Origin of the sequence: Pseudoalteromonas sp. SS15, assembly GCF_049257195.1 — a bacterium.
In the GTDB taxonomy this organism is placed as follows: Bacteria; Pseudomonadota; Gammaproteobacteria; order Enterobacterales; family Alteromonadaceae; genus Pseudoalteromonas.
On sequence record NZ_JBMMUD010000001.1, the window covers coordinates 807399 to 865069 of the forward strand.

General features: G+C 42.0%; 51 protein-coding genes (2 of these 51 cut by a window edge). 25 read left to right on the top strand and 26 right to left on the bottom strand.

All coding sequences use genetic code 11. The annotated features are described in order from the left end of the window. The 6 genes from AAEU28_RS03530 to AAEU28_RS03555 all read right to left on the bottom strand — a co-directional run. Positions 1-1178, bottom strand: the 5' portion of a protein-coding gene (locus tag AAEU28_RS03530; RefSeq protein ID WP_421962964.1) for a methyl-accepting chemotaxis protein. The gene continues 823 nt to the left of window position 1, outside the view; only the first 1178 of its 2001 coding nucleotides appear in the window; it begins with the start codon at positions 1176-1178; its stop codon lies off the left edge, out of view. A gap of 252 nt (positions 1179-1430) precedes the next feature. Further along, positions 1431-1961, bottom strand: coding sequence for a TIGR00645 family protein (locus AAEU28_RS03535; RefSeq protein ID WP_421962965.1), 531 nt, complete (start codon positions 1959-1961; stop codon positions 1431-1433). A gap of 86 nt (positions 1962-2047) precedes the next feature. Next, positions 2048-3382 (bottom strand): MFS transporter, encoded by a 1335-nt coding sequence (locus AAEU28_RS03540; RefSeq protein WP_421962966.1) that lies wholly within the window; start codon positions 3380-3382, stop codon positions 2048-2050. 131 nt (positions 3383-3513) lie between these two features. Then, positions 3514-5148, bottom strand: coding sequence for a methyl-accepting chemotaxis protein (locus tag AAEU28_RS03545; protein WP_421962967.1), 1635 nt, complete (start codon positions 5146-5148; stop codon positions 3514-3516). A 121-nt stretch (positions 5149-5269) separates the two neighbouring features. Next, a complete protein-coding gene (locus AAEU28_RS03550; RefSeq protein WP_421962968.1) occupies positions 5270-6082 on the bottom strand; it encodes a PhzF family phenazine biosynthesis protein in 813 nt (270 codons plus the stop codon). A 305-nt stretch (positions 6083-6387) separates the two neighbouring features. Continuing rightward, on the bottom strand, positions 6388-7008 hold the full coding sequence (locus AAEU28_RS03555) for an MlaC/ttg2D family ABC transporter substrate-binding protein (RefSeq protein WP_421962969.1): 621 nt from the start codon (positions 7006-7008) through the stop codon (positions 6388-6390). Between the two features lie 234 nt (positions 7009-7242). Between AAEU28_RS03555 and AAEU28_RS03560 the strand changes: the two genes are divergently transcribed. Next, positions 7243-7785 (top strand): acyloxyacyl hydrolase, encoded by a 543-nt coding sequence (locus tag AAEU28_RS03560; protein WP_421962970.1) that lies wholly within the window; start codon positions 7243-7245, stop codon positions 7783-7785. 284 nt (positions 7786-8069) lie between these two features. On the opposite strand, the gene AAEU28_RS03565 is transcribed toward AAEU28_RS03560, so the two are convergent. Next, positions 8070-9071 (bottom strand): zinc-binding dehydrogenase, encoded by a 1002-nt coding sequence (locus AAEU28_RS03565; protein ID WP_421962971.1) that lies wholly within the window; start codon positions 9069-9071, stop codon positions 8070-8072. Positions 9072-9487: 416 nt separating this feature from the next. On the opposite strand from AAEU28_RS03565, the gene AAEU28_RS03570 reads away from it, so the two are divergent. Together AAEU28_RS03570 and AAEU28_RS03575 are read left to right on the top strand one after the other, a co-directional pair. Next, the gene (locus tag AAEU28_RS03570) at positions 9488-10435 is read left to right on the top strand and encodes a LysR family transcriptional regulator (protein ID WP_421962972.1); all 948 of its coding nucleotides are present in this window, start codon (positions 9488-9490) and stop codon (positions 10433-10435) included. Between the two features lie 203 nt (positions 10436-10638). Then, complete coding sequence (locus AAEU28_RS03575) at positions 10639-11295, top strand: NAD(P)H-dependent oxidoreductase (RefSeq protein WP_421962973.1); 657 nt, start codon at positions 10639-10641, stop codon at positions 11293-11295. A 107-nt stretch (positions 11296-11402) separates the two neighbouring features. On the opposite strand, the gene AAEU28_RS03580 is transcribed toward AAEU28_RS03575, so the two are convergent. Next, complete coding sequence (locus AAEU28_RS03580) at positions 11403-12053, bottom strand: cupin domain-containing protein (protein ID WP_421962974.1); 651 nt, start codon at positions 12051-12053, stop codon at positions 11403-11405. Positions 12054-12088: 35 nt separating this feature from the next. Next, complete coding sequence (locus AAEU28_RS03585) at positions 12089-12856, bottom strand: SDR family NAD(P)-dependent oxidoreductase (protein ID WP_421962975.1); 768 nt, start codon at positions 12854-12856, stop codon at positions 12089-12091. A gap of 104 nt (positions 12857-12960) precedes the next feature. Here AAEU28_RS03585 and AAEU28_RS03590 point away from each other — a divergent pair, with 104 nt between their 5' ends. Both AAEU28_RS03590 and AAEU28_RS03595 read left to right on the top strand, forming a co-directional pair. Further along, the gene (locus AAEU28_RS03590) at positions 12961-13308 is read left to right on the top strand and encodes a winged helix-turn-helix transcriptional regulator (RefSeq protein WP_138631348.1); all 348 of its coding nucleotides are present in this window, start codon (positions 12961-12963) and stop codon (positions 13306-13308) included. 118 nt (positions 13309-13426) lie between these two features. Next, entirely contained in the window at positions 13427-14092 is a 666-nt protein-coding gene (locus AAEU28_RS03595) for a DUF1826 domain-containing protein (RefSeq protein WP_421962976.1), read from the top strand. Positions 14093-14193: 101 nt separating this feature from the next. Here AAEU28_RS03595 and AAEU28_RS03600 read toward each other — a convergent pair whose 3' ends face one another. After that, entirely contained in the window at positions 14194-15468 is a 1275-nt protein-coding gene (locus AAEU28_RS03600) for a carbohydrate porin (protein ID WP_421962977.1), read from the bottom strand. 405 nt (positions 15469-15873) lie between these two features. Beyond that, positions 15874-18318, bottom strand: a complete 2445-nt coding sequence (locus AAEU28_RS03605) for a TonB-dependent receptor (protein ID WP_421962978.1) — start codon at positions 18316-18318, stop codon at positions 15874-15876. Positions 18319-18592: 274 nt separating this feature from the next. On the opposite strand from AAEU28_RS03605, the gene AAEU28_RS03610 reads away from it, so the two are divergent. From AAEU28_RS03610 to AAEU28_RS03655, 10 genes are read left to right on the top strand one after another with little or no spacing between them, the layout of a single operon-like run. Further along, positions 18593-19264 carry a thermostable hemolysin gene (locus AAEU28_RS03610; protein ID WP_421962979.1) on the top strand — a complete coding sequence of 224 codons (672 nt, stop codon included), beginning with the start codon at positions 18593-18595 and terminating at the stop codon, positions 19262-19264. After that, complete coding sequence (locus AAEU28_RS03615; RefSeq protein ID WP_421962980.1) at positions 19258-20799, top strand: AMP-binding protein; 1542 nt, start codon at positions 19258-19260, stop codon at positions 20797-20799. The genes AAEU28_RS03610 and AAEU28_RS03615 overlap by 7 nt, the downstream gene beginning before the upstream one ends. A 10-nt stretch (positions 20800-20809) precedes the next feature. After that, positions 20810-21478, top strand: a complete 669-nt coding sequence (locus AAEU28_RS03620; protein ID WP_404394183.1) for a TenA family transcriptional regulator — start codon at positions 20810-20812, stop codon at positions 21476-21478. Beyond that, a complete protein-coding gene (locus AAEU28_RS03625; RefSeq protein ID WP_421962981.1) occupies positions 21475-22275 on the top strand; it encodes an SDR family oxidoreductase in 801 nt (266 codons plus the stop codon). The genes AAEU28_RS03620 and AAEU28_RS03625 overlap by 4 nt, the downstream gene beginning before the upstream one ends. Further along, the gene (locus AAEU28_RS03630) at positions 22272-22937 is read left to right on the top strand and encodes a hypothetical protein (RefSeq protein ID WP_421962982.1); all 666 of its coding nucleotides are present in this window, start codon (positions 22272-22274) and stop codon (positions 22935-22937) included. Before AAEU28_RS03625 ends, AAEU28_RS03630 begins: the two co-directional genes overlap by 4 nt. After that, positions 22938-23594, top strand: a complete 657-nt coding sequence (locus tag AAEU28_RS03635) for a response regulator (protein WP_421962983.1) — start codon at positions 22938-22940, stop codon at positions 23592-23594. It abuts the gene before it with no gap. Then, positions 23594-24988 (top strand): sensor histidine kinase, encoded by a 1395-nt coding sequence (locus AAEU28_RS03640; RefSeq protein WP_421962984.1) that lies wholly within the window; start codon positions 23594-23596, stop codon positions 24986-24988. Before AAEU28_RS03635 ends, AAEU28_RS03640 begins: the two co-directional genes overlap by 1 nt. Then, positions 24985-25329 (top strand): cupredoxin domain-containing protein, encoded by a 345-nt coding sequence (locus AAEU28_RS03645; protein WP_421962985.1) that lies wholly within the window; start codon positions 24985-24987, stop codon positions 25327-25329. Before AAEU28_RS03640 ends, AAEU28_RS03645 begins: the two co-directional genes overlap by 4 nt. Beyond that, the gene (locus AAEU28_RS03650; RefSeq protein ID WP_421962986.1) at positions 25319-26074 is read left to right on the top strand and encodes a hypothetical protein; all 756 of its coding nucleotides are present in this window, start codon (positions 25319-25321) and stop codon (positions 26072-26074) included. Before AAEU28_RS03645 ends, AAEU28_RS03650 begins: the two co-directional genes overlap by 11 nt. Further along, positions 26071-26778 (top strand): hypothetical protein, encoded by a 708-nt coding sequence (locus AAEU28_RS03655; protein WP_421962987.1) that lies wholly within the window; start codon positions 26071-26073, stop codon positions 26776-26778. Before AAEU28_RS03650 ends, AAEU28_RS03655 begins: the two co-directional genes overlap by 4 nt. 89 nt (positions 26779-26867) lie before the next feature. Here AAEU28_RS03655 and AAEU28_RS03660 read toward each other — a convergent pair whose 3' ends face one another. Further along, complete coding sequence (locus tag AAEU28_RS03660; RefSeq protein WP_421963093.1) at positions 26868-28094, bottom strand: amidohydrolase family protein; 1227 nt, start codon at positions 28092-28094, stop codon at positions 26868-26870. Between the two features lie 496 nt (positions 28095-28590). On the opposite strand from AAEU28_RS03660, the gene AAEU28_RS03665 reads away from it, so the two are divergent. After that, complete coding sequence (locus tag AAEU28_RS03665) at positions 28591-30807, top strand: TonB-dependent receptor (RefSeq protein ID WP_421962988.1); 2217 nt, start codon at positions 28591-28593, stop codon at positions 30805-30807. A 94-nt stretch (positions 30808-30901) separates the two neighbouring features. Here AAEU28_RS03665 and AAEU28_RS03670 read toward each other — a convergent pair whose 3' ends face one another. The 4 genes from AAEU28_RS03670 to AAEU28_RS03685 all read right to left on the bottom strand — a co-directional run bounded on the left by AAEU28_RS03670 (position 30902) and on the right by AAEU28_RS03685 (position 34100). Further along, a complete protein-coding gene (locus tag AAEU28_RS03670) occupies positions 30902-31906 on the bottom strand; it encodes an acyltransferase family protein (protein ID WP_421962989.1) in 1005 nt (334 codons plus the stop codon). Positions 31907-31993: 87 nt separating this feature from the next. Next, positions 31994-33112, bottom strand: a complete 1119-nt coding sequence (locus tag AAEU28_RS03675) for an HD domain-containing phosphohydrolase (RefSeq protein WP_421962990.1) — start codon at positions 33110-33112, stop codon at positions 31994-31996. Positions 33113-33358: 246 nt separating this feature from the next. Beyond that, the gene (locus tag AAEU28_RS03680) at positions 33359-33535 is read right to left on the bottom strand and encodes a hypothetical protein (RefSeq protein ID WP_421962991.1); all 177 of its coding nucleotides are present in this window, start codon (positions 33533-33535) and stop codon (positions 33359-33361) included. Between the two features lie 124 nt (positions 33536-33659). Next, on the bottom strand, positions 33660-34100 hold the full coding sequence (locus AAEU28_RS03685) for an Lrp/AsnC family transcriptional regulator (RefSeq protein ID WP_421962992.1): 441 nt from the start codon (positions 34098-34100) through the stop codon (positions 33660-33662). A 376-nt stretch (positions 34101-34476) separates the two neighbouring features. Here AAEU28_RS03685 and AAEU28_RS03690 point away from each other — a divergent pair, with 376 nt between their 5' ends. The 3 genes from AAEU28_RS03690 to AAEU28_RS03700 are packed head-to-tail and all read left to right on the top strand — an operon-like array spanning position 34477 to position 38012. After that, complete coding sequence (locus tag AAEU28_RS03690; protein ID WP_421962993.1) at positions 34477-35610, top strand: ornithine cyclodeaminase; 1134 nt, start codon at positions 34477-34479, stop codon at positions 35608-35610. Between the two features lie 26 nt (positions 35611-35636). Continuing rightward, the gene (gene ctlX, locus AAEU28_RS03695; RefSeq protein ID WP_421962994.1) at positions 35637-36557 is read left to right on the top strand and encodes a citrulline utilization hydrolase CtlX; all 921 of its coding nucleotides are present in this window, start codon (positions 35637-35639) and stop codon (positions 36555-36557) included. A gap of 48 nt (positions 36558-36605) precedes the next feature. Further along, the gene (locus AAEU28_RS03700; RefSeq protein ID WP_421962995.1) at positions 36606-38012 is read left to right on the top strand and encodes an alanine/glycine:cation symporter family protein; all 1407 of its coding nucleotides are present in this window, start codon (positions 36606-36608) and stop codon (positions 38010-38012) included. A gap of 47 nt (positions 38013-38059) precedes the next feature. Here the strand turns inward: AAEU28_RS03700 and AAEU28_RS03705 are convergent, their stop codons facing one another. Beyond that, a complete protein-coding gene (locus AAEU28_RS03705) occupies positions 38060-39604 on the bottom strand; it encodes an FAD-binding oxidoreductase (protein ID WP_421962996.1) in 1545 nt (514 codons plus the stop codon). A gap of 226 nt (positions 39605-39830) precedes the next feature. Between AAEU28_RS03705 and ltaE the strand changes: the two genes are divergently transcribed. Then, positions 39831-40838, top strand: a complete 1008-nt coding sequence (gene ltaE / locus AAEU28_RS03710) for a low-specificity L-threonine aldolase (RefSeq protein ID WP_421963094.1) — start codon at positions 39831-39833, stop codon at positions 40836-40838. Between the two features lie 92 nt (positions 40839-40930). On the opposite strand, the gene dgcA is transcribed toward ltaE, so the two are convergent. From dgcA to AAEU28_RS03730, 4 genes are all read right to left on the bottom strand, one after another. Continuing rightward, positions 40931-41917 (bottom strand): N-acetyl-D-Glu racemase DgcA, encoded by a 987-nt coding sequence (gene dgcA / locus AAEU28_RS03715; protein WP_421962997.1) that lies wholly within the window; start codon positions 41915-41917, stop codon positions 40931-40933. Further along, positions 41914-42927: an N-acetyltransferase DgcN gene (gene dgcN, locus AAEU28_RS03720; RefSeq protein ID WP_421962998.1), complete on the bottom strand. Its 1014-nt coding sequence runs from the start codon at positions 42925-42927 to the stop codon at positions 41914-41916. The genes dgcA and dgcN overlap by 4 nt, the downstream gene beginning before the upstream one ends. A gap of 114 nt (positions 42928-43041) precedes the next feature. Beyond that, the gene (locus AAEU28_RS03725; protein ID WP_421962999.1) at positions 43042-43926 is read right to left on the bottom strand and encodes a LysR family transcriptional regulator; all 885 of its coding nucleotides are present in this window, start codon (positions 43924-43926) and stop codon (positions 43042-43044) included. Positions 43927-43940: 14 nt separating this feature from the next. Then, on the bottom strand, positions 43941-45659 hold the full coding sequence (locus AAEU28_RS03730) for a Na+/H+ antiporter NhaC family protein (protein ID WP_421963000.1): 1719 nt from the start codon (positions 45657-45659) through the stop codon (positions 43941-43943). A 261-nt stretch (positions 45660-45920) separates the two neighbouring features. Between AAEU28_RS03730 and AAEU28_RS03735 the strand changes: the two genes are divergently transcribed. From AAEU28_RS03735 to AAEU28_RS03745, 3 genes are all read left to right on the top strand, one after another. Next, positions 45921-48764: a TonB-dependent receptor domain-containing protein gene (locus AAEU28_RS03735; RefSeq protein WP_421963001.1), complete on the top strand. Its 2844-nt coding sequence runs from the start codon at positions 45921-45923 to the stop codon at positions 48762-48764. A gap of 63 nt (positions 48765-48827) precedes the next feature. After that, complete coding sequence (locus tag AAEU28_RS03740) at positions 48828-49955, top strand: M14 family metallopeptidase (RefSeq protein WP_421963002.1); 1128 nt, start codon at positions 48828-48830, stop codon at positions 49953-49955. A 10-nt stretch (positions 49956-49965) separates the two neighbouring features. Beyond that, complete coding sequence (locus AAEU28_RS03745; protein WP_421963003.1) at positions 49966-51522, top strand: N-acyl-D-amino-acid deacylase family protein; 1557 nt, start codon at positions 49966-49968, stop codon at positions 51520-51522. Between the two features lie 152 nt (positions 51523-51674). Here the strand turns inward: AAEU28_RS03745 and AAEU28_RS03750 are convergent, their stop codons facing one another. Beyond that, positions 51675-52109 (bottom strand): nuclear transport factor 2 family protein, encoded by a 435-nt coding sequence (locus AAEU28_RS03750; RefSeq protein WP_421963004.1) that lies wholly within the window; start codon positions 52107-52109, stop codon positions 51675-51677. 158 nt (positions 52110-52267) lie between these two features. After that, positions 52268-53035: a DUF3667 domain-containing protein gene (locus AAEU28_RS03755; RefSeq protein ID WP_421963005.1), complete on the bottom strand. Its 768-nt coding sequence runs from the start codon at positions 53033-53035 to the stop codon at positions 52268-52270. A 153-nt stretch (positions 53036-53188) separates the two neighbouring features. On the opposite strand from AAEU28_RS03755, the gene AAEU28_RS03760 reads away from it, so the two are divergent. Then, positions 53189-53770 carry a DUF7010 family protein gene (locus AAEU28_RS03760; RefSeq protein ID WP_421963006.1) on the top strand — a complete coding sequence of 194 codons (582 nt, stop codon included), beginning with the start codon at positions 53189-53191 and terminating at the stop codon, positions 53768-53770. 105 nt (positions 53771-53875) lie between these two features. Here the strand turns inward: AAEU28_RS03760 and AAEU28_RS03765 are convergent, their stop codons facing one another. After that, complete coding sequence (locus tag AAEU28_RS03765) at positions 53876-54490, bottom strand: flavin reductase family protein (RefSeq protein WP_421963007.1); 615 nt, start codon at positions 54488-54490, stop codon at positions 53876-53878. 147 nt (positions 54491-54637) lie between these two features. On the opposite strand from AAEU28_RS03765, the gene AAEU28_RS03770 reads away from it, so the two are divergent. After that, a complete protein-coding gene (locus AAEU28_RS03770) occupies positions 54638-55561 on the top strand; it encodes a histone deacetylase (RefSeq protein WP_421963008.1) in 924 nt (307 codons plus the stop codon). Between the two features lie 168 nt (positions 55562-55729). Here AAEU28_RS03770 and AAEU28_RS03775 read toward each other — a convergent pair whose 3' ends face one another. Then, the gene (locus AAEU28_RS03775) at positions 55730-56818 is read right to left on the bottom strand and encodes a DUF4340 domain-containing protein (RefSeq protein ID WP_421963009.1); all 1089 of its coding nucleotides are present in this window, start codon (positions 56816-56818) and stop codon (positions 55730-55732) included. Positions 56819-56828: 10 nt separating this feature from the next. After that, positions 56829-57671, bottom strand: partial view of a Gldg family protein gene (locus AAEU28_RS03780; protein ID WP_421963010.1) — the final stretch only. 2091 nt of this gene lie beyond the right edge of the window; 843 of the gene's 2934 nt are visible here — the last part of the coding sequence; its start codon lies off the right edge, out of view; its stop codon occupies positions 56829-56831.

Here is a 57671-nt window from a genome sequence, read left to right on the forward strand (position 1 = left end):
GATACTGTGATTTTTTTAGAAACTAAACCAAGCTCAATTAAATCCTCTTCAAACTGCTTAGTCAGTGCATTGATTTTCTCTGCAGAGTCACCGAGTTCATCAGAACTTAATACTTCAATCTCATCAGCCATGTCGCGCTCTTTAATAGCTATATCAATACCTTTAGCTATTAATTCTGACTGACGATGTCTTAATTGAATCGATAAAAATAATGCTGCTGTGATAAGAAAACCAACGACAAATATGATTGCTTCGACTACTAACACCGTAACCGCATCTTGTTGAATTCTTATGGCAGTTTTATCAACTAAGGTCAGTGCATTTTCTTCGGCTTGTTTCAACGCTTCAATACGCGTTGTTGCTGCATTAAACCAAGTTTGTGGATTTATTTCATAGCCCGAATCTTTATTTTTAATCATCTGTCTAAAGCGGTTAACACTAGAAAAAGATGATGATGATAGAACTTCATCAAACAGAGATTTCATCTCTTTAGGTGCAGCCTCTAGAGCTTCTTCAAGATAAACGCTTTGCTTAGTGAGTAGTTTGATATAGAGCGCTTTATCAGTGTATGCCATTTTATCTTTCTGAAACACATCATAAAGCGCCGCTCTCTCAAGCATGGCCGACTCTTTAGCATTGGAAAAGTTATAAATTGATACGAGTTCTTTTGCAATAAGGTGGTCATTGCTGAGTCGTGAAGCCTTTATAACAATATGTAGACCTTTAAGGCTAATATCCGTGTAATATTGAGCAGCGTCTGACGGTGAAATTGAAGATGAATTAACCCCATTTCTAACCGAGTTTCTTCTATTTAATAACTGTAAGAACTCATTTAACTCTTGCTGCATTACACTGCTTAAGGCCCATGTCTCTTTCTTTTTAACTAACTCTTGAATTAAATTATCCGTTGAGCGCTGTTGACTATTAAATTGAGCGCTCTGCCTTGATTGCACACCTTGCAGATAAAGGCCAGATAGCTCACGCTCTTTTTGCGTTTCATGAACAATACTCAACACTGCGTGACTAAGGAAGGCATTATACTCAGCGTCATAGGCATTATTCATTTTCTTAAATGCCATACTCATATCGTAAGTAATGATGGCGCCAAGCAAAATACAGGGTAAAAGAACAACTAAAGTGAGGTGACTTGAAATCTTTTTGGCTACTGCTAGAAACATAGAGGCAACTTATTTTTTAATAAAAAGTTAACTGCTTTAAAATATAGGACGTATCCAAACTATTTTGAAGCAATTATTCCTAATAAAATAATATTAGTGTTTTGTTAAGCAAAGAGTAAAGCCTTTTACTTCATAAACTTAAAAATGATAGAAAACAGGCTCTGTATGAATGATTTATAAACAAAAAAGAGAGGCAAAAATTAAGAAGGCCACTCAATCTTTTTAAAATTCAGTGGCTGATTAAGTTAATGACTAGTGATTGTGGGTTTTGCTATTGATGTAATCAGTAATTGAAAACAATACGCCTGATATGACGAACGTTAAGTGAATGCCTACTTTCCAAGCAAGCTCTTCATTGCTTAGAGATTCTGAACTAATAAAGACTTTTAATAGCTCGACGGCTGAGATGGCAACTATAGCGCTGATGAGCTTAATTTTAAGACCTGAGAAGCCAACTTTGCCCATCCAAGCAGGTCTATCTCTATGATTATCAATATCGAGTTTTGATACAAAGTTTTCGTAGCCGCTAAAAATGATGATCAATAACAGTCCTGCCAATAGAGCGGTATCGACTAAAGTTAAAATACCAACAAGCAAGTCATTGTTAGCTGTATTGAATGCAGTGAGTGTCATTGTATATAACTGCTTAAAGAATTTGATCAATAGCAAAATTACAGCAAACAATAAGCCTAAAAAGAAAGGCGCTAATAACCAGCGTCCTTTAAAAAGGGTTGACTCTAAAGCATGCTCCAGTTTGTTACCAAACGACTTTGGCTCGTTCATTTTGTTACCTATCAAAGAGTTTTCGGCATTCTAGTCTAATCACAACACCTGTTTCAAATAGTTAGACAAACAACTTATGTATTTAACTATTTACTGCCTTGTTCACTAAGACCAGTTTCAGCCTCTTTAAGCCCGTCATCTAAACTGTCATCAACCTTTGCTTCTTCATCACTTTCTACAACTAACAATTGCTCATGCGCAATTTCTTCTTCGATCCGCGGGTCCATCGCTGCTGCAAGCGGAGAACTAGTGACATCTGAATTACCCACCACATAATCACTGGCTTCTGGCTGTTCAACTTTTTGACGAGAGTTTATGAAAGTCAGTACGCCAAACATCAAGACGGTGAGTACTGCGATAGATGCATATAAGGCCTTAGGGCCGAAAAAGGTCATAGATTTTGAAATGATCGCTGAACCAAAAGCGGCGCCTGCACCAAACACCATAAGCAGTGCAGATGACACACCAACTCGGTCTTCATCACTGACTCGTGAATTTGCAAGAGCTGACGAAAGCGGATAAAGCGTAAACGCAAACAAACCAAAAGCAAAACTACAAGCCATCAAAACTGTCGGCTCAGATGGTAATAAGCAAATTGCCATACTGATCAGGCATAAAGCAACTGCATTACTTCTTAATAAAATACTTCTAGGTACTTTGTCTGAAATCACACCCATTGGCCACTGCGCCAATAGGCCTGCAAATATGGTGAAAGACATAAACTTTGCAATGTCTGCAGAGCTAAAGCCTATACCACTGCCAAAAGTGGGCGCTAGTCCATAAAAACTACCGTTGATAATGCCAGCAAAAAGTACCGCAGCGAGAGCTTGAGGTACTTTCTTAAAGTAGTCGAATAAACTCACTTGAATGGGTTTGATGGGTTTAGGGTGAATACGTCGCGTGATTGCAATGGGAATAATACCCGCAGCAACTGCCATACACACCAAGAATAAAGGAGCATAGCCCAACTCTGGAAAGCTTGATAATGCAAACTGACCAAGCACCATGCCCATGTAAGAGGTGATCATGTAAAACGAAAACACTTTACCCCGAGACTCAGGCTCTGCTTGTTCATTAAGCCAGCTCTCTAACACCATGTAATTGGCCATCATCCCCAAACCAACACACAAGCGAAGAAATAGCCATAAATAAACGTTATCGCTGACGCCATGCGCAGCAACACAAGCGACAACTGCGGCAGTGCTTGCTGCAAAAGTACGAATATGACCAACCGATTTAATAAAGTGATAACCAAGCTTTGAGCCTAATAAAAGACCCAAGTAATAACATGAGGTAAGTAAACCAATCCAAAAGGTCGAAACGTCTTTTTGACCTAAATAGAGCGCTAAATAAGTGGTTAATAAGCCAGTGCCACTAATTAAAAATAGATTGGTGAAATATAAAGAGATAAATGATTTCATTACAAAAGTTTGCACGCTTTTTTTGTGATACTAGAGCAACTAATCAGCTTTGCCAAGCGCTGTTATGAAATTATCTATTGCAGAGAAAATAGCCGAACTACTACTGGTTAAGTTCGGCTTAAAAGGGGAAGTTAAACTTTAAATTTCGATACGTGTGCTTTTAAGTCTACAGCCAACGCTTTAAGCTCTGAGCCCGCCAAAGCAATGTCTTTTGTTGCATCAACAGTTGAAGAGGTATGGTCACTTACTGTGATTATGCTGCGGTTTATTTCTTCAGCGACTGCAGACTGCTCTTCTGAAGCCGTTGCTATTTGCGTACTCATTTCATTAATAATGGCAATGTCTTCTACAATTTCTTTTAAGGCATGATCCGCATTTTGTGCTTGCTCAACTGTACGCTCAGCGTAAACTTGTCCTTCTTCCATCACCACAACCGCATCGTGAGAATACTTTTGCAGCTCTTCAATCATGCCTTGAATGCTTTCTGTCGATTCTTTGGTTCTTTGTGCAAGTGCCCTAACTTCATCAGCAACGACCGCAAAGCCTCGACCTTGCTCACCTGCTCTTGCAGCTTCAATTGCAGCATTAAGTGCGAGCAAATTCGTTTGCTCTGCAATGGCATTAATGACCGTGGTGACATTGCCTATTTCTTCACTCACTGAACCCAGTTTATGAATCACCGCCGCCGCTTTTTCTACTTCATTAGCCAAACCGCTGATTGCCTCAATGGCAATATTTAACAGCGCCATGCCCTCACCCGCTTCTTTATGGGCTTTATGGGCGGCATTGGCGGTATTTACAACATTATGCGCCACTTCTGAGACAGTCGCTGTCATCTCATTCATGGCTGTGGCGGCTTGTTCGATTTCAATTTGCTGATTGGCCATCGCTTGCTTGGTGTCGTTGGCCACGCTTTCTAAGCTATGAGTAGAAACATTCAATTGCTCAACAGAGGCATTACTACTAAACGCAATATCTCTAAAGCTAGACACCATGTTGTTCAGCCCCACAGCAATCTGTGTAAGTTCATCTTTACCTTGGGTATCAACCGCGAGCGTTAGGTCACCCGTTTCTTCAAGCCTTTGAATGGTGCTGCCTATTCTGTCTAATGGGTTGATAATACTGTGTAATACATTAACAGTGATAATAATTGATATAATGGCGATGATGACAATGAGCACTACCATAGTCGACACTTCTTGCCAGTAAGTCTCTTGCACATCATCGATATAAATGCCAGTGGCAATCACCCAACCCCAAGGCGAAAACTGTTTTGCATAAGAGATTTTATCAATCGGCGTCGAATTTGGCGTTTTTGGCCACATATATTGCACTGTTCCTTCACCAAAGCGCGTCGCTGCACTGACCATTTCTCGAATAAAGTACACACCATTGGGATCTTTCATAGCAGCAGAATTAGTGCCATTTAAGCTTGGTTTAATCGGGTGCATCAGCATGGTGTGCTGGGTATCTAAAATAAACAAGTACTCGTCATCAGCGTAACGCATTGCTTCAATAACTTGCTTGGCTTCAGTTTGCGCTTGCTCAAGCGTCATTTTTGAACTGGCAACTTGCTCTGCGTAAAAGCTCACTATGCCATGAGCTGTTTCAACGATATGTTGAGTTTCAAGCTGCTTAGACTGCTTTAATTCACTGTACAGCGAATTAAGCATCAAAAAAGTAATGACAAGAATTACAGCAAAACAAGCGCTAACTTGCGCCCACAATCGCGTTTTGACAGAGAGCTGTCGCAGTGTTGTTTCCATGATTTTCCTTAAGCATTAATCCCTGAGCTCAATGTGGCTCTAGAGGCATGTTTTTCGACACGAAAACTAAATTAACAGTTCTTGGATTGTTCCGACAAGGGTGATCAACCCATCTTTTGACTTATGACAAATTTTGCCTTTCATCGACTGTAATTGAACCCGATAAGTAATGCACAGCCTGCCCTCGTAGCTTCACTCTTTCGCCTTCAACCACACACAATAGCTCTCCACCTCGTTTCGATGCCTGATAGGCTTTCAACTCAGTTTTATTCAGCCTTTGAGACCAGTAAGGTGCTAACCCCGTGTGAATAGAGCCCGTTACCGGATCTTCATCACCGCCATTCGCAGGCCAAAAATAACGGGATACAAAATCATGTTTTTCGCCTGGAGCAGTCACAACCACATCCAACGGTGCCAATTGTTTAAGTTGCTCAGAACTTTGTTCTAGCGTTCTAACTTCGTGCTCAGTGTTATAAATAGCAAAATAGGCTTGCTGATTTTTTAGTACCTGTTGAGGCTTTATCGATAAACCCGCAATGAGCGCTTCTGGTATATCTGAAATAGTTTCTGGTGCAAAACTCGGAAAATCCATTTCAATATAATCATTATCTAACTTGTTGATAAGCATAGAGCCTACCGCTGGTGCGCTCAGTGTTACCTGATGAAAAGTTGGGTTTTTATTAAAAAGCACAAACGCTGATGCTAAAGTTGCATGACCACAAAATGCAATTTCGGTCAGTGGAGAAAACCAACGAATATCATAAACGCCCGTTTCAACAGGCACTAAAAATGCTGTTTCAGATAAGTTATTTTCTGTAGCGATGGCCTGCATTAGGCTTTCGTTTAACCAAGTGTCTGTGATGATCACTGCCGCTGAATTGCCACCAAACTGAGTGGATGTAAAAGCATCCACAATGTCGATATTTAACTTCATAATTCCATTCACTTTATCTTTAATTATCTAGAAACTAGCTGAGATTAAAAAACAAGTGAAGTGATTAAGTGTTATGCATACAATTTTGGTGGTTATTAGCAATGGAATTAAAAGAAAAATAAGCGGGCAAAACTGCGAAGGGATGCAATTAAAGGGGACTGCCCGCTTGAAGAGCGTTGTTAAATAACAACTATGGAACTAAGTTCATTTAGTTACTTAAATAATAAGTAACTGGCTTAATGAGAAGTAACTGACTCTGTAAAATCAACTTCAATATACTCACTTATTTCTGACTGCAAACTGAATTAGCTCTTAGCAATCAATTCATTAGTTACTTTATCTATACCCACTTCACTAATGCGAGAGACAATTTCTTTCTGCTTTGCATTCAACAGTGAAATACTTTCAGCAACTAGGTCGTAAACTTGCCATTCGCCTTGCTTGTTTTTTCTGAACTTAAACACAATGTCGATACTCGGAGCGCCAGGCTCTACAATCTCAGACTTAACTGAGGCGAACTTACTTTTGCTGTCTAAAACGGGTTCAATAAAACGTACTTCTTGGCCTTTGTAACTCATTAACACGTTGGCATACGTGCCCGTTAAATATTGTTCAACCGCATCAATAAAACTCACCGCTTGCTCACGTTTTACTTCTCTGACGTGTTTGCCAAGCAGCTTAAAAGAGACAAATTTAATATCGATGTGCGGCATCAGTTGTGCACCGACTAGCTTTTTAAGTTCAATACGTTTTGTGTCTTCTTCTAAGTCTTTCAACTTAGCAATATCGATAAACAGTTGATCACCGACTGATTTAATTAATGTGTATGGTGTCTCGGTATTTGCTTGTTTAGAACCCGCGCCAGCACTGTACGCACTGAATAAAATTAATACCGAAAAAAATAAATACTGTATTGCAGTTTTCATAATGTGTCCCCGTTTAGTTAGTGAGTGCATGATACGAGTTTGTTTAATGATGAAAAAGACGCAATTTTGCACCCTTTTGTTGCCAAAAATGCACACCAATAAAAAGTCTATATATTTCAATTATTTTTACTTTTGTTTCGTTTTCAGCATCAATATCGTGCACATTTGTTTGCATATAAACACAAATAGCTTTGTGAAAATACGCTCATTGAAATGATGAGGTTCACATTGACTATGAATTTACTGCGTTTATTGGCACTCGCCTTCTTACTGACATTTACTTCAACAGCATTTGCAAATAACAAGCACGGTTATGCTATTCACTATATTCATGGCGAAGGAGACGTAGATGGGATCAAGCTGGCTTATCAGTATCACCCTGAAAACTTACTGCCTGATGCTTGGAAAAACTTTGACTTACATTTTGAGACCAGCATTAACTTTTGGAATTATTCAGCTGCTGGTAGAGGTTCAAAAAGCAACCACGATACTAACTTTGTTCTGGCTCTTACGCCTGTATTCAAATACCCGCTTACAACTTGGTATGAAAAACCCCTTTATTTAGAACTCGGTATTGGACTTGCACTGCTAGACGACACGCATTTTGCTGGTAAAAACGTCAGCACCCATTATCAATTTGAAGACAGGCTCGGACTGGTTTATGACTTGGGGAATGCCAAAGTGGCCGTCAGGTATATGCATTACTCAAATGCGGGGTTCAAAAGCCCAAATCCAGGACTCGATTTTATTTCACTCTCGTATTCCAGCTATTTTTAGTTCATACCAACCCTCTTAATTAAGCGAACTATTTTGAGGCGAAGAAAACTATTCGATAGCACCGCTCTCGCGTCCTGCTATCGCTGAGGTACCAACATCCATGTAGGCAAGACAAGAACTTTGCTATTTAGTTGTTCTAAATAAGAAGTTTTTAACGCAGCTAGCGTCAGTTTTAGTCCCTCAAAATGATTGAGGATTATTGAGGGTTGGTATTATGTTTCCCAAAAGCTGTTGAAGGGTTGTGTGGCTTAGCTGCTCAACCCTTTTTTTATAAAGACCTGAACTTATCTAATTTTGATAATCGGTCGCTTTGTACAAGTTTGAGTTAACAACATAGACAAGGCGTCACGCACTGCGGCCACCTCGAAATCGATTATGTTTAATTCTGGCGCCTGAATGCGTTTTTGTGCAACGTCTTGTAAAAGCTGCTCACCCATAAAACGCAAATGTTGTTGTGCACATAAACTATTTGAAAGCCAAGCTCCTGATACTGAGACTACCCCAATATTAGGCGCTTTCTCAAAAAGTAACTGTTCAGGGATAGTGCTAAAACCATTTAGACACGCAATACGACCACAAAAACGCAGATGTTGTAAATCTTCTAAGAAAGTTTCACCGCCTTGGGTATTAATGATGCAGTCAAATCCCGCATTGCCAATTTCTCTTTTAATTTGCTCGCAAACACCTTCTTGCTCACAATCAAACGCTAAATCTGCACCTAATTTTTCAAGGCGTTTCTGATGAGGCTTTTGTGCAAATGCATACACTTGCGCGCCTTGCTGTTTGGCATATTGAATCGCGAAGTGAGCAACCGCGCCTTGTGCACTGTTGATCAGTAAAGATTCACCCGATTGCAACTGCAGTTTGTTTAAGGCGATAAGTGCGGCCATACCAGCATTGGGTAAAGATACAGCAACCTCACTAGGTACTTCATCAGGGACCACAGAAACACTGTGGCTAGGCACCACTGCATATTCTTTTAACATGCCCTGTTGAGATAGACAGGCGTTAAATAGCACACGTGAGCCTTTGTTCGGAAAAACGCCCTTTGGCGCATCAACCACAGTACCCACGGCATCAAGCCCCAACACATGCGGGTACTGCCATTGTGAAAAGCCAGTCTGAGCTAATCGCGCGTCAACATGGTTCAAAGCAACATAATCGATGGCCACCAGCAATTCATTCGCACCCAATTGTGGTACTTGACGTTCAGCACATTGCAAGTCGAAAGCCTCTCCGGCCTGAACGAGTTCTATGACTTTCATTGAATTGTTAACTGCAGACATACATTTCCTGTCATTAAAAGAATCAGTTGTTGATATCAACACACGCTAATTATTGCAAAATAATACCAATCCTCTTAATTAAGTGATCTATTTTGAGGCAAGGAAAACTAGTCGATAGCGAGGCTAAAATTTTGCTATTTAGTTGTTCTAAATAAGAAATTTTTAACGAAGCTAGCGTCAGTTTTAGTCCCTCAAAATGATTGAGTATTATTGAGGAATGGTATAACTGCTAATTTGTCGCTTTTTGCTATTAAAACACGTCAATTCAAGTTCAACAACCTCACTGCGACAATTGTCAACATAAGGTAATGAAACCATTAAATTTATAATTTATGCTTTATTTGTAGATTATTTATCTAGTTTTACGCTTTCATTGGTGCCAAACTATCATCAATATTGATTTTTAGGATCGCATCGTGGATACAACCAGTCGCTTGATCATGTTACTTGAAGTTGTTGAACAAGGTTCATTTTCAAAAGCTGCCGAGCTTAGAAACATTGATCGTTCTGTTATTTCAAAACAGGTGAGTAAATTAGAAGAAGATTTGGGTGTGCGCCTGCTCAACCGAACAACTCGCTCTTTCTCTTTGACTGCTGCCGGCGCTGAGATGGTAAAAAAAGCCACTGAACTTAGGTTATTGCTACAAGATACAGTGCAACTTGCTGAAAACTACCACCAAGAACCTCGCGGTTTGCTACGCATTACAGCGTCGAGTTACATTGGTAAGTTTTATCTTATGCCTGTGATCAATGACTTTCAAAAGCGCTTCCCGCAAGTCACCATAGATTTAAGACACGACGACAGAGTCGTAGACATGGTCTCTGAAGGCTTTGATTTAGCGTTTAGAATTGGTGAGCCTCGCGACTCTTCGCTTATAGCACGTAAAATTGCTCGTAATCGTATGCTTATCCTAGCCACTAAGCAGTTTTTAGAAATTTATGGTGAGCCAAAAACCATGGCCGACTTAGAATCACTACCTGCTGCGGCCTATTCGAGTTCACATATACGCTTTGAATCTATCAGTTACATAGATGAAAAAGGCGAACCTCAAGAACAGCCTATAAACCCAGTATTTAAATCAAACGACGGTGAAGCATTAGTTGAAAAAGTGCTTTCACACAATGCCTTTATGACTGCTCCCGCTTTCTTTTTTGCAAAACCTATGGAAGAAAGTGATTTAGTGCCAATTTTGACCGACGTGAATTTACCTGATTACAGTGCCATGTATGCCGTATATCCACATCGAGACTTACCTGTCAGAACGCGATTGTTTTTAGATGCTGCAAGACATTACATTGGTGATAAAACACCTATTTGGGAAAGAAACATTCCAAATATAGAGCGACTTTATCAGCAAAAATAGCGCCAATTAGGGTTTTCATTTTCTGCGTTGCCTAGAAGTAATATTTCAATATCAGCATGGGTGATAAATAACAAACCAGAACCCTATTTGGTTTTTATTATCAATTTTTTATTGAAAGTGTTTCATGTATACAAGCAATTATCATTTTAAAAACTCAAGTTAAAATAATCGCCAATAACCCATTCAACCGAATTGGAGACACTATGTCACAGCAGATTATTGAAGACTTAAACCGCCGCTATACCGTTAAAAAATACGATGCAACGAAGAAAGTTTCAAATGATGATTTAAACATTATTCTCGAAGCACTTCGCTTGTCGGCATCATCTATAAACTCTCAGCCTTGGAAATTTATCGTCATTGCAAGCGACGCAGCAAAGCAAAGATTGCATGATAGCTTTGCCAACAAGCATCAGTTTAATCAGCTTCATGCTAAAGAAGCTTCGCATACAATTCTATTGGCTTACGACCCTCAATTTACGAAAGAAAAGTTCAGTAAACGTGTCGATGCCGAGGTGAGTTCTGGTCATTTACCTGCTGAAATGTATGACACTTTTATGGGCGCTTATGCTTTTGCAGAAATGAACACCGATGAAACTGGTTACAACGGCGCTTGGACAAAAGCGCAAGTATATTTAGCCCTAGGTAATTTACTGCATGTACTTGCCAGAATGGGGATTGCCTCTACCCCAATGGAAGGTGTTGACTCTGAGCTATTGGGCGAATTATTTAAAGAAGAGCTAGACGGGCATATCTGTGAAGTTGCCCTTGCAATCGGTTATCACAAAGACGGAGAAGACTGGAATCATGGCTTGCCTAAAGCGCGCTTACCTCGTGAAGCAGTCATTAGCGTGATTTAAATTTTATATAGGTAGTTGCTAATTAGGCAACTACCACTTTATTTCTTCCGCCTAATTTAGCCTGATAAAGCGCTTTATCAGACTCAAGGTTCAATACGCATAATATGTCAAAGAGGCAAGTGGCCCACTTTGACTAAAATAATGGTTTCTTGCTCCACAAAGGGGTGATGTTCACTCATATGAGGACTGCGTAACCATGTGCCTTCTGGGTACCTTCCTTGCTCATCAATCAACTCACCACTCAGGACTAGTATTTCTTCACCTCCAAAATGTTTATGGGGCACAAATTGCTCGCCCGCAGGCCATTTCACTAGTGCAGTGTGTTCATGAACAAAACTATGCAATGGCATGACTTGCAAGTTACCCTGTCCTTGTTGCCAATCGGTATCAAAGGTATTAACTCTAACAGTCTCTATGTCTTGTTCGTCAAACTGATTGAGCTTAACGAAGATAACGCAGCCCTCTTTACTAAATGGTGCATGAACGCTGTTTGGCGGATTACGGATATAGGTCCCTGCTGGGTAATCGCCAAACTCGTCAGAAAACACGCCCTCTAGCACAAAGATTTCCTCACCCATAGGGTGAGGATGTGGCTTAAAAGCTGAGCCCGCGTCATATTTCACAATACTTGTGGCATGTCCTGACTCTTTGTCTTCGCGCTCTAAAGGTTTACGCCACACACCTTGAGCAGGGCTAGGCTGCCAAGGCATATCTGCTGTTTCTATCACTAAACGTTCTAGAAAATTCATATTCAGCATATTTATCTCCTACAAAGCACAAGGTGCTCAATGTATTAATTTCTTCCCGCCATCACTCCGCCGTCCACATCTAAAATGCTGCCTGTGATCCAACTTGCATCATCTGATAATAAAAAGACGATACTGTTAGCAATATCATTTGGCTCACCCACTCGACCGATTGGGTGAAATGCATTAAAACGGTTTAGCGTAGTGTCTATGTCTTCAGGCGCAATAAAAGAGCCATAAATCGGGGTTTTAACCACAGCTGGAGACACCGCATTAACGCGAATTTTGTCGTCCGCGAGTTCCATAGCCAAATGCTGAGTAAAAGCATGCAAGCCCGCTTTTGCCATTGAATACGCTGACGAAGGCGTCGCTTTGATGGCTTGTTTTGCCCACATAGAACCTATGTTCACTATGCTACCGCTACCCGATTTTTGCATATTCTTGACAACCGCTTGGGTCAGTAAAAACGTCGCTTTATTTAAATCATGGTATTGATTGTAATCAGCTAAAGTGTGCTCAACAAAAGCCAGCGGTGAAAAGTAGCCAGCCGCATTCACTAAGTAACCATAGTGTGTAGACGATGCTGTAATTTTGCTCGCTAGTGCCTGTACAGCATCCATGTCATATAAATCGATTTGTATGCCAGTGACTTGACCTAAACGGCTCAGCTCACTGACGGCTTTATCGAGTTTGTCTGAATTATTCGCTAATATTTCTACCTTAAGTCCAAGCTCTAATAGTGCCTTTGCCGTCGCGAACCCCATGCCACTTGAACCGCCAATAATCATCACTGTACCTGCATTTGAAAATTTCATAATCACATCTCTTGTTTGTAAAAGTCGTGATAATATTAATTTTACGAAAAGCCTCTGAATAGTAAGCACAATTTGGTTAGGTAGGTACTTTTTGGTACATCTTTATGACAGCAAACGAAAAAATATTTCCTAGAAAATTAGCGCCTCAATCTAGCGCACGCATGGTAGAAACCATTTATGGCTGTAAATGGTCTTTAACTGTGTATCAATTATTAGATGAAGGGATAAATCGCCCCGGTGAAATGGTCCGTCAAGTTGAGGGGCTAACCACTAAAGTGCTTAATCAATGTCTCAAACGGAATGTCGAGTTTGGCATTTTAGAAAAGCAAGTATTCAACGAACTCCCTCCCCGCGTTGAATATCAAGTGACTCCGTTTGGCGAAAAGTTTTTAGCCATTCTTGAACAGTTAGAAAACTTACAATCTGAGATAGATTTACTAAAAAACGAGTAGAGTCAAACTCTTTAGATGCATATAAGCATTTATGTAATGGGTTTAACAAATCGCAACTAGAAATTGATACTCTATAACATTACAATCAAAGTTACCGTCACTTAAATTGTAAATAAACATGGCTTACTCAAATACCGCTGAGCAGCTTGAAGTAGCATCAAGCGTCTCTGTGTCTGACGAGTTTCAAATACTCACTGACATCTACAACGAAAACATCAATATTGCGATTTGGCAACACACTTTATCTTCTGACATTTTAAAAGAGTCGCAAAACATCATTGAAAACGCACCAAGCCTTCAAGAAGTAATAGCTGCTGAACCTGAAAATGCATTTGAACAATTAATCAGCAGCCATCGTGCCTTGAAAGCAAGTCCAGCTTTGTGTGATCACATCGCAGTACTCGTAGATATGTTTTGTACGTTGTTTGAAGCCAAGCGCGCTGGTGTGCGTTTGTCTGTTTTAGACAAGGCAATGTGCCCTAAATTTCATATTGACAAAATCCCTTGTCGTTTAGTCACCACTTTTGAAGGCGTGGCCACAGAATGGCTCCTTAACGAACATGTTGATCGTTCAAAACTTGGTGCGGGCAGCCAAGGTCTTGATGACGAGCAATCAGGTATTATGACAATGCAAAATGCCATTCAAACACTTGAAGCCGGCGATGTTGCCCTGCTAAAAGGCGAAGGTTGGGCAGGTAATGAAGGTAAAGGCTTAGTTCACCGCTCGCCAAAATTGGCCGAGGGTAAAAAGCGCTTATTGCTGACGCTCGATTTGATTGATTAGGTTTTTGATTAATTTCTCAGATTTGGCGTGCTATTTATCGCTCTTATTAACCAATTAAGAGCGATAAATCTCGTAGATTTCTTTCGTTTCTCTAGACGTTTTTAGAAATAATAACCCACATTAATATTCAGCCTTCTCTCAAAATCATCATTGTTGCCAGCTATCGAGCCACCGACAAAGGGCTGGTTTTTCGCATGCACCAAATCAACATACGTAAACAACGCCCCAGCTGATATCGACATACCAGTAATATTCATCCAAGTATTAGCTGTATCATCTGATTTGTTATAAACAGTGCCAAAATCGTTGTAGAAACTCAGTTGAGAAATAGGGCCAATATCTACCGATAAATCATAAGACACAGCAAGATTAGTGCTGGTCGCCTCACTGGCAATGGTGTCATACATAGAGTTAGCACCTACGACGATTTGTGTCACATTGTCTATGTGATATTGATACTGAGTATGTTGTAAATGCACGCGCCATTGACCAATATGCGTCGAAGCATGCAGCGCCCAAGCTTCATGGTCGCCTATACGACTCACGCCATCATGCAAACCGCCATCGAGCGCTGAAAAACCCACATGCGTTGTACCAAACTGATGTTCAAGTTGATAAGTATAACGACCCACTAGCGTGTTATATTCGGCTAAAGTCGTTGTTGGCACATCATGGATGTTTTCATCACGTAACCTGATCCCTAATGCATCGACTGAATAGCGATCTTTGCGCTCTTCAGCACCGCCATCAACGCCACCATGTTCGTCGTTTTTGAAAAATGCGATGTCTATTACACTGTTTTCGGTTGCCTTGTGTTTGAGTACTAGCCCTAAATCATAGTCTTCTTGCAAGCCAATAAAGTAGTTAGGACTCATAAAGTAACTATGAAAGCCACTATGTGGTGCATTGCCAAATGGCACTGGCGCTAAGCCCAGTTGCCCATGCCAGTCATCACTGAAGTCGTAATCTAGATATGCAAATTTAACCACACGCATATAATCTAAGAAGCGGATCTCTGCGTTTACACCGATATCTGCAATGTCACCTGAGAAATTCAAGCGCACTAAATCAAAGTCGATGTCGCCGCCACGCTTTTCATTGTCATCGTCATACGACACCATGTTGTAGTTAAAACGAATAGCACCACCGACATGAATAGTAGGCGTAGCATTTACCACCACCTCTTTGCTGTTATGCGCTTTGATCTGTTTTACTTGCTGCTCTAGCACAGCGATTTGTTGCTCTAACTTTTCAAGCTCAGTATTAGCTGTATTGCCTGCTGCCTCAACAGAAGGTGATACGAATAATGACGACATCATAGTGCCGCTAGAAAGTGCCATCGCACAAGCCAACAAACGAGGTGAAAAAAGAGACATAAAAGCGAATTTCCGAGGTGAGAGTAATAAAATTCGCGCAAGCCTAGCCTACTCTTTTTGCGTATTCAAATTAGGGAAAATTGCAAAACTGCTAGTGATGTAAGCGAAGAATTTAAAGGCTGTTTAAACTCGTAAACAATGTAAATGATAAGAAAATATGTGCTATTTAGAATAGCTATAAGAGAAGGTGAGAAGCCAAGGTTATACAATTAAATACTTTAAAATTCATGGGCTTGATATCTTCTTTTACGTAATCGATCATCAAGCGTAAATTCTCTGTAACTTTAACTGCTTAAAAAGCTCAATTTTCAGACGTTTAAACCCAAGTTAACTGTTTGCTCAAGGTTTAATCAAAAATATAAAAAAGAGCGCCGCAGCGCTCTTAATTGTACTCAATTTTATGAATTAGAAAGCATACGTTACTTTTAATTTCACATTGCGTTCGTCCCCAGGCATACCGCCTAAGAACATAGCCTTGTTGTAGTACACTTTATCGAATAAATTGTAGATATTCGCTTGGACTTTCCAGTTGTCGTTGCTGTAACTGACACCTGCATCAAATACACTATAGCTTGGTACATACCCGTCAGGAATACCGAATGAAGTCGAGTGCGTGCTGCGGTTATCAACATACTTGTGACCTAAACTGAAGTTAATTGGCTCAGCGAAATCAAACAGCTCTTTTGAATAAGTGACCCAACTCCCTACCGTCACATAAGGCACCCCTTTTTGACGTGTGTCGAATGAATCACGGTTTGGATCTTTCTTATCACGTGCGTCTTGATAGACCGCATTAAAGTTAAGCTTCCACTCATCAGTCAATACTGCGTTTAGGTCAAGTTCTACACCCTTAGTTTGCTCTTTTCCATCAAAGTAGCTCTTTGGTACGCTTGCCGCTGACACACCCTCTTCATAATCAGGGTTTGCATACTCTAAATTAGTACGGCTGCTATCAAAAACGATGAATGAAGCGACAAGTTGATCATCAAATGCTTTAACACGTAAGCCGATATCGTTTGAGATTGACTCTGAATCTTCACGGTCATTCTCATTGCCGTAAATAGTTCCAAGTACGCTATATGCCGTGCGGCCTTTTGCATGGTTAACAAACATAGATACATCATCAGTAAACTTATAGCTCGCGCCTAAATTAAATGTTAAGCCGCTATCTGAGGTATCTTGCTCTGGCGTTGGCTTTGCAGCACTTGCACGGTATCTTGCATCTACACCAAAGTGCTCATAACTTTGCTTGATACGGTTATACGCCACTCCCACTCGCGTTGTGATGCCATTTTCAAAGTAGGCAACATGTTGTGCGCCTAAGCCCCACGCATTCACTGTTTTATTGTAATCACTGGTTTTTAACGGATCGTGATCTTCAAAGCTGCCCGTTGCCCAGTTCGGGTTACGGATATCAAATATGTAAGGTAATTTACCTTGGTAAATCACGTCACCCTCTTTGTTTTTAATGACTTTATCTGCATCATAGATTGAATATTGCTTAAAGCGGATATCACGATCTTCGTAGTTTGCGTTAACTAAAAACTCGTTATCAACATTGCCTAACGTAAAGTCATAACGCAGATCGGCAAAGTACTGCCAAGATTGCTCTTCAGCTTCAACTTTACGATATTCTTGACGACGGGCAGCATAAGGATAAAGTACATCATCAACCACTAAAGGCGCACGCGGATCAGCATTGATGGTGCCACGACGGTTCCAGTATACATAGTTATACGCACCGGTTTGGCGGGCAAAGCCAGAATCATAGTTACGGAATTGCAGTTGGTGGTTTAACGTTAAGTCATCAGTGAAAGCAATATTGTGAGTCAGTTTTACACGTAACTCTTCGCCTTCATTGTCTTTTGCCATTGGCGAAATAATACCGTTATGACCAAATGTATAAGGCGTTAAGCCATCATTGGCTGCCAATGAGTTTGCAAGCTGTTGACGCTGGGCATCCGATAATTGCACACCTTTGCCTGCAGGATCATTAATCAAATCTTGCCAGCTCGCTTCACCTGCGGTTTTGCCATCAACAGATTCAGCATTATAAATTCGAATTGGGTGACCAATTGAGTCAACCGCAATGGCATCTTTAATATATGCCGTTGAAAGCATGATGTCTTGCGCATCACTGAGCACATATTTGAAACTGACATACGCTTCATCTCTGTCATTGCTTAAATCACGATAGCCATCACTTCGCTGCGTTTTAACCAATACACGATACGCCAGATCATCAGTAATGCCTGCAGTTGAGTCCATTTCTACAGAATATGAGTTCCACTGACCCAACTCAGCGGTTAACCCATGCTTCGCCTCAAATTCAGGCTTTTTCTCAATCAGGTTGATCACACCACCGGCACTGCCCATACCATACAAACCTGTTGCAGGGCCTTTCAATACCTCAATCGACTCAACGTTGGTCAAAGAGCGTGTTGGGTTAAAAGTGTTACCTAAACCTGCACCGCCATACATGCCATCGTAGGTATAGTTAGCACCTAAGCCACGCACGACTAGGTTATCACCGATGCCATAGTTGTTACCTGCTTGCGTCACACCACTGATATTACGCACAAGATCTTGCAGATTTGAAACGCCTTGTGCGTTGATGAGTTCACTGTCGACAATCACAACCGCCGCAGGTGTTTCCATCAGTGACATATCTGACTTAGTGGCTAGGCCCGAGTTCATAACAACTTGGTTTTGGCGACCATAAACACTGATCACTTCAATGTCAGAGCTGTCGGTTGCCGAGTTATTATTTGCATCTGCTTTGGCTTGCGCATAAGTGAAAGGTGAGACCGCACAAGCGGCTGCGATGAGAGATAAGCTAAATTTTTTCATTTTTGGAATATGTGCTCTAGTTTCAAATCGCGCAAACTCTAAATAAAAATAATTATCATTGCAATGATCATTATTAAAATATTTTTATTCGCTCAATCCTTAACCGCACATGTGATCTTTATGTTTCTAAACGCCGCAATTTAGCAACAACGTTCGAAACAAACTCTTCCAACTCATTAACTTAAAAGACAGTTTACGCTTCCTTAAGAAATTTAAGTTTTTCTTAAGGTTCGAGATTTAGGATCAAACTATTGGAAGTTAAGAGAGTTTTGCCATGTTAGCTAAGAGCATTGAATTTTATAAAACCGCTACGGCGTTTTTGCCTCGCTATCAACTGCTACGTAATGATGGCTCGGCTCCACAAGTGTGTGAGTTTATTGAAGCTGGATATAAAGACCGCTTTGATGCCTCAATCAAAGTCTCTATGCCCTACATTCTGCGTTTAAGCTTTTTATCAAAGCATGCCGCTATGGGCGTTCGCAGTGCTAACTCACCGCTATTTATCGAACAGTATCTTGATAAGCCAATAGAAGACTATACGCAGCAATATTTTGCCTTTAACGACAGAAGTAAAATCGTCGAATACGGCAGCTTGTACAGCAATGGTCATAAGCTTGCGACCCCTCTTTTTATGTTAAGCACCCTAGCGTTAATGAAAAGCGGCGTACAAGCATTGGCGTTTTGCGCCACCCAAGGCGTTGCCAATATCTTAAAAGGCTATGGCTTAACCTTAACTCATTTAGCCAAAGCCGATCCAAGCAAGCTTGCAACCTCAAACAATGACTGGGGTCGTTATTACGATACCAAGCCACAAGTGTACTTATTGAGCTTGCCGCAAGTCGCCCATGTGGTGAGTAACACTCCGAAATACGCGCAAATGTTCAAACTGATCAGCCCTTCAATCAACAAACTGGCTGCGCAAATCTCTAAGGAGGCACTATGTTAAACACGCCTTTTGCTTCGCTTTTAACTGCGCTGCGTGCACACCCTGCCGATGACATTGCCGTGATAGCGCCTGAGCAAAGCCTGACTTATGCAGAGCTGGTTAGCCAAATCATTGCCTTTAGCCGCCAGCTAGATAGCGCCAAAATTAGCGCCTTTGCACTGCAAAGTAGCAATAGTTTAGCTTGGTTGATTGCGGATTTAGCAGCCCATTGTAGTGATAGATTAATTGTGCCTGTGCCCGACTTTTTTACCGAGCTACAAAAACAACATTTGTTTGAATCGAGTCAAATTAAGCATTTACTCACCGACGAGGCTGCACTACAGAGCAAGCCTTTTGCGTACGATTTAAATGTGCTGTCGATAGAAACTGAGGGTGAGATCAACTGCCCAACAGGCACGCAAAAAATCACTTTTACGTCGGGTTCAACAGGCTCTCCTAAAGGCGTGTGTTTAAGTAAAGAAAATCAACTTAATGTGGCACAAAGTTTAGCGACCACCATTAATGCTGCGACCGCTATAAATAATTCGACAACTATCAATAATTCGAGCAACAGCAATAAAGCAAAACACTTATGTTTACTGTCCTTTAGCACCTTGCTTGAGAATATTGCCGGCATTTATGCCGTGCTGCTCAGTGGCGGTACTGTGGTCATTGCCAGCGACGAACAAAGAGGCTTCAAAGGCAGTAAACTTATCAATCCACACGCATTACTGGGCGCTATTTCAAGCACTCAACCTAATACCTTAATTTTGGTGCCTGAGTTGCTAAAACTGCTGGTAACCGCAAGTAAGCAAGGTTGGCAAGCACCAAGCAGCCTAACTTTTATTGCTGTTGGCGGCGCGAAAGTGGATGGGCAATTAATTTCGCAAGCTCACGCCCTTGGCCTACCGGTTTATCAAGGCTACGGCTTGTCTGAGGCAGGCTCTGTAGTTGCCCTCAATACGCACATTATTGAGGGCAATAATGCTGCGGGCGAACTACTTGCGCACAGCAAAGTGAGCATTGAAAACGGCGAAGTGATTATTCACAGCAACTTACTCTTAGGATATCTCGGTGAGCCAGAGTCTTGGTATCCAACACGTTTCGCAACTGGCGATCTGGGCGAGCTTAATGGTAATTCGCTACAACTATCGGGGCGTCGTAAAAACCTCATTATTAACGCCTTTGGCAGAAACATTTCACCCGAATGGCCTGAGTCACTGCTCGATGCCACAGGTGCATTTATGCAAGTTGTGGTACTCGGCGAAGGTTACCCTGCACTGACTGCAGTGGCATATCCGTTTGCGCCACTAAGCGACGAGCAATTACAGGGCTGTTTGGCACTGGTGAATCAACAACTGCCCGATTACGCGCAAATCGCACACATCTTTGTGCTTTCGAGCCCAATCAGCGCTATCAATGGCTGCACCACAGCCAACGGCAAACTTATTCGCCCCGCTATTGAGCACGCATTTAAACAACATTTAGACACTTATTTTAATCAAGCAGCCCACTTTGCTCACCCGCAATTGGATGCAACTGCAAAGCTTGCTTAGGAGAATACTTATGAGCTTTTTTAAACAACTGGTTTTAGAAACAGAACAAGAACGCGCTTACTTACTGGGTTCTCCAATTATTGCCCGCTGTTTTGAAGGTGATATTGAACTAAACGACTACGTGAACTTTTTAACCGAGGCCTATCATCACGTAAAACACACAGTGCCTTTACTGATGACCCTTGGCGGCAAACTTACTGAGCAACAAGAGTGGCTGCGCGAAGCCGTTGCAGAATACATTGAAGAAGAACTGGGTCATCAAGAGTGGATTTTAAACGACATTGCAGCCTGCGGTTTTGACAAAGAAGCAACTCGTCAATCTGAGCCTTTACTGCAAACTGAGCTAATGGTTTCTTACGCCTACGATTTAATTACTCGTATCGAGCCCGTGGCCTTCTTCGGCATGGTGCATGTATTAGAAGGCACCAGTGTCACAATCGCTGATATGGCAGCTGCAAAAATTAAAGAAACCCTAAATTTACCGAATGCTGCATTTAGCTACTTACGCTCGCATGGCTCACTGGACCAAGAGCATGTGAAGTTTTTCGAAAACTTAATGAATAAAATTGACTGCCCGAAACAGCAGCAAGCCATTATTCGCAGTGCAAAACGTTTTTACGTGCTGTATGGCAACATGTTTAGAGCATTAGACTTACCAAAACAAGGAGCTGCAGCATGAGTAAAACACACCCTTTGTGTTTGCTAAGTGGTGCCAGCGGAGGCATAGGCGAAGCCATTGCCTTAGAACTTGCAGCTCAAGGCTACACGCTAATTTTAACGGCCAGAGATACCAGAAAGCTCACCGCTTTGAGTAATCAATTACCCGGCGAGCACTATAGCTTTAGTGCCGATTTAACCGAGCAAAGCGCTCGACACGATTTATTGTCATTCTGCGCGCAATTAGGCGAGCTCGATTTAGTGGTCAACTGTGCGGGCACATCACAATTTGGCGCCTTTGTAGAGGGCAGCTATCAAGACATTGAACATATTTTTAATGTCAATGTCACTGCTGTGATGGCACTTAATCAATTGCTACTACAACAAGCCAAACAACGCCCGTTAACTTTGGTGAATGTCGGCTCGGCCCTAGGTGCAATTGGGTATCCTGGTTATGTGAATTATTGCGCCAGTAAGTTTGCCCTGCGCGGCTTTACAGAAGCCTTAGCACGGGAATATTCAGGCTCAAATAAACGCATTAAATACCTTGCGCCTCGCGCCACAAAAACCGCGATTAACTCGCAACAAGTCAACGACATGAACAGCGCCCTTGGCAATCAAGTCGATGAGCCTCAGGTGGTCGCAAAAGCCTTAGTTGCACTGATTAACTCAAATAAACGCCGCTTAACCTTGGGCTGGCCCGAGCGCTTATTTGTGCGATTAAACGGCGTGCTACCGGAAGTCGTTGATAATGCACTTGGCAAAAAACTGAAAAAAATTAAAACCTTCTTTCAACCTAGTTTGGAGAAACTATCATGAACTTATTCTGTAAATTATCAGTAGCGACACTATTTTGTTCTGCATTAAGCCTGCAAACAAGCGTTGTAAACGCCCAAGAAAACAACTTAAACGTCATTCAAAAGCAATGGGCACATGTTAACTACCAACTTGAAGATGACGCCCAACTTGACGCCTACAAAGCGTTAATTAAAGACACCGAAGCCTTTAAAGCGGCAGAGCCAAATAATGCCGATGCACTGATCTGGTATGGTATCGTGCAATCAAGTTATGCTGGAGCAAAAGGCGGCTTAGGTGCTTTAAAGCATGCTGAAAATGCCAAAGACGCATTCGAGCAAGCCCTAAAAATAAACCCAAATGCGCTATCTGGTTCAGCCTATACCAGCTTAGGTACCCTATTTCACAAAGTACCTGGTTGGCCGATTGGCTTTGGCGATGATGATAAAGCAGGCGAGTTACTGCAAAAGGCGCTAGAATTAAACCCACAAGGTATTGATCCTAATTACTTTTACGGTGAATACCTTTATGATGAAAGAAAATACAAACAAGCAAAATTGTATTTAGAGCGTGCCAAACAAGCCCCTGCACGTCCAATGCGACCTGTGGCGGACGAGTTCAGACACCATGAAATCGATATGCTGATGGCGAAAGTCGATAAAAAATTAAACAAAAAGAAACGCTAAATGCGATTACTCTTAATTGAAGATGATGGGCCTCTCGCAAGAGGCCTAAAAACCTCTCTAGAAACCCAAGGCTATGCGGTCGACTGGGTGGCGCTTGGCAAACTCGGGATTGAGTCTGCTGCTCGTATTGATTACCAATTGGTGATCCTTGACTTAGGCTTGCCCGATCTCGATGGCCTTGAAGTACTCACTAAGCTCAAAGCCCAAAATGCCACATTACCTGTGCTTATTCTTACCGCACGCAATGATATTAACAGTAAAGTCACAGGCCTTGACCAAGGCGCTGATGATTATCTTGCCAAACCTTTTGATGTTGAAGAGCTTATGGCGCGTTTACGAGTGTTAGAGCGCCGCAATGGCACCAATACGCAAACCAATATCGTGGTCAACAATGTAGTGTTAAATACGCAAAACAACCAACTTATTGTTGATGGTAACGAAGTCGGCTTATCGCGCAAAGAATACATGGTGCTGCGCGCACTGATGGAAAATTTAAATCGTATTCAGTCAAAGTCGAGCCTTGAAGAAAAGCTCTATAATTGGGGTGAAGATGTTAGCTCAAACACCATTGAGGTATACATCAGTAACTTGCGTAAACGCGTCCCCAAAGACTTTATTAAAACCATTCGTGGTGTGGGTTACATAATTAGAAATTGATGTCGATTCAAAAACAGTTACTCAAGCTCATTCTCGCCATGGTTGTGTTGGCGACTTTTTTCGCCGCCTTGCAGAGTTATCAGCAAAGCGACCGTGAGCTTGAGCGCATTTTTGATAATCAATTGGCACAATTTACCCACACATTGGTTGCTTTAACACACAACAAATCGCCTATTGAAGACAACCAGCATGTTTTTCAAATTCGTTACGCTGATGGTCGTTTAGTGCAAAGTCAGGCTTTAATAAAAGCAGCCAAACGTTTACCTCGCCCTTTTCAAGCTCATACTAAGCAAAGCCAGTCGCAACACTTTGATAAGCCTCAGCTTGAGCGCTCAGAAACGAGCCAGTTTTCCGAAGCTGGATTTTGGGGGCAACGCTGGCGTTTATATGAAAAACACAATGATGCGTACTCGGTGCTTGTTGCCGAGCCAATTCAGCAGCGCATCGACGCTTCTGAAAACTTATTGCTAAGTAGCATCTTGCCCATTGTGTTGACCATTCCCGTCATTGGCTTATTTATTTTTTATATTATTCAAAAAAGCGTGCAACCCGTTGCCGATTTAGGCATGGCACTCAAACAAAAAAGTCACCGTGATTTAAGCCCTCTTAACACCGAGCAAGTGCCGCAAGAGCTGCAATTGGTGACTGACAAAGTCAATGATCTCATGGCCCGCCTTGATAGCGCCTTTGACCGCGAAAAACGCTTAACCGCCAATATCGCCCACGAGCTTCGTACCCCCATTAGCGTGCTTACCATCACCAGCCATAATTTATTACAGCAGATCAAAACGACACATATTAGCGAGTCACAACTGCTCGAACTCAAAGCCCAAGTTGCCAGAATGGCGCAAGTGGTTGAGCAAATCATTGCACTATCGCGTTACACCCCTGAGCATTTCGAACAAAGCTTAACGGCCGTTGACTTAACAGCGCTGTTGCAAGAGTTGATTGGTCAACGCTACGAGCAAATCGCCGACAACGAGCAAGATATTAGCCTCAACGCCGATAATATTATTGTGTTAGGGGAGCAATTTGCACTTACCACCCTATTCGACAATCTTTTAAAAAATGCCATTAAATATGCGGGCAAAGGGCAAACCATTATGATGCAAACCGTTGCGGCACCGAGCGGATTTATTGGCATCGAAGTGAGCGACTCAGGCCCAGGCGTAAAACCCGAGACCCTTGCTAAACTGACCACACCGTTTTATCGTGACGACACCAATAAACATCAAGCAAAAGGCTCAGGGCTCGGTTTGGCCATAGTGCAACACATTGTCACGCTATTAAATGGCGAGCTCACAATCGCCCAAAGTGCTCTTGGAGGCTTAGGCGTCACCATTTACTTACCGGTTGCAAAACCCGAGCAAGCTAGCCAAGGAGCGAAAATATGAGTTTACGCCCACTTTGGCTGAGTTTATTGCTGGTATGTAGCTTTTCGAGTGTTGCCAAGCTTGAAGAGTTTTATATTGAACTGAAAGATCATATTTTTGTGCCCGAGCGCATCGAGCTGCCCGCCAATAAAAAAGTTAAATTGATCATACTCAATCGCGATGCGACCGCAGAAGAATTTGATAGCTTCGACTTAAACCGTGAAAAAGTCTTGTTTCCGAATCGCAAAGCCGTGATTTTTGTCGGCCCTTTGAAGCCCGGTGAATACGAATTTTTTGGCGAATTTAACCCCGACTCTGCCAGAGGGTTTGTGGTTGTGAAGGAGCCAAACGATGTTCATTAATACCGTGATTATCTTTTTGCGCGACTTATTACCAATTTTTATTTTATTCACTTACGTACAAAACACCTTTGCACTGCAGTATTCCCTAAAACAGTTAGGCGTATTGTCAGTCGGTGCTTTACTGGGCATGTTCGCCTTCGTCGCCAGCTCTGCAAACATCAGTGAATGGTTCGATGGTATTGGCTTAGAGCTCAGTCAAAGTGCCCTACTGCTACTGAGTATATTGGCATTACTCGTTGCCGCACATTTTAAAAAGTGGCACATGCTTAGTTTAACCATTGCCTTATGTAGCTTTGCAATTTTAAAACTTGCGAGCTTTTACGTGTACTTTTTAACTGCATGGCAAGGTCATGGCTCATTGCAAATTTTGCTGGTTGCAGGGTGTGTCGGCTTTGGTATTTCGCTCAGCTTTGCGGTGCTCTGGTCGTTCTTTCTAAACGAACTTAGCAGCCGATTTGGCCAATTTATTAACTCACTCGCATTTGCTAGCTTTGTCGCAGGACATAGCGCACAAATTAGCGATAACCTTGCGCAAGTCGATGTACTCGGTGCGGGAGAAACCTTGTTTGATATTTCTCATATCGTCGCTGACAAATCAGAATACGGCCATTTACTCAGCGCCTTATTTGGCTTTGAAGCAGCGCCTACCAGCGGCTTTGCTTTGTTTTATCTAATCATTATTGCTTTGTGTTTTACTGCATTTAGCAGACACAAAACTCATTTTACTAAGGAGCCAGCACGATGAATAAATCATTGCTCGGTTTTTTATTACTTCTGGCTGCCACTTGGTTTACACCTTTTGCGCATGCCGATGGTTTGGTCGTCGATAAGGTATATCACCCCTATGTGCTGGCCAACGAAAAAGAGTTTGAATGGCGCATTATGTCGAGCCAAACCGAAAATAAAAATCGCCTAGGTCAACGCTTTGGATATGGTCAGTCATTTGCTGAAAACAAGATGTTGGAGCTCTATGTGATTGGCGAGCGTGACCAAGATGATAACTTTGGCGTTACCGGCTACGAGCTAGAAATGCGCTGGATGCTCACAGAGCAAGGCCAATACAGTGCCGACTGGGGGGCTATTTTTGAATTTGAAAAGCACAATGGCGAAGATAACTTTGAAGCCACTTCTGGCATCGCCGTTGAAAAGGAGTTTGGTAAGCTCAGTGCCACATTAAATGCTTTTTTAATTTATGAATGGGGTAACAGCATAGAAAACGAGTTTGAAACCGAATTCAGAGCCAAATTTAGATACCGTTATATGAGCGTACTGCAACCTTCAATCGAAATCTATTTAGGCGAAGATTTTGTCGGTATTGGCCCAGGCTTTATGGGCACTTACCGCTTCGAAGGGCAAAAACAACTGAAGTGGGAAGCGGGTTTTATCAGTGAAATTTCACATTCAGGAAAAGATCATACTCTCAGATTTGCGCTGGAGTATGAGTTTTAAGCCGACTTATTCAAACATCCTAAGTAATTTAAATCAGCCTGAACTTGGGATTATAAATTTTTTACCCAAGTTCTGGCTAAATTAGGGTTTTATCTTTTATCGACTTCAATTTCGCCGTCTTTCACGACAAAGCTTACTTGCTCCATCACTGAAATATTCTCTAACGGGTTACCTTTAACGGCGATAAAATCGGCATACTTGCCTACTTCTAGTGAACCGAGTGATTGCTCTTGTTTAAGCAAAGTAGCTGGCGTAATAGTCGCCGCCTGTAAAGCTTGCAACTCGGTCATACCAAATTTCACCATACGGCTAAACTGTTTACCGTTGTCACCATGAGGATAAACACCCGCATCTGAGCCAAACACCATTTTTACGCCCGCTTTAACTGCTTTGCCAAAGCTCGCACGCTGCCTAGCACCTACAACTCGCTCTTTGTTCAAGCTTTCTTCTAAGATGCCGGCTTTCTCGCCTTCACCTAAAATATACTCTGTGTTGTAAATATCCATTGAGAAATAGGTGCCGTGCTTTTTCGCAAGCTTGATGGCTTCGTCATCTAAAAAGCTCACATGCTCTACCGAGTCTACGCCAGCTTTGATTGCTGATTTTATACCCTCAGTGCCATGAGCATGGGCAGCAACAGTTAAGCCGCGTAAATGTGCCTCTGAAACAATGGCGTCCATTTCTTCTTGAGTATATTGCTGAGCACCCACTTTAGTGCCTTTAGAAAGTACACCACCAGTTGCACAATACTTAATAACATCGGCACCAAATTTAATGTTTTCACGTACTTTGGCACGCACCGCCCAAGGACCATCAGCAACCCCTTTAGCTGTTACAGCATGTTCATGGGTCAGTAAGTTATTATCACAATGCCCACCAGTTACACCCAGCGATGGGCCTGAGGCAAAAATACGCGGCCCTGGCACATCACCATCATAAATTGCTTGTTTTAATGCAATATCTGAATAACCCACAGCACCTAAGTTACGTACAGAGGTAAAACCGGCCTCTAAAGTACGTTTTGCATTACGAACACCCGTAATTGCAGCACGTTGCGAAGTGCGTTGTAAGCGTTTATAGCCATGAACTTGAGCGTCGCTGGTTAAGTGAACATGCATATCGAATAACCCTGGTAATAATGTATGTCCTGGTAATTCAATGAGTTTATAATCACCCGATACTTTAGAGTGACCACGTTTAATTTCAGAAATTTTATTGTCATCAACCACAAGCGTAACAGGCTTTATAAGCTTGCCTGTTTTAACATCGAGTGCCGCATCGGCATGAATAATTAAGTCTTCGGCTAAAGCTGACATACTTGCTGTGACAGCGAATATGCTTAGCGCAATTGAGGTGAGTTTCATCAGGAGCCCTTGTTGTTTTAAGTGTTTTTTTGTTTTCACACATCCTATTAATTCATAAAGTGTTTGTTAATGCGAGCTTTTGCGACTTTTATAAAATCATTAACTTATATTAATTTAAGGTACAAAAATTTCTAATTTAGCCACAAAAACAACTTAATTATTTAAACAGCTTCTTACTTTGGAGAATAAAATCTAATTTATTATTGCAGAATTATTACACTTTCCTCTATAATACCCGCCCAACCGAATAGCAGCATGATGCTGACCTTCATTTTATAAAAAATCATTTGTCATGGAAGCGATCGCCCTTTAAAGGTGATGGCGTTTTTGTGCGCGCGTGTTTTATAAATTAAAGTCTCATTTCTCTGTTATTCCACTAGGTTGGCGAGTCACCTCGCAAGAAACCAACACACACGAGATTTAAAACACAGTTTCTTGAGGAATAAATATGAGCACCCCTGTACGCAATTTATCTCCTATCGCTGCGGCGATGGCCTTTGCACTGACCAGCTTCTCTTCAACTTCGGTAATGGCTGACGAAGCTAAAGCTGAAGACAAAAAGATCGAAGCAATCACAGTAACAGCAACTAAACGTTCGCAAGTTATTTATGAAGTGCCAATTGCGATGAGTGCATTCTCAGGCGATGACCTTGATTCACAAGGTATTTCTGACATCACTGATGTAGGCAAGTTTGTTCCTAACTTAAATATCACTGGCTTCTCAGCGGGCCACAACTCATCTGCGAACCCGTTCATCCGTGGTATTGGTCTGCAAGATCACCTTATCACTACCGATCCGGGCGTAAGTGTATACGTAGATGGTGTTTACCTAGGTCGCCAAGTAGGTCAAAACTGGAACCTAGCAAACATCGAGCGTATCGAAGTACTTCGTGGTCCTCAGGGCACACTTTACGGACGTAACTCAATCGGTGGTGCAATCAACATCATCACTAAACAGCCTGATCAAGCTGCAGTCACTAAAGTAAGTGCTGAAGTGGGTACTCGTGGTCGCCTAAAAGGCAGCATTTTCACTAACCAAGCTGTGACTGAAGATTTAGCGTTTAACTTCAACATGGGCTTTAACCGTCGCGGTGGTTTAGGTGAGTTCATTAACTTACCAAATGCCGAATACGATGTGGGCGAAAACCAAGAGTTCCACGGTCGTCTATCTGTAAAATACAATGCAAGCGAAGACCTACGTTTGGTATTCACAGCTGATGCAAATGATGGTGAAGGTGGTACACGCCCATTCACAACTTTAATTGACGAACTACCTAACGGTCGTTTAGCGCAAAGCGGTTTAACAAACGCTGACGTTGCATCTGACCCATATGACAATGCAACCAGCACAATCGAAACTGCTACCGTTTCAAACAAAGCAAACGGCATTTCTTTAACGGCTGAATACGACATCAACGCTGACCTAGGTACTAAGTTCATCTTCTCTAAGCGTTCATCAGAATACAAAGCGGGTCTTGATGATGATGGCACAGCAGTAAAACTAGACCACTACCCAGAGCGTGGTACAGCTGATCAAACCTCTGTTGAACTACAATTAACAGGTTATTTAGGCTCTGTTGACTTCGTAACGGGTGTTTACTGGTTTAACGAAGAAGGTAGCAACCGTCAAAGCGACACTGAAGCACAGTTCAATGGCGGCCCAACTAAGCTTGAGCTTGACCAAGAAACTACAAGCCGCGCTGTATTCGTAAACGTGGGCTACGATGCAACTGACGACTTACGTCTATCTGGTGGTGTGCGTTACACAGAAGATGAAAAGTCAGCTTCTACAAACGTATTTGACCCAGTAGGTACAATTCACTCAAGCCGTGAATGGGACGAAGTGTCTTATGAAGTTGCTGCAAACTACACGTTTGAAAACGGCTTAAACTGGTACGGTACAGTACAAACTGGTTACCAATCAGGTCAGTACCCAGCGCGTCCTTATTTCTTAATCGGTCAATTCTTCGGTGCAGGTGGTTTTGATAACCCAGAAGCTGCTGCAATTGTACGTGCAAACAACGCATTTATGGCGAGTGATAACATCAGTGCAATCAACTACGAAACAGGTTTCAAAGGCCAGTTAACAGATGATTTCAGCATGAGTGTGGCATTCTTCAACACAGAATATGACGACCTACCTTACCAAGTTAACACGTCAACAGAGACAGGTTTTGATACGAATAACCTGATCGTTGAGCAAACGTCTCGCGGTGTTGAATTTGAAAGCACGTATTACGTAACTGACAACTTCACGCTTCACTCAAGCTTTGGTTTTATGGACGTAGACGTTGAAGAGCAAAATGGCGTGAAGCCAGTTGCACCACTTACACCTGAGTGGACTGCATCACTTAGCCCGTCATATACGTTTGAACTTGAAAACAACGCGACAGTAACAAGCCGCTTTGATGTATCTTTCCGTGACAGCATGTACGGTGAGCCAAGCTCAGATCCACTGCGCATGACGCAAGTTGATAGCCGCACAACAGTGAACTTCGATATCTCTTACGCACCTGCAAACGCAAACTGGGACGTATCACTATACGGTCGTAACATCTTTGATGAGCGTTATGATGATGCACGCTTAAACACTGGTGATTACCTGCTTGTGATCAAGAGCAATGATGCAAGCGAATTTGGTGTACGCTACCGCGCAACATTCTAATTCGTAATTAAGCGAATACTAAAACGGGGCCAAGCGCCCCGTTTTGTTTTTTAGCCTCTAAAGTGACCCGACATAAAGTCGGTGCTACCGATAATTAAGGTTTTACTCTCCCCCTAATTAGCTTGGCAACAGGTCTTTCGAACAGCTGATAGCTGAGCGTCGCCGCCAACACAGATAAACCAATAAATACCCACAGCTGCATTAATATTGATACCTCTAACTTAATCACTTGCGTCAATATCGGCATATGCAGCAAGTATAAAGAGAACGAAATCTTGCCAAGAAAGTCGCCGAGTTTGTTTTCTAAAATCACATTTTTATCGGGCACTAAATACACCAGCGCAAAGAAAATAGCCGACATCATCAGTAACACCTCATAGCTGAGCCACATGCGATACACGCTATCAAAACGAACTGGGCTGAGATCTGGGTATAGCAATACAATGCCGCCGAGCATCAAAACAAAACCATGACTTTTTAAATAATCAGGAATGTGGGCTTTGTCGTAATGTAAGCCAAATAGCACACCCACTAAAAAGTACGGCAGACTTCTAAAAATATGTAGATCATAAGCAAGCTCAAATAATTGCCCAATTGGCCTTGGAAAGTTAAATAAAAACAGTCCGATTAAACAAGTGATAACCAGTAAATGCACATAGCCAAAACGCCACCGCGCAATGCCCCAAAGCAACACAAAAAATAAATAAAAATGAATCTCAGGGGCAATAGTCCAAAGTACACTGTCGCCTTTTAAAAACAACAAATGTGAGAGCAAGGCACTGCTATCAGGGATAGCGTATAAGCTATGAAACCCAAGCTGTAGCGTGCCAAATGACACCAGCACCACTAACAAATACAAAGGTAAAACTCGGGCAATACGCGCCATTAAATAAGCTTTAACCTTGACCGTATTAAATGGTTTGTCGGCATACAAATACGCCATTAAAAACCCACTTAGCATAAAGAACAGCATAACCCCGTACTGCCCTGCTCGCCCTCCTAATATGCCATCCAGCCAGTCGGTTTTGTCACTAAAGTGAGTAATTAAAACAATGATGGCCGCAAGCGCGCGTATAGTGTTAAGTCTTCTGATCTGCAAACTAATATTCTTTTTATTATTTTTTTCCCAGCATAAAGCAGCAAGACAATTCGGCAAGTAAACTTTTGTAAACTTAATAACTTAAGCCTAGTCGTAAATGCCTGCAAATGTTGGATCTTGTTCGTAACACGCCATAAAGGCATCAACCACATAAGGGTCGTACACAGTGCTTCGCCCCTCTTTAAGCACTTTAATAGCCGCTTGCGCTCCTCGGGCCTTGCGATAAGGTCTATCATTTGCCATTGCATCAAAAGTATCGGCCACTGCGATAATTTTTGCTTCTAAACAAATTTGATTTTCAGTAAGTCCTTTAGGGTAGCCGCTGCCATCAAGTCGTTCGTGATGCTGACCTATCATATCTTGAATAGGCCAAGGAAAGTGACACTCCCTAAACATCTCAACACCGTTGCTACTGTGAGTTCTTAAAAGGGCTAGTTCTTCCGGAATGAGCTTAGAGGGTTTAGTTAAAATAACACTGGGGATGTTTGATTTTCCAATATCGTGAATTAATGCGCCGATATAAAGTCCCATTCTTTGCTTTTCGGGTAGATCTAGTTTTGTCGCAATTTCAGAGCAAATATAAGCAACATGCTTTTGGTGGTAAGCTGTGTAAGGATCTCGCATCTCTAAGCTATGCGTTATTGCTTTGAGCATTTCAAGCAATATTTGATGTGGACTATATTTTGAGAACTCCTCTTCTAAGAGTTTTTCTCGCCTTTTTATGCCTTCTATTTTTTCACATGCGATAGCGCACAGCTCAGAAATTTTTATCTCTAAGCTTGTTATTACTTTTTCAGAGTATCCGTCAGAGTGATTGCCGACACCTAAAACTGCAACTATTTTATTATCTTCAAAAATTGGAAATGCGGCGTGATTTTGCAGTGGAAAATGCCCTTCTGGCAGGTCGTTTTTATGTTTTAATTTCGGATAGTCGTTATGGAAAACAGGCTGTCTACAGCGAATAGCATCAGCCCAAATACCCGCTTTTTCTAGCGGATAATGAGAGTCTGTTGAGGCGGAGCAAAACTCCAACACACTTTTAGACCAAATATTTAAGCGCAGTGTTTTAGACTCTTCATCATATAAGTGGAAATAACCAATCTGGCTGCCACTTAATGCAACGATAATTTCTAAAAAGTCTTGATATACCCCTCGCACCGTGAAGTATTCATGATTCAATAACGTATGCCTTAAACTCGCTTCCATATAACCTCCTTTTCCATTTCCTTTAAAGCATAGCTAAAATATCAATAGAACTAAAGGTAGGTGCTGTTTTCAGCAATGCAACTTAGCTGCAACTTTGAATTTGGTTTTTGAGTTTATTAGGTATTTAAGATCTAGAGATTACCTTGAGCTGGCTGCTAAAAATGTAACTGCAACGTTACGGTGTAACGAAATTCCATTTAAAAAATGGCCTTACGAGAAGGCCATTATGATTACTATTTATTAATATTATTTTGTTAGTGTATTAGTCCAACAAATGCGCGGATCACTTGGTCGCGTATTACACCCTTCGTAAAGGGTAAAGTTTACATCCTCAGTACCACCGGCCATCGCAGCAGTTAACTCTCGCGAAAGCGTCTTATGGTTTAAGCTTTTTAGTGGTTTCTTTTTTAGTTGTAGCTTCATTTTTAATATTCCTTATATGTTTAATGGAAATATCAACCTAATCATAAAAGGAACAAAAGTCTAACGTTAACTTTAAATTTACATTCATTATTTGCATTTCAAATTATTTTCAGAAACTGTATTTTCAAACCGAACTCAACAAAATACTGGTTTCTGAATTCAAAACCCCGTCAATGGCTCTCACTTCTCGAAGTACTAAATCAAATTCTTGTAGGTTCGAAGTCTGAATTTCGGCTACTAGATCCCACGCGCCATTGGTGGTGTGCATTTTTAACAGTTGAGGGATGCCCCGTAACTTTTGAATAACTTGAGTCGTCGATTTGCCTACGACTTCGATCATCATCACCGCTTTAATGGCATCTGTTTCGATTTGCTCATGGGCGCGAATGGTGAAGCCTAAAATTGCCCCACTACTTACCAGCCTATCTAAGCGGTTTTGTACTGTACCACGCGATACGCCGAGTATTTTTGCAAGTTTTGCCACAGGCGCTCTGGCGTCACTTTTTAAAATGGCGACCAGCTCTTTATCGATGGCATCAAATAAATAAGGTTTTCGATTATCCAAAATTACTCTCCATTACATTAGCCCTTTACTCAGCCGTTGAAATATCACTTTGCTTATAAAGAACTAGCAAAATGCCAAAAATTAATACAAAAAGCATCAGATTTTGACATTTAGTTTAGCTCAACTCATTTCTATTATTTGCTTAACCTGAGCTTTGGTTAAGAGATTTACATAAATATCGTTATTGAATTTATTCATTTTTTAATGTCTCCAGCCGGAGACTTTTAGGGATAGCAAGGCGGATTCACGCGTCAATAGCTGGCCTATTGCAAGTGAATTTAACGCAGTTAGCGCTGAAAGTAGCCGCTGGAGATAGGTTTATTAACCTGAGTTCAGGTTATTTTGTTAAAAGTAAGCAGCTCATTAGGTAGTAAAAATGCACACAGAAACCCCGTTCAAAACACACTTTAACGCTGAACAAGCAGGCTTAGAGTCATTAAATATCAAGTCTTCAAATATCACTTTTGTGAGTGTCTCAGATATGTTGGCACTGATTAATCAATATGGTGTAGAGCAGTTGATGCTTGGCATGGTTGAGTATCTTGAAGCTGATTTTAAGCGCTGGCTTGATTTTGATAAGTCACCCCGTTTTGCAGCACACTCTGCGGAGGGCGTAATCGAGCTGATGCCCGTTGCTGACCACCAGCAATTCAGCTTTAAATATGTGAACGGTCACCCAAAAAATACCAAAATCGGCCTACAAACCGTTACCGCATTTGGCGTACTGAGCGATGTAGCCAGTGGTTACCCGCTGATGCTCAGCGAAATGACCATACTTACAGCACTTAGAACGGCAGCCACATCGGCCATGATGGCCAAGTACCTTGCACCAATACACAGTAAAACGCTGGCGATGATAGGTTGTGGTGCGCAATCTGAGTTTCAGGTACTCGCATTCAAAGCCATCTTGGGCGTCACCCATGTTCGCCTTTATGACATTGAGCCTAATGCAACCAAGAAGTGCTTTAATAACTTACAAAGTTATAGCAAAGAAAACGACTTAAATATTGAAATATGCCATTCATCCGAAGAGGTCATTAAAGGGGCTGACATCATCACTACCTGCACCGCGGATAAACGAAATGCCACCATTCTAACCAGTGACATGGTAGGTGAAGGGGTTCACATCAATGCCATTGGCGGCGACTGCCCGGGTAAAACTGAACTCGATGCAGCCCTACTCAATCGTGCAGATGTATTCGTGGAGTACGAACCACAAACGCGTATTGAAGGCGACATTCAACAACTCCCAAATAACAGTAAAGTCACTGAGATGTACCAAGTTATTTTGGGTGAAAAGTCGGGGCGCACCCATGATGCACAACTCACCATTTTTGACGGCGTTGGTTTTGCACTTGAAGATTATTCGGCATTGCGATTTATTTTTGAGCTGGTAAAACAGAATAAAGAGGCGCAGCAGATTGAGTTATTGGCCAGTCCACAAGACCCAAGGAACTTGTTTGGTTTAACGCAAACTCACAGCGCCCCAAGCGCATCGGTACTTAGTTAAATAAAAATAATAAAGAAGAGACCACTATGAGTTTATTTCCTCAAGCACCCAATGCGGTGGTGATGATAAGACCGCATCATTTTAGTCCAAACGAACAAACTGCGGGTGATAATAGCTTTCAGTCAAGCAGCGAATTCGACCCTGCTGAGGTAAGTCGTTTAGCCTATGAGCAAGTTACTAAAGCCGCTGAAACCTTGCGCAGTCATGGCATTAACGTGCATATTTTTGAAGATGAAAGCAGCGATACTCCAGACTCGGTATTTCCCAATAATTGGTTTTCGACCCATCTTGGTGGGCAAATTGCCATTTACCCTATGTACGCACCAAATAGGCGCAAAGAGCGTCGCAGTGATGTCATCGAATTTTTAAAAGCCCATTATCGCGTACAAGATGTGATTGATTATTCTGGCCTTGAGTACGACAACCTGTTTTTAGAGGGTACGGGAGCCATGGTGTTAGATCACATTGAACGAGTCGCTTATGCCGCTCGCTCAAATCGCACCGACTCTCACGTATTAGAGCGTTTTTGCTCGCACTTTAATTTTGAACCTATGGTGTTTGACGCTCAAGATAAGCACGGCAAAGCGGTTTACCATACCAATGTCTTGATGTGTATTGGCAGCGACTTTGTTATAGCTGGGTTTGAGATGATGACAGATGCCAAACGTCGCGATGAAATCATTCGCCGTTTTGAGTTTGCGGGCAAAAAAGTGATCCACTTAACGGAAGCACAAATAGGCGCATTTTGCGGTAATGCACTAGAGTTACACGCGGGTTCTAAACGGTTATTGGCATTGTCGAGCACCGCATTTGCAGCGCTCAGCCAATCGCAAAAAGCACTGCTTGAGCAAAGTGTCACGCTCGTGCCACTTGATGTTTCGGCAATTGAACTGGCTGGCGGCTCAGTTCGCTGCATGTTAGCAGGCGTACATCTGTCAAAACGCTAACACTGCTAATTTAAAGTCTTAATAGGTATAAAAAGAGAGCATATAACAATGATAAATAGCGCAATTAGTACCATTAACAATTTACTGTGGGGCCAAGGCCAAATACTCATTTATTTGCTGTTATTTGCAGGCTTCTGGTTTTCATTCAAGCTCAAGTTTGTGCAGTTTCGCCACTTTAGATACATGTTCAAAGTGATGAAAGACAGCACTCAAGGCGATAAATCTGGTATCAGCTCATTTCAAGCTTTATGTACCGGTTTATCGGCTCGGGTCGGCACAGGTAACTTGGCCGGTGTTGCCATTGCCATCTCATTAGGGGGCAGTGGCGCGGTATTTTGGATGTGGTTAATTGCGCTATTAGGTATGGCGACTGGGTTCGCCGAAAGCGTACTCGGTCAGCTTTATAAAATTCGTGACGGCAACAATGAATTCCGTGGTGGTCCTGCCTACTATATTCGCAAAGGCCTCAATAAACCTTGGCTTGCGGTACTGTTCGCGCTGTGTTTGTTTTTAGGTTACGGGGTGAGCTTTAGTGCCATGCAAGCCAACACCATTGCCGATGCACTGAACAATACTTTTGCTATAGACCCAACCTACTCAGGTGCGGTGATTGCTGTTATCGCAGGTTTTATTGTGGTTGGCGGACTTCGCAGTATTGCCCGCTTTGCGGAGCTCATAGTGCCATTTATGGGGCTGGCATTTGTGGCTGTTGCGCTGGTAATTACTGCAATGAACATTCAACACCTCCCTGCTATGTTTGCTGATATGTTCGCCTCAGCATTTGGTTTAACAGAAGCTGGCGCAGGCGCACTCGGCGCAGCCATTAAAAATGGTATTCAACGCGGATTATATTCAAATGAAGCTGGCGCAGGTAGCGTGCCTCATGCAGCTGCAGGTGCGTCTCCTGTGCCAAATCACCCTGTTGCGCAAGGTTATGTGCAAATGCTTGGAGTATTTGTCGATACCATTGTTTTATGTAGCTGTACTGCCGTGGTCATTTTACTGTCTGACATTACCATCAGTGGCGAAATGGAAGGCATTGGTATGACACAAAACGCCATGAGCAGCCACTTTGGCGAATTTGGTCATTATTTTGTTGCCGCGGCCATCACCCTATTTGCTTTCACTTCCGTGGTTGCAAACTACGCCTACGCAGAGAGTAACCTTCACTTGTTCAAACTCGACAATAAACTGGGTCGCGCAGCCTATACGGCCTTATATTTATTTATGGTGTTTTGGGGAGCAACTGCATCACTCAAAGAGGTGTGGAGCATGGCCGACGCCGCCCTTGGTTTAATGACCTTAGTGAACGTTTACGCCATTGTGCTACTCACGCCAACCATTGTCAGTATTACCAAAGACTATCAGAGTCAGTTAAAAGCCAATAAAACTCCAGAATTTAAATTAGATAATGTTGAAATTCAGGGTAAGACAGAAAAAGGCGTATGGGAGTAACAGCCAAAAGAGCGTGTTTAAACACGCTCTTTAAATTGTCTAATAAATTAAGCAGGCAAAATACTCTGCCCATGATTAAACACATTATTTGCGTCGTACTGACTTTTCACAGCCTGAAGTTTTAGGTAATGCTCACCGTAATAAGCCTGTTGCCAGTCAGTAATTAAAGGGTCGATGTAATTCACATAAGCACCACCTGTGCTCCATGGCGCCATGACTTGCCTAAAGCCGCTTTGCTTAGCTTGTGCAGTATCTATCTGTGCGTTGCTGGCACTTAGGTGAAGTGGTAAATAATATTCGGCACTTACAATGGCTTTGCGGTGCGGATATGCGGTTTCATCTTCACCTATTTCATCAATTTTACCACCGAGTAAATTCATGATGATCATACCGTTATGACCATCACTATTTTGCTGCTCAATTTCTGCTTTTAATGCTTTGACACCTGCTGGTGGAATGAGAGAGTCAAAGAAATCAGAGCTCGCGCCAAACGCACTGCGCTGCATCGTTCCTCCCTCTAATTGCGTGCTTAGATGACAAGATGCAACATTACTCTCACAAGTGCCTAGCATCACATTGCGATAGCTACTTGTGTTATGGGTGTTAGAACTCGGTGTAGCCCCTGTTTGCACAATAAAGTTTTGCCAGAGAGTTTCTGCTTCTGCAGCAGGGTTTAAACAAAATGCCCGAACATTGACTCTCGGACCACCAAATACCCAAGTTGGTAGGCACTGCGCCCACATCTCATTGGGCCACTGCTCTGCCAGAGTTTGCCAAACCGCGAACACGTCTTCAAAATCATCAAAACTAAAATTCGCTTCAAATACGGTGATGTCTTTGGCTTCGTGAGCTTTGAATTTAAATTGCGTCACAATGCCAAAATTACCACCGCCGCCACCTCTAAGCGCCCAGAATAACTCACTGTGATTGTTTGCATCACAACTAATAATTTCAGCGTCGGCAGTGACAATTTCAACCGCTTGCAGCGTATCGCACGTAAGGCCATGCGCTCTATCAACAACACCGAAACCGCCGCCCATGGTTAACCCTGCAATGCCCACACTTAAACAACTGCCCGCAGGAATAGACACGCCCTGCTGTGTTAATTGATCGTACACGTCTGCAAGTCTTGCGCCTGAACCTATAGTAGCGATGTCAGCTTGCAATGAGATGTCATTCAAATCTGTTACGTCGATTATCATACCTTCGGTTGTCGAATAACCACCATAGCTATGGCTACCAGAGCGCGGTGCTATATGAAGTTCATGCTCTTTTGCAAAGCGGATCGCAGCCTGCACGTCTTGTGCATTCGCGCATTTCACCACAGCTTGCGGATAAATATGATCAAAACGCGTACTAAAGCTTAAACGCGCCATTGAGTATGGCTGCTCGTCAGTTGGGAGAATAACCCGACCTGACACATTATCTTTCAGCGTCTGCCATTGCGCGTTTGTGAGTTTACTGATTACATCTGTGTCTGGGCTGTTATCTATAAGTGGCGGTGTGACTTCGGGGGCTGAACCACCTCCTCCGCCACAGGCAGTTAAAAATACAGAAGCGGCTGAGAAACTGAGAAACTGTCGACGGTCCATAACGATCCCTTGCTGTGTTGATATTGTTGTTTTTATCACCTACTGAATTGCCCACATTATGCTAAATCGCTGTATTTAAACAGGGTAAATTTTAGCTATTGTATTGATTATTAATAATTTTCATCACTTTCTAAAAAACAAAGTGATAATTGAATCGCCGCACCGCTCGCGCTAGACTGAACTATCACTTTTTTGAAAGATAAATAACAACAAAATGACGAATAAAATAATCGACCTGCGCAGTGATACCGTCACCCAACCTTGTAAAGCCATGCGTGATGCAATGGCCAATGCCCCTGTTGGCGATGACGTGTTTGGCGATGATCCAACTGTAAATGCACTGCAACAAAAAGCCACAGAGCTAACCGGCCATGAAGCGGCGTTATTTGCCCCAAGTGGCACGCAAAGTAACTTGCTTGCCCTACTCGCCCATTGTCAGCGCGGTGACGAATATATTGTTGGTCAAGACGCCCATACTTATAAATACGAAGGCGGCGGCGCAGCAGTATTAGGCAGCATTCAACCTCAGCCAATAGAGTTTGCAACAAACGGGTCTATTCCACTCGATATCGCAAAAAAGAAAATTAAACCTAACGACCACCACTTTGCGCGCACCCGTTTGCTATCAATCGAGAACACAGTAGGCGGGCAAGCTCTGCCTATGTCTTACCTAGATGATGCACGCGCGTTTTGTAACGACACCGGACTTGGTTTACACCTTGATGGCGCTCGGGTGTTCAATGCTGCGGTGCATCACAATGTGCCTGTATCGACAATTACTTCTCAGATGGATTCGGTTTCTATTTGTTTATCGAAAGGCTTAGGCACGCCACTTGGCAGTATTTTATGTGGCCCGAAAGACTTTATTCATGAAGCTCACAAGTGGCGCAAAATGCTCGGTGGTGGTATGCGCCAAGCTGGTATTGTCGCGGCAGCCGGTATATTCGCATTGGACAACAACATCGAAAGACTGATTGAAGATCACCAAAACGCAGAGTTTTTAGCCAAAGAACTAAATGAACTCGATGAACTAACAGTCACAAAGCAATTCACCAATATGTTGTTTGTTGAATATCAAGGCCCGCTTTCACCCATAGAGCTTGCTGATAAGCTGCTAGAAAAAGGCATCAAAATTTGTGCAGGTGAACAAATGCGCTTTGTGCTGCATAAAGATGTAAGCAAAGAAGATTGTAAAAAAGTCATTAGCACTTTTAAAAATATTCTTATTACTTAACCTGCCATACTCCTTAAAAAAATATAAACGGCCGTGCATGCCGTTTATATTGGTTTTTGCTTAACAAGCACTCAGGCTACAAGAAATAAAATTTATACTTCACCCCATAATAAAGGCTTAGCTGGCGTCATAACACCATCTTTAAAATCAAAACCATCAGCTCTATCAGCAGCCAATAACCAAGGGCCATCTAAATCAACAAATGCAGCTTCAGAAGAAAGTAAAAAAGCAGGAGCCATGGCTAACGAACTCCCAACCATACAACCAACCATTATAGTAAAACCAAGAAGCTGTGCTTCTTTCATTAAAGCAACGGCTTCTGTGATACCGCCTGTTTTATCTAGTTTTATGTTAATGGCATCGTAATACCTTTTTAGCTTTTGTAAGCCTTCACGAGTATGACAAGACTCATCGGCACAAATTGCAACAGGCCCATTATATGCAGCTAGCTCAACATCTTGGTCTGCAGGTAAAGGCTGTTCAATTAAACTCACATTCAGCTCTGCAAGCGTCGGCGCAACCTCACATAGATCTTCAATTGTCCAAGCTTCATTAGCATCAACAATAAATTTAGATAAAGGGCTGGCCTCATGTATTGCTCGCATTTTCTCGACGATGTTTTCTCTATCTAATTTAACTTTGATAAGCGGAGGGTGCCCCATATCAGCAGCTGCTTGAGCCATGTTTTCTGGACTGTCTATACTGAGTGTTTGCGCAGATACACATGATTGAGGCTTTGGCAGGCCTAATAGCTCATAGACGGGCTTATCTACCATTTGTGCTCGCAAATCCCAATATGCGCAATCAAGTGCATTTTTAGCAGCGCCTGCGGGCATCTTTTTAATGGCATTCGAAAGCATCCCCTCATTATTAAGATACGCTTTAATCGTATTAATTTGAGACATAACTGAATCAAGTGACTCACCATATCTTGCGTAGGGTACCGCTTCTCCCAAGCCAATATATCCACCACTTTTAAGTGTTACGACAATGACATCCGCAGACGTTTTAGATGAACGTGAAATTTTAAATACCTGCTTTAGTGCAAAGCATTGTGTCTCTACTGATAGTTCGATCATTGGGTAGACTCGCTAACAAGACTTTGAACAACACGATCACAGCCATCTCGTAATGGGTCAAAAACTGGTACACCAAATTCACTTTCTAGTTTGTCACAGATTTGTTTTGCTTCTTCTGTATCAACCGCAGAAGTATTGACCGCAATACCTAGTAACTGCACCTTATCATTGGTCAACTTTGCAGCTTGAATATTAAGTGAGATCGTATCTGCTATGCTTGGTTGCGAGCAATGAGGTAAACCTCGCATAGATGCTCTATTTAAAGCATGACATACGACAAGATAATCAGGTTGAGAACCATGCAGTAAACCTAAACTCACGCCAGCAAATGCGGGATGCGAAAGTGATCCTTGACCTTCAATGATATCCCAATGTTCCGCCTCGTTATTCGGCGATAAACTCTCTGTCGCACCAGCTATAAAGTCAGATACCACACAATCTATCGCCACCCCTTGCCCTGCGATTAGAATTCCTGATTGACCTGTGGCTCTAAAGTCAACATTGAGCCCTGCTTTGCTCATCGCCTTTTCTAGGGCTAAAGAGGTATACATCTTACCTACAGAGCAATCTGTACCAACTGTTAGAATACGTTTGCCTGATCTTTTTTCACCAGTGCCTGTTACGAACTTAGCTGTTGGATGACGAATATCATGTAATTGGCAGCCATTTTCGTCTGCTCTTTGCTTAATTGAAGAGATATCAGACAACTTATCATGCATGCCACTCACAATATCCATACCCGCATCAAGTGCTTGCATAATTGCTGGCAACCAAGCTTCTTTGATAATTCCACCTGAATTTGCCAATCCTAAAACTAGGGTTTTAGCGCCTTGTTTAACTGCTTGCTCAATTTCTATATGTGCTAGCCCTGTAGAAACGGTACAACCATCAAGACGATACTCGCCAACGCATAACTCAGGTCGCCAATCAGCAAGACCCCGTGCCATTTTAATTGACAACAAGTCAGTTGCATCACCAATAAATAACAGATAAGGAGGAGAGAGAATCATAATTGTGTCCTTTGTTAAACGTCTTTAAGAAACTTAATTCTGAGCTTATCGCAGAACACAATTAGATAAAGTGACAAGGATTTCAGCATCCATAACCTTATGTTATGAGGTTTCTTAACTCCCTGATAAAGATAGTGTTAGTTCTGATATAAACTGCTCAGAACTTTTACTTAACTGACGATTTTGTAAATGTAATGCATTAACTTTGAACGTCAGAGGTGGATCAAATGACGCCATAGCCGTGTCAGTCGTCAACATTGCATTTGCAGTATACTTATCTACCACGCAAAGCCCCATACCTTGAGCAACAAGGCGTGTTGCAATGAAGTATGTTTGTACTTTGATCATGCAGTTGAGTTCAACGCTATTTTCAACTATTCGGCTCCATAACAAATCACCCAAAGGCCCACTTTCACTGATATCAATAAAGTCATACTCAGCCAGTTGCTCAATATTCAATGTTTTCGGGGTTTCAGGAAAATATGCCTTAGGGTAAACCACCACCATTTCAGACTCTGCTAATTCTAGGCTTGTAACTCCAGGAAATACTTTTGGTGAGAATAACACCGCGATGTCGCAGGTATGCTCTATCAGTGACTGAAACACGGTATCGTTATGTATCGTACTAATATTAAAACTAATATTCGGATATTGTGCTGTGAACCGACCCAGCGCCTCAGGCAAAACTGTGAAACCTAACGCGGGTGAGATACCTAAATTAATATTACCGTACTCAGCCCGTTTAATGTTTTTCGCTTTATTTCGAATAGAGTGTATTTGTTGATAAACTTTATCAACCTCTCCAAACAAGCTTTCCGCTTCTTCAGTAGGGATTAAGCGACCCTTAACACGATGAAATAAATCAAAGCCCAGTTGTAATTCAGCATGCGCTAGGACTTTGCTTACCGAGGGCTGTGATACGTGGAGTAAGTTCGCCGCATTGGTGATGGAGCCAGTTGTATAGATGGCATGAAAGATCTCAATGTGCCTGAGTCGCATAAAAAGTACCTGAGTTAAACTAATACAAAAGCACAACCGGTCCACAACAACATCGCCGCCATTGCAGCAAATGTTGCAGGAACAAGCTGACTTTTCACATGATCCATCAAATCACAGCCGGTTGTCATTGCACTTAGTATAGTCGTATCAGAAATAGGAGAACACTGATCGCCATATACACTGCCATTTAATACCGCGGCAAAACATAAAGTCATAAACATATACGGGTCAGCTAAATGCTGCATTTCGGAAATCGACCAAGCCAATGGCATAGCTAATGGAAAAGCTATGGCATAGGTCCCCCAACTGGTGCCCGTTGAAAATGCAATTAACATGGTTAGCACCATCAAAAAGCCCGGTAACATCCAAAAATGTATTTGCTCACCAAGTAGTTGTGTTAGGTATAATCCCCCGCCCACCTCTTTACTGATGCTGCCAATGGTAATAGCCAACATCAAAATAACCGAGGCAACAACAACCCCTTTAAGGCCATTTCCAAACCCTTCCATGATGTCTTCTAGCGTCATACCTCGACCCATTGCCATAAAAGCTGCTAGCACTAAGGCTATGGCAAATGCCCAATTTACTTTCGGTGAGCCTAAAAAATAAAATGTACCAATGGCAACCCCAATAATACTTGCCAAAGGCAGCAAAAACTCCCAAATACTTGCATTGTAATAATCCGGCGAGTCTGCACCCTGCAATTCTTTCGCGCTGAGCGGTCTTGCATTTTCTGCATCCAATTGACCTGTTTTAGCTGCTCGAATATGCGCCGCACGAATACGTTTCCCTGAAAAGTGGGTGATATTTAAACTCAATAATAAAGTGCCTAAAACAGCTAAGATACCGTAGAAACTAAAAGGGACACTGCTGAAGAAAAAACTAATTCGGTCAGCCTCTGTCGCCAAAAAACTTACGCCAGGTACAAATATTAAAGCCTGCACATAGGCCGGCCAGGCATTAAAGGTAATTACTGATGCAATCGGTGAAGCTGTAGAATCAACAATATAACTCATTTCTTCATGGCTGACCTTGGCCTTATCAGCAAGAGGCCTGACGGTTGTTCCTACCAGCACAGTACTCATCGTGCCACCTTGGAAAAACAGTACCCCCATAAGCCAAGCAATTAATTTAGCGCTGCGCGGCCCTTTGACAAAATGCTGAGTCATAAAATTTGCAAATGCTAGAGCAGCCCCCGTTTTAGACCAAATCCCTAATAAACCACCGAGCAACCAAAGGTATAATAATAAAATTGCTGCTGCACTCTCACTTGCCAAATTAGGCACTAACACCTTATCCGTCAGATCATATCGCCCTAACATCATTGCACCAACAATCACCCCCGCTAATAAAGCTGTTAACGGTTCACGAGTCATTAAACACAAAACGATTGTGATCACTGCAGGTAATAACGACCAAGCACCAAAATGAAAAGCGGGCTTGAGTAATAAAACTTGCTCCGCTTTTTTTACCCATTGTTGCGACAACTCGGGCGCTGCATGCAGTTTATCTAAGTTGCTTTGCCTGAGGGGGGAGCTGTCATATGGCACCACATCCAAAATTACCCGTTGCTCTCCTTTAAAATAATAACTGAGCTGCCCTGAATCTGATTTATGAATATCATAGTTATATTGTTGCTCTACCCAGTGCACACCTGCGCCCTGCCCCACATAGATTGCAGTACATACCCCAAATAAAAAGATAAGCAATGCCAATGACTTAGATTTTGCCATAACAATTCCTAACGAAATTTGAATTGAAAGTTAATTAATTGTTTTTCATTTTTACTTTTTCACGCTAACACATCTCAAGTGTTAACTTTACATCATTAAACCTAGCACCCTATAACCTAAGGTTATGGACGAGCTACTAACAATAAATTGTTAACTAAAATAATTTATTTATTGTTTAGCCTGTAGCAAGTAGGGCTTGAACTAATAACCATTACTCAGCAAGCCCGTTCCAAATATAACAACGACTAAAATGGTGAAAACATGACATTCAAAGCCAACCTCGCGATGAAGCCAGCATATTTAAGTGTTTGTGTTGCTCTTGCATGTATCTCATCAACTACACTCGCTCAGCAGGGTGATGATAAAGAAATAGAAAAAATCAGTGTAGTTGGCTCAAATATTAAAGTGAATCAAGACAGGGGAGAGCTGCCAGTTACTGTCATGTCAGGCGAAGACATCGCAAAAACTGGCGCTATGACGGGTGCTGAATTACTCGCTGAAATTCCGCAAATGGGCGAAGTATCATTTAACCAAGGTCGTTCTGGCGCTGGTGTAAATGACGCTCGAGGCGATGTATCATCTATTAATCTGCGTGGTCTAGGCACTGGTAATACACTTACTCTACTGAATGGCCGTCGCTTAGTATTGCACCCAGGTACTCAATCAGAAGGCCTAGTTCCTGTTACAACAGTCAACAGTAACACTTTGCCAGTAAAAGGCTTAAAGCAAGTTGAAGTATTACGTGATGGTGCGGCAGCGATATATGGTTCTGACGCTGTCGCTGGCGTCATTAACTATGTGTTAAAAGACAACTATGAAGGCAGTGAACTGAGTTTTAATTACGGTAGTTCAGAAGGCACATCGCAAGATCAACTTACCATTGGGGGCATTACAGGATTTGCATTCAATAACGAAAAATCTCATTTAACTACCTCTTTTAACGCTTATTTTAAAAATGGCATGATGGCTAATGAACGAGAGTATGCTCGCTCAGCTGATTTATCAAATTACCCTACTCTCCCAGAAGAGTTTATTGGCGATACACAGTTAGATAATCGACACTCGGCTTCACCATGGGGTGAGTTCAGCGGTAAAGAAATTGGCAAGTTTCACATTCGCCCGCAAACGATGGGAGACTGTGAAGTAATTTTAGAAAATGGTGTTTGCGCGAGTAGTGGCAGCCAGCCCCGAGATTTGAGATATAACCGAAACTACGATAATTCTTTAACGTCTGATGTTGATAGATTTAACGCCTATGCGCTTTATACCCAAGAGTTGACTGATGAAATAGAGTTATTCGGTGAAGCTCTTTATTACCAAGCCAAATCAAAAAGAACGCGCTTTCAAGCACATAACTTATCATCACAACGTTTCAGTATCGCAGCCGACGCCTATCACAACCCGTTTGACGAACTGATCACGGTGCGTAATTATCGTCCTGTAGATGCTGGTCGCAGGCAAGTTGAAGTAACCGATCACAGTTATCGCTTATTAACAGGCTTAAAGGGTTACATCGATGAATGGGATTGGGAGTCAGCAATATTTCATACTGAGGCTAACTCACTAGATAGAACATTTAACTGGGTGCAGGCTAGTAAATTCCAGGCTGCAATTAACAGCACTGATAAAAATACAGCTTATAATATATTCACAGGTGGCGATATCAACAATGTCACTCAAGGTGACAGCAGCGCAAATCCACAGGCTGTAATAGATAGCTTTACCACAACCGTTGACAGAGAAAGTAAAACGACCTTATCACAGTGGGATTTCAAGATCTCAAATAGTGAGTTAATGCCTATATTTGCCGGAGATCTAGGTTTTGCAGCAGGCGTTGAATACCGCCATGAGAGTTATGAAGAAGATAGAGATAACTTGCTAGACTCCAGTTCACCATTTATTGATCAGAACACCGGAAAACTACTCACTGAAAGTGATGTACTAGGTAATAGTCCCACAAAAGACAGTCGTGGTAGCCGCAACGTGTTTTCTGCATATGCTGAGTTTTATGTCCCCTTAGTTGAAGATGCAGCTTTTGCAAAAAACATCAATCTACAAGCTGCTGCTCGATATGAAAGGTTCAGTGATGTTGGAGACGTCTTAAAACCTAAACTGGCATTATCTTGGGAAGTAAATGACTGGCTACAATTCCGTACTGCCTATGCAGAAGGTTTCAGAGCCCCTGGCTTACCTCAAGTTGTAGCTGATAACCTAGCTAGAACCAATACTCGACGCGATCCTGTCACTGGTATTCGAGGAGGTGTATTAGAGCTGAGAAGTGGCAGTGACACACTAAAACCAGAAGATGATATAAACAAATCTTTTGGTATTGTCTTAAAACCCGCTGATAACTTGTTATTAACCGCTGATTGGTGGCAAGTAGAGCAAGAGAATTTAGTTGGCTTACTAAGCAGTCAGACTCACCTACTCTATGATGCTTTACTTCGCAGTCAGGGCAGTAAAAATGAATTTGTAATTCGCGATGAAAACCTTGAAATTCTCCATGTTAAAAACGATTACGCCAACTTAAACCCAAGAAAAGTCAGTGGAGTAGACTTAAGCATTAGTTACGATATTAAATCAGATTTTGGCCGGTTCGACTTCAAGGTTAACGCTGCAAGGCTATTAGAGTTTTATCAAGATATCGACGCTATCACTGCCACAATAAGTGCTGCGCAAGCTGCTGGTAATGAAAGCATTTTGTTTGACGGTGAAAATATTGAACTGACTGGTGGTGGTAGTTTGATAGAACAAAATGGCCGACCTAAATGGCGCTTTAATGCCTCTATGGGATGGAAACAAAATGACTGGGCTGCAGGTATAAGCGCACGCTATGTCGGTGAGTTTGTTGATACGAGTACAAATTACGCCGACGAACAAGGTGAGCTAATTCATTTACCAGTAGATCGATGGACCACTGTTAATGCCTACGTTAATCACCGTTTTACAAAAGACGGCTGGCTAAATAATAGTAAAGTGACATTAGGTATAAGAAACCTATTTGATAAGCAACCGCCGCTGGCAGATGCGCATTTCGGTTATCAAAGTGGTATACATTCAAGCCAAGGACGCTATTTTTACATTAGCTATAGCAAATCATTTTAAATAACTTGGTTTTAATCTGAGGCTTTCCAAGTTGGATAAGCCTTATTTTTATGGCATTTAATTATGATATATAAATCAATTTTATTACTTTCCCTGTCACTGTTATCAAATATTACAAACGCTTGTTTAAGCGGTGATATAACTATAGATACCCAATTTGCCACAGCACGAATTGGTCAGTGTGAACAAATTAATGATAAACATATACAATTAACCTTATTACCAGAAAACACCCCCATTAATAATAGCCCTTGGTTCGGGTTTAAAATTTCAGCTAAAGAACCAACTCAGCTGAAAATTTCTATTAAAGCCGAAGGCGGAAAAATGCGCTACAACCCGAAAGTATTTAAAGACAATACTTGGCATTCAATCCCTTTTGAGAAGCATGACAAAGACATTTCTTTTTCGATCAATGTCTCTTCTGAGCCACTTTGGATATCAGCTCAAGAATCACTTGATAACCTGGAGTATCACCGCTGGGCAAAAGCACATGCGCAAAAAAGCTCTCTCAACTATGACATAATCGGTTGGTCTATCGAGCACAGACCTATTTTTAAACTTGAAAGTCGGGCTAAAAGCAATCAATGGCTGATCCTCGTTGGCAGGCAACACCCGCCTGAAGTAACTGGCGCTTTAGCCATGCTCACCTTTGTTGATCAAGTCTTTTCAGATTCAGCAATGGCAAAATCGTTTCGTAAGCGCTTCAATATACTGGTTGTGCCAAATATAAATCCTGATGGTGTCTATCACGGATACTGGCGTCACAATATAGCAGGAAAAGATCTCAATCGAGATTGGAAAACAGCAGCACAACCTGAAGTAGCCAGCGTGGTTAACTACCTTGATGCTATTGTTGAAAATGGTGGAGAGATAAAGTATGCCGTAGACTTTCACTCTACTTACAAAGATATTTTTTATACCATCCCTGAAGATTATTTAAGTCATAACCACACATTAACGAATGATTGGCTTGATAAGCTTGAAAAAACATTACCAGAGTTTGAAGTTCGAAGAAAAGCTGGACAAAACCCAAATCGCGGCGTTTTCAAGCAATTTATAGCTGATAAATATAAAGTGCATGCAGTGACTTATGAAATGGGTGACAACACTGACAGAGCTATGATCGATAAAGCGGCAATCGAGGCCGCAGAAACGCTCATGTCAACACTGCTGAGCAGACAAAAACAATAGAGTCACAAACATGAAAACTAATACTTTAAAGTTGAGCACTTTAGTCATGTTGATGGCGCTCACGGGCTGTGCTAACAAACCAACGTTCAATGCCGATATTTTACTGACAGGTGGCTTACTCATTTCAGGAGATGGTTCCCCCGCAATTGCTAAACAAGTTGCCATCTGTGAAGATAAAATTTGCGGTATATTTGCACCTGACAGCAAGCATATTAAAGCAAAAAAAAATATTGATGTGTCTGGTAAAGTGATAGCCCCAGGGTTTATAGATCCACATACACATTCACTATCAGATTTAAAAAGTAGCACACGAAATAGCAACCTAAACTACCTAACTCAAGGGGTAACGACTGTCATAAATGGCAATGACGGCGGCGGCCCTGTTGACCTTAATGCAATAAAGCACACTTTACACGCCAATGGCATTGGCACTAATGTAGGTTTGCTTGTTGGTCATGGCTCACTTAGAAAAAAAGTTATGGGTAAAGTAGCACGTCACGCCACGGAGAAAGAACTTTTGCAAATGGAAGCACTGCTCGAAACGGCAATGCAACAAGGGGCATTGGGTTTATCTAGTGGTCTTTATTATGTGCCAGGTAGTTATGCAGACACCAATGAGGTGATCCGTTTAGCAAAAGTAGCTGCTAAGTATAACGGTATTTACGATACACATATTCGAGACGAAAGCAGCTTTTCAATTGGCCTAATCCCCGCGGTTCAAGAAGCCATAGATATTGCCAAAGCTGCCAATATTCATCTCCACCTAGCACACATAAAGGCCCTAGGAGTTGATGTCTGGGGGCAAAGCACTCAAATCATTGACTTGATAAAATCAGAGCAAAAGCAAGGAGTAAGTATTTCAGCAGATCAGTACCCCTGGCTGGCATCAGGTACAAAACTACACAGTGCATTAATGCCCAAATGGGTGATGGCCGATAACAATGCCGCATTTTATGACAGGCTTAACGACCCATCTTTGCAATCTAGAATTGATAGTGAACTTGCCGAAAATTTACGACGTCGCGGTGGCCCTAGTGCTATTCTAATTACTAAATTTCACGATAAAAGTTTAGAAGGTAAAACTTTAGAGCAGGTTGCCGATGAATGGGGTGAATCTGCTATCGACAGCACTAAAAAGCTAGTTCAAATGGGCCAAGTGCGTATTGCTTCATTTAACATGTCAGCCGTAGATGTCGAAAACTTTATGCAGCAAGATTGGGTGGTGACTTCCTCTGATGGTACCGACGGTCACCCTAGAAAGTACGCTAGTTTCCCTAGAAAATTAAAAGACTATGTCTTAGCAAAAAAATTAATGTCTCTCGAAACTTTTGTGCAACGTAGCAGTGCAAATACTGCAAAATATTTTAATATAAAAAATCGAGGACTAATAAAACCTAATTATTTTGCTGATATTATTGTATTTAATCCAGAAGAAGTCATTATTAACGCTTCTTTTTCCAATTGGGCCAAACTTACACAAGGGATGCAATATGTCATTGTTAATGGTTCTATTGCTATAAATGATTATAAGTTTACACAGAGCTATTCCGGAAAAGTGATAAATTAGTTATTTACTAAATGAACTTTGCAGAGCCTTAGCCATTTTGCTAGGGCTTTTCTGCATATTTTCCCTGAAAGTAGTGTTTTGTAGCTCATTTCGCACATTGAAAACCTTCGAATTGAACACAATTCATACCTCAAAGGTAACCCCCAAGCTATTTACTTCAAAAACAGCACCCGTTTTATCAAACCATCTTCAACTTCGTAGGTGGCGATCGCTTTAAACTTGTTTTCGAGCTCTTTACCTTGATACAAAAACTTTGCAGTCACCTCTTCGGTATCGACAACAAAACGGCCTTGAATTTCGCGATGTGTAATTGCAGCATTTAAATAACTGGCTCTGCTAAACAACATCTCATATTCTTCTTTTAGCTTATCTTTGCCTTTGTATTTTAGACCTTCTGGAAAATAGTGGATCTCGACGTCTTTGTGGTAAGTTGCTAAAAACGCCTCAATATCGCGGTTGTTGTAGGCTTTGAGCTGAATATCGACAATGTCTGTGACATTATTTACTGTTTCTGAAGAAGTTGAAGCTGCAAAAGCTGACGTTGAGAACAACATCGCCACAGAAAAAATTATACTTACGATTTTCATAGATTCTAAGTCCTTTTAAAAGTTCAATATTATATTTCAGAGCAAATAAACAACAATTATTAATAATACTTAACATTAAAAATAACTGTAAATTGGCACCGTCCCTCTGTTAGATACTAACATAACAAACCTAGGCGGCACGCCTTTAATTAACCAAACTAAAACAATGTAATAGCTGAAGTGATAATGAATGCTGCGAAGTAAGCGGAGAAAAATAAGCTCAAAAAAATCCACGGTACGAAGATAAGCCCTTTTAACCAACTCCAGCCATAAAAAACTTTTGCAGACTGATAAAATACGGTTAAGCCAATTGCACTTTCTACCAGTCTTCTATACTCCGAAAAGTAATCTAAGCTAAAGGCTTTAAAAACTGCCACCATAACAATGCCATACAAACAATAGAGTGTGCTGGTATATAACAGCATAATTAAAGTTGAAATATAGTTATAACCCGATTTATAAAAAGAAAATCTGATCACTAAGGCCGCGAATGGTAAAGCACCAAGGTAAATTAAAATTCGATGGTTTATATAGAGCTCTTGCCAAGTCTGTGCGAACTCACTGATACCAGCTTGCTGTTGATGCACTGCATATTCATTTAGAGCAGCAATACCCCCTGTTAGAGCTAACAATGCCAAGTAAAATCCAATAATAACAAAACATAATCGCAACGGGTTGACGTATTGCTTACGTTTTCCTGAGGTATATTGTTTTGCGACATGCCCTGGCCGAATAAACAAATCTTTAAATGTTCTAAAAATACGTGTATCAGTATTGGTCAACGTATCAATAAAAGTATTAATAAAAAAGCCAATTGTGAGTTCACCTGCAATGTGCTTTTGTCCGCAATGTGAGCAATACTCGCCCGAAATAGGAGTACTGCAATTCATACACTTAGATGATGTTACTGTATGTTGAGCAGTCATTTTTCTTATAGTTTCCTTTGAGTGCGTCAATTACTTTTGAAGTATATATGTATATTGCAGCAATGACATTTGTCATGCAACGTCGTGACAAACCTCACTGATAAACACCCTACCTTCTGGCCATACTTACTCCATCAACAGACGGAGATTGCCATGAACACCATTAACCTAGAAACACATTTACAAAACTATCAAAATCGCCGCTTTCTGGCTGTGCCGCTGGCTGGCATGATTGTGTGGAGCTTGCTGATTTTTACTGGCATGTCTTTATCGTTACACATGCAAACTTGGGCGATTTATATTGGTACGGGTTCAATTGTGTATTTGGGCTTAGGACTGGCTAAGTTAACTGGTGAAGACGTACAGTTTAAAAAAGGCGCTGAGCGTAACCCGTTCGATACCATCTTTTTAGCTGCCGTTGCGATGACGTTTTTGACCTTTTCAATCAGCATTACCTTTGCCATGCAAAACCCTTACGCCCTGCCGTTTGCGATTGCAGTACAGTCAGGGTTGATGTGGTTAGTACATGGTGCGATTTGTAAGATTAAGGTCTGTGTGGCTCACGCGATTGTTAGAACCGTTTTATGCACCGCCGCTTTTGTCATCAGCCCTGAGAACAGCTTTGTGTTACAACCAATTATTGTGGTGCTGTGTTACTTATTTACCATCTTGGTACTCGAAAAAAGATGGGCAAACTTACAAATGCAAAAAGCGTTAAACCCGCAAGTGGCTTAACTAACAGCTTGCCATTTTAGCTCTCCCAACAAACAAGCGCAGTGTGATACTGCGCTTGTTTGTTCTAATCTCTCATTCAACCTGAGTTATTATCCAAAGCTCAGGTTATTTAGGTCTCGCCATCGCAAAAGGGCTGGTAATACCCGAATACTCCCCACCGCCTAAACGCGCCAGCGGGGCGACTTTATCGGCATGAATTTTTAAACGTTGTTTGGCATCCAGTTCAATCACTTCATCGTTAACATATAAGGTTTTTACTTTCACAAAAACTAACGACTGCGGCGCTTCGCCCATTTGCTGAACTTCATATAACTCACAACCGTAAGCGATATGGCAGTTTTTAATGCGAGGTAGATCAAAGCCTGTGAATTCCACCAGCTCAATGTCGTTGGCGGTGACTTCAGACTCACCATGCTCGAGTGTTGCCGCTGTGGCTGTGACTAAATCAGCGTCTTGCTCTGAGGCAATGTGAATAACGCACTGTTTGGTATTTATCACGTTTTTAACTGTGTCTTTAATCTCGCCTGTTGGCTTTTTGCCTGCCGAAAACATCATCAGAGGCGGCGCACTCGACACCGCTGTGAAATAAGAAAATGGCGCAAGATTGTAGCTTTGCTCGCCCGAGTCAGTTAATACCCAAGCAATAGGACGCGGAATAATAGTTTGCGTCATTAAGTGATAGATTTGATTGCCAGAAAAGTCAGAGAAATTCAGTTCCATTTGTCTTTACCACTTTGAAAAATAAGGCCAACATGATTGCATAAACCATGCGGTAAAAAAACCTGTAGGCGCAGATAATAATCTCGACTGTAAGCTGGTACGTATATCAGTTACACTTATTGAACTTGAAACTAAGCACCGTCTTTAATGCTCTCAAATCACAGCCCGCTCAACACCCGTTTACCGCTTGTTTATCATCCAAATTACTCGTTTAGTTTTGATCCTAAACACCGCTTTGTAATGAGTAAATTCGCAAACTTATTCAATGAAGTAAAAAGCATGGGCTTAATTGGCGACAACCTAGCTCAACCAGAGCTTGGCTCGCCTTCGCCACTCGAGCTGGTGCATTGCGAAGACTATATTTGGGATCTATGGCGTAACCAACTTGATGACAAAGCGATGCGCCGAATTGGCTTACCTTGGTCAGAGCAATTAATGGCGCGCACTTTTACTGCCCCGCTTGGTACATTAAAAACCGCAGAATTGGCCCTTGAGCATGGAGTAGCCTGTCACCTTGCCGGTGGCACCCATCATGCCCATTATGATTTTGGCTCAGGCTATTGCATGGTGAATGACCTTGCATTTACGTCAACAACACTTATTCAGCAAGGCAAAGTGAACAATGTGCTGATTTTTGATTTAGACGTACACCAAGGCGATGGCACCGCCGCCATGTTAAAACACAACCCATACGTATTTACCTGCTCTATTCATTGCGAGAAAAACTTTCCGTTTAGAAAGCACGACAGTGATTTAGATATCGGCCTTGAAAATCATTTAGAAGACGACGCATATTTAAATATTGTGCAAGAAACCTTAACGGGGCTGATTGAAGACTTGAACCCCGATTTGGTGCTGTACGATGCAGGCGTTGATGTATGGGATCAAGATACCCTAGGTAAGCTCAATATTTCATGGCAAGGATTAGAAAAGCGCGATGCTTTAGTGCTTAAAACTTGCCAAAACAAAGGCGTGCCAGTGGCCACTGTGATCGGCGGCGGTTACGATAAAGATCATTTACGCTTGGCTAAACGCCATGCGATTGTAGTGAAGCAAGCGGCGTTGTTATAGAAGCTAAAAGCTAAAAGCTAAAAGCTAAAAGCTAAAAAAGTATCTCGGTAGCACCGACTTTATGTCGGGTTTTTCTTTCTATTTCTTACCCCTTCATTAAGTAAAATAAAAAAGGTGCAACCCTTTGGGGTCGCACCTTTGCCTACTTTGGAGTAGAGCTACGGCGAATTAATCTGATGTTTTAGTGTCCGTTTGTTGATTTGTTTCATTACTCAATTGCTGCGAATTTTCGTCATTATCTGGGGTAATGAAAAAATCCTTGGCATTGATATTCGCTAGGTTGTCAAACTGCGCTTTGCCAAGGCTAAACCAATGTGCAAAGTCACTGCGTTTTACATAATAGCTGTCTTCATGTTGAGCAAATTCAAAGTCGAACTGCTTGCCGTCGGCATCTTTCACGCTGAGCTTGTCAATCTCTGCAAAAGCGATTTCTTGTTCGGCGATTTTTGTGACCGTTAAACTCGAAAATTGCGCAAGCAGCTCATCAATGCGCTCGGTATTGAGTATTTGACCTTCAGGTAATTTTGCAGGTGCTTTAACTTGCCATATGGTTTCAACATCGGTCTTTGAGCTGGCGTTTGCATTGATGATATCTGCTAAGACAGCGTTTTTATCTACACTTTCGTTTTTAACTGACTCTGTGTGCTCGTCTAAATCAGCGTCTTGCTGTACTTGCGCTTTTTCAAACGCTAACCCTGCTTGGCTGATTTCGCTAATGTCTTTTACCGACAGCAACGACTTATTCAACCAATCATTTTTATCGAGACTAAGCTGATAGCCGCTGAACTCTATGGTGAACACATCGTTATTGTCGCCATTACGCGCGTAGAGCTTTTTAAAGCTGGGTGACTCACCTAGCAACACTTCAACTTCATCATCACCAAGCTTGTAGGTGATGCGTTTTTCGAAGTTATCATCGGCCACTTTAAAACGTTCGTGACTGGCTTGAGTGCGTGACACAGGCCAATTCACCTTGCTGTTGATTAAAGTGTCGGTCAGGGCTGACACTTTATAATTAAGTAAAGGTAAATTTGGGTATTCAGCCAAATGCCAATTTCCACCGTTTTTTACCAATGTAAGCGGCTTATCATTGTCACCTTCTTGCAAGGTAATTTCGCTGATGGCGTGTTGTTCTAGGCTTAACAATGACACTGGCGCTTGTGTCTCAAAGCTATTTTGGCCGTTATAAAATAGTGCGCCAGCTAGAATAACCTGTGCGCCTAGTGCCACAGATAAAATAGTTACTGCTTTATTCATGGTTGCACTCCTATTGCGAAATCCAAGTTAAATACTCACGCTGTTTGCGCTTTCTACGTTGACGATCAAATAGGGCTAAGCCCATTAGTAATGCAAAGGCCAGCGCATAGTTTCCGTATTCCCAAATAAGCTGCTGGTCGTGTTCCATCGGTGGTAGGGTGCGGTTGAAATTACCACGCGCGCGAATGCTCATGAGCGCTCGGTCTTCCAGCGACCAATCCACGGCGTTCATCATCAGCTGCAAACTATTTAGATAATCGCTTTGCGATACGCCTGCGGTCAGTTGTAGCACTTGGTCTTGTACAAAATCATTTGAACTGAACAAGATAATGCGTGCACTGTCTGGCGCGTGCTTAATCACACTGCTGACATCAAACTGCGTGTCGCTCTGGGCTTCACTGTTTTCAGATTCATTCTCAACGTTGTCAGCCGATGCATCGCTTTGAGAATTGGACTCTTTGGCAGCTAAAAGCGGAGAGTTTTTATCCGCAAAGTATGAGGTAAATTTACCTTGTGCCATCACCCCCATTAGCTGCTTGGCGTTATCACCTTCTGAGATATAACTCGCCTCACCTTGCGCGTTAAGTTGTGGCATCACATCAAGTGACGATGACGTCCACGCTTTGTCAGAGCTTTCAATCAACTTAGTGAAAGTGATATTGTCTTTATTCTCTGCAAGGGTAATGGGCGACGACCAAGCCATGGTCAGCTGCGGTAGCTCAGAAGTGATTAAGTTATCTTGATTTAACCCATCACGAATATCTGCAAAGTACGGGTAATCCAACATACGCATTTCTTGCAGTTGGATACCACCGACATTACGGGTTACTGGAATGGGGAATGCCGCATTGGT

Excerpts from the sequence above, each read along its gene's own strand:
- AAEU28_RS03535 (WP_421962965.1), bottom strand. The coding sequence starts at position 1,961 with ATGAACGAGCCAAAGTCGTTTGGTAACAAACTGGAGCATGCTTTAGAG.
- AAEU28_RS03540 (WP_421962966.1), bottom strand. The coding sequence starts at position 3,382 with ATGAAATCATTTATCTCTTTATATTTCACCAATCTATTTTTAATTAGT.
- AAEU28_RS03545 (WP_421962967.1), bottom strand. The coding sequence starts at position 5,148 with ATGGAAACAACACTGCGACAGCTCTCTGTCAAAACGCGATTGTGGGCG.
- AAEU28_RS03550 (WP_421962968.1), bottom strand. The coding sequence starts at position 6,082 with ATGAAGTTAAATATCGACATTGTGGATGCTTTTACATCCACTCAGTTT.
- AAEU28_RS03555 (WP_421962969.1), bottom strand. The coding sequence starts at position 7,008 with ATGAAAACTGCAATACAGTATTTATTTTTTTCGGTATTAATTTTATTC.
- AAEU28_RS03560 (WP_421962970.1), top strand. The coding sequence starts at position 7,243 with ATGAATTTACTGCGTTTATTGGCACTCGCCTTCTTACTGACATTTACT.
- AAEU28_RS03565 (WP_421962971.1), bottom strand. The coding sequence starts at position 9,071 with ATGTCTGCAGTTAACAATTCAATGAAAGTCATAGAACTCGTTCAGGCC.
- AAEU28_RS03575 (WP_421962973.1), top strand. The coding sequence starts at position 10,639 with ATGTCACAGCAGATTATTGAAGACTTAAACCGCCGCTATACCGTTAAA.
- AAEU28_RS03580 (WP_421962974.1), bottom strand. The coding sequence starts at position 12,053 with ATGCTGAATATGAATTTTCTAGAACGTTTAGTGATAGAAACAGCAGAT.
- AAEU28_RS03585 (WP_421962975.1), bottom strand. The coding sequence starts at position 12,856 with ATGAAATTTTCAAATGCAGGTACAGTGATGATTATTGGCGGTTCAAGT.
- AAEU28_RS03590 (WP_138631348.1), top strand. The coding sequence starts at position 12,961 with ATGACAGCAAACGAAAAAATATTTCCTAGAAAATTAGCGCCTCAATCT.
- AAEU28_RS03595 (WP_421962976.1), top strand. The coding sequence starts at position 13,427 with ATGGCTTACTCAAATACCGCTGAGCAGCTTGAAGTAGCATCAAGCGTC.
- AAEU28_RS03600 (WP_421962977.1), bottom strand. The coding sequence starts at position 15,468 with ATGTCTCTTTTTTCACCTCGTTTGTTGGCTTGTGCGATGGCACTTTCT.
- AAEU28_RS03605 (WP_421962978.1), bottom strand. The coding sequence starts at position 18,318 with ATGAAAAAATTTAGCTTATCTCTCATCGCAGCCGCTTGTGCGGTCTCA.
- AAEU28_RS03610 (WP_421962979.1), top strand. The coding sequence starts at position 18,593 with ATGTTAGCTAAGAGCATTGAATTTTATAAAACCGCTACGGCGTTTTTG.
- AAEU28_RS03615 (WP_421962980.1), top strand. The coding sequence starts at position 19,258 with ATGTTAAACACGCCTTTTGCTTCGCTTTTAACTGCGCTGCGTGCACAC.
- AAEU28_RS03620 (WP_404394183.1), top strand. The coding sequence starts at position 20,810 with ATGAGCTTTTTTAAACAACTGGTTTTAGAAACAGAACAAGAACGCGCT.
- AAEU28_RS03625 (WP_421962981.1), top strand. The coding sequence starts at position 21,475 with ATGAGTAAAACACACCCTTTGTGTTTGCTAAGTGGTGCCAGCGGAGGC.
- AAEU28_RS03630 (WP_421962982.1), top strand. The coding sequence starts at position 22,272 with ATGAACTTATTCTGTAAATTATCAGTAGCGACACTATTTTGTTCTGCA.
- AAEU28_RS03635 (WP_421962983.1), top strand. The coding sequence starts at position 22,938 with ATGCGATTACTCTTAATTGAAGATGATGGGCCTCTCGCAAGAGGCCTA.
- AAEU28_RS03640 (WP_421962984.1), top strand. The coding sequence starts at position 23,594 with ATGTCGATTCAAAAACAGTTACTCAAGCTCATTCTCGCCATGGTTGTG.
- AAEU28_RS03645 (WP_421962985.1), top strand. The coding sequence starts at position 24,985 with ATGAGTTTACGCCCACTTTGGCTGAGTTTATTGCTGGTATGTAGCTTT.
- AAEU28_RS03650 (WP_421962986.1), top strand. The coding sequence starts at position 25,319 with ATGTTCATTAATACCGTGATTATCTTTTTGCGCGACTTATTACCAATT.
- AAEU28_RS03655 (WP_421962987.1), top strand. The coding sequence starts at position 26,071 with ATGAATAAATCATTGCTCGGTTTTTTATTACTTCTGGCTGCCACTTGG.
- AAEU28_RS03660 (WP_421963093.1), bottom strand. The coding sequence starts at position 28,094 with ATGTCAGCTTTAGCCGAAGACTTAATTATTCATGCCGATGCGGCACTC.
- AAEU28_RS03665 (WP_421962988.1), top strand. The coding sequence starts at position 28,591 with ATGAGCACCCCTGTACGCAATTTATCTCCTATCGCTGCGGCGATGGCC.
- AAEU28_RS03675 (WP_421962990.1), bottom strand. The coding sequence starts at position 33,112 with ATGGAAGCGAGTTTAAGGCATACGTTATTGAATCATGAATACTTCACG.
- AAEU28_RS03680 (WP_421962991.1), bottom strand. The coding sequence starts at position 33,535 with ATGAAGCTACAACTAAAAAAGAAACCACTAAAAAGCTTAAACCATAAG.
- AAEU28_RS03690 (WP_421962993.1), top strand. The coding sequence starts at position 34,477 with ATGCACACAGAAACCCCGTTCAAAACACACTTTAACGCTGAACAAGCA.
- ctlX (WP_421962994.1), top strand. The coding sequence starts at position 35,637 with ATGAGTTTATTTCCTCAAGCACCCAATGCGGTGGTGATGATAAGACCG.
- AAEU28_RS03700 (WP_421962995.1), top strand. The coding sequence starts at position 36,606 with ATGATAAATAGCGCAATTAGTACCATTAACAATTTACTGTGGGGCCAA.
- AAEU28_RS03705 (WP_421962996.1), bottom strand. The coding sequence starts at position 39,604 with ATGGACCGTCGACAGTTTCTCAGTTTCTCAGCCGCTTCTGTATTTTTA.
- dgcA (WP_421962997.1), bottom strand. The coding sequence starts at position 41,917 with ATGATCGAACTATCAGTAGAGACACAATGCTTTGCACTAAAGCAGGTA.
- dgcN (WP_421962998.1), bottom strand. The coding sequence starts at position 42,927 with ATGATTCTCTCTCCTCCTTATCTGTTATTTATTGGTGATGCAACTGAC.
- AAEU28_RS03725 (WP_421962999.1), bottom strand. The coding sequence starts at position 43,926 with ATGCGACTCAGGCACATTGAGATCTTTCATGCCATCTATACAACTGGC.
- AAEU28_RS03730 (WP_421963000.1), bottom strand. The coding sequence starts at position 45,659 with ATGGCAAAATCTAAGTCATTGGCATTGCTTATCTTTTTATTTGGGGTA.
- AAEU28_RS03735 (WP_421963001.1), top strand. The coding sequence starts at position 45,921 with ATGACATTCAAAGCCAACCTCGCGATGAAGCCAGCATATTTAAGTGTT.
- AAEU28_RS03740 (WP_421963002.1), top strand. The coding sequence starts at position 48,828 with ATGATATATAAATCAATTTTATTACTTTCCCTGTCACTGTTATCAAAT.
- AAEU28_RS03745 (WP_421963003.1), top strand. The coding sequence starts at position 49,966 with ATGAAAACTAATACTTTAAAGTTGAGCACTTTAGTCATGTTGATGGCG.
- AAEU28_RS03750 (WP_421963004.1), bottom strand. The coding sequence starts at position 52,109 with ATGAAAATCGTAAGTATAATTTTTTCTGTGGCGATGTTGTTCTCAACG.
- AAEU28_RS03755 (WP_421963005.1), bottom strand. The coding sequence starts at position 53,035 with ATGACTGCTCAACATACAGTAACATCATCTAAGTGTATGAATTGCAGT.
- AAEU28_RS03760 (WP_421963006.1), top strand. The coding sequence starts at position 53,189 with ATGAACACCATTAACCTAGAAACACATTTACAAAACTATCAAAATCGC.
- AAEU28_RS03765 (WP_421963007.1), bottom strand. The coding sequence starts at position 54,490 with ATGGAACTGAATTTCTCTGACTTTTCTGGCAATCAAATCTATCACTTA.
- AAEU28_RS03770 (WP_421963008.1), top strand. The coding sequence starts at position 54,638 with ATGCTCTCAAATCACAGCCCGCTCAACACCCGTTTACCGCTTGTTTAT.
- AAEU28_RS03775 (WP_421963009.1), bottom strand. The coding sequence starts at position 56,818 with ATGAATAAAGCAGTAACTATTTTATCTGTGGCACTAGGCGCACAGGTT.